The 43008-nt window shown below is 50.4% G+C and carries 37 protein-coding genes and 1 tRNA gene; 17 read left to right on the forward strand and 21 right to left on the reverse strand.

The genetic code is table 11. The features are described 5' to 3' along the window. The first annotated feature begins 480 nt into the window (after positions 1-480). Together MR847_RS02920 and MR847_RS02925 are read left to right on the forward strand one after the other, a co-directional pair. Positions 481-855, forward strand: a complete 375-nt coding sequence (locus MR847_RS02920; protein ID WP_287722896.1) for a P-loop NTPase family protein — start codon at positions 481-483, stop codon at positions 853-855. Positions 856-901: 46 nt separating this feature from the next. Then, positions 902-2680 carry a 1-deoxy-D-xylulose-5-phosphate synthase gene (locus MR847_RS02925; RefSeq protein WP_287722897.1) on the forward strand — a complete coding sequence of 593 codons (1779 nt, stop codon included), beginning with the start codon at positions 902-904 and terminating at the stop codon, positions 2678-2680. Between the two features lie 123 nt (positions 2681-2803). On the opposite strand, the gene fabF is transcribed toward MR847_RS02925, so the two are convergent. Further along, on the reverse strand, positions 2804-4039 hold the full coding sequence (gene fabF / locus MR847_RS02930; protein WP_100426279.1) for a beta-ketoacyl-ACP synthase II: 1236 nt from the start codon (positions 4037-4039) through the stop codon (positions 2804-2806). Positions 4040-4125: 86 nt separating this feature from the next. On the opposite strand from fabF, the gene orn reads away from it, so the two are divergent. The 7 genes from orn (at position 4126) to MR847_RS02965 (ending at position 14760) form a co-directional block, all read left to right on the forward strand. Then, the gene (gene orn / locus MR847_RS02935) at positions 4126-4698 is read left to right on the forward strand and encodes an oligoribonuclease (RefSeq protein WP_287722898.1); all 573 of its coding nucleotides are present in this window, start codon (positions 4126-4128) and stop codon (positions 4696-4698) included. A gap of 5 nt (positions 4699-4703) precedes the next feature. Next, the gene (locus MR847_RS02940; RefSeq protein ID WP_287722899.1) at positions 4704-5954 is read left to right on the forward strand and encodes a penicillin-binding transpeptidase domain-containing protein; all 1251 of its coding nucleotides are present in this window, start codon (positions 4704-4706) and stop codon (positions 5952-5954) included. Then, the gene (gene lgt, locus MR847_RS02945; protein ID WP_106520094.1) at positions 5951-6823 is read left to right on the forward strand and encodes a prolipoprotein diacylglyceryl transferase; all 873 of its coding nucleotides are present in this window, start codon (positions 5951-5953) and stop codon (positions 6821-6823) included. The genes MR847_RS02940 and lgt overlap by 4 nt, the downstream gene beginning before the upstream one ends. A gap of 219 nt (positions 6824-7042) precedes the next feature. Further along, entirely contained in the window at positions 7043-11479 is a 4437-nt protein-coding gene (locus MR847_RS02950) for an acyl-CoA dehydratase activase (RefSeq protein ID WP_287722900.1), read from the forward strand. Between the two features lie 64 nt (positions 11480-11543). After that, positions 11544-12101: a hypothetical protein gene (locus tag MR847_RS02955; protein WP_100426274.1), complete on the forward strand. Its 558-nt coding sequence runs from the start codon at positions 11544-11546 to the stop codon at positions 12099-12101. Positions 12102-12118: 17 nt separating this feature from the next. Then, positions 12119-13711, forward strand: coding sequence for an ABC-F family ATP-binding cassette domain-containing protein (locus MR847_RS02960; RefSeq protein WP_100426273.1), 1593 nt, complete (start codon positions 12119-12121; stop codon positions 13709-13711). 113 nt (positions 13712-13824) lie between these two features. After that, on the forward strand, positions 13825-14760 hold the full coding sequence (locus MR847_RS02965; RefSeq protein WP_287722901.1) for an outer membrane protein: 936 nt from the start codon (positions 13825-13827) through the stop codon (positions 14758-14760). A gap of 107 nt (positions 14761-14867) precedes the next feature. Here MR847_RS02965 and MR847_RS02970 read toward each other — a convergent pair. After that, positions 14868-14941, reverse strand: a tRNA-Ile gene (locus MR847_RS02970). A 58-nt stretch (positions 14942-14999) separates the two neighbouring features. Here MR847_RS02970 and dnaG point away from each other — a divergent pair. From dnaG to MR847_RS02985, 3 genes are read left to right on the forward strand one after another with little or no spacing between them, the layout of a single operon-like run. Further along, positions 15000-16886 carry a DNA primase gene (gene dnaG, locus MR847_RS02975; RefSeq protein WP_287722902.1) on the forward strand — a complete coding sequence of 629 codons (1887 nt, stop codon included), beginning with the start codon at positions 15000-15002 and terminating at the stop codon, positions 16884-16886. Positions 16887-16898: 12 nt separating this feature from the next. Beyond that, positions 16899-17645, forward strand: coding sequence for a Fe-S cluster assembly ATPase SufC (sufC, locus tag MR847_RS02980; protein ID WP_106520100.1), 747 nt, complete (start codon positions 16899-16901; stop codon positions 17643-17645). Continuing rightward, positions 17645-18715: a SufD family Fe-S cluster assembly protein gene (locus MR847_RS02985; protein WP_287722903.1), complete on the forward strand. Its 1071-nt coding sequence runs from the start codon at positions 17645-17647 to the stop codon at positions 18713-18715. The genes sufC and MR847_RS02985 overlap by 1 nt, the downstream gene beginning before the upstream one ends. An 87-nt stretch (positions 18716-18802) precedes the next feature. On the opposite strand, the gene MR847_RS02990 is transcribed toward MR847_RS02985, so the two are convergent. Genes MR847_RS02990 through MR847_RS03000 form a run of 3 tightly spaced genes read right to left on the reverse strand, consistent with a single transcriptional unit; the run spans position 18803 to position 20279 of the window. Then, positions 18803-19138: a hypothetical protein gene (locus tag MR847_RS02990; protein ID WP_100426203.1), complete on the reverse strand. Its 336-nt coding sequence runs from the start codon at positions 19136-19138 to the stop codon at positions 18803-18805. Then, a complete protein-coding gene (locus tag MR847_RS02995; protein ID WP_287722904.1) occupies positions 19128-19721 on the reverse strand; it encodes a hypothetical protein in 594 nt (197 codons plus the stop codon). The genes MR847_RS02990 and MR847_RS02995 overlap by 11 nt, the downstream gene beginning before the upstream one ends. Before the next feature lie 9 nt (positions 19722-19730). Further along, positions 19731-20279: a sulfurtransferase TusA family protein gene (locus MR847_RS03000; RefSeq protein ID WP_287722905.1), complete on the reverse strand. Its 549-nt coding sequence runs from the start codon at positions 20277-20279 to the stop codon at positions 19731-19733. A gap of 95 nt (positions 20280-20374) precedes the next feature. Between MR847_RS03000 and MR847_RS03005 the strand changes: the two genes are divergently transcribed. The 3 genes from MR847_RS03005 (at position 20375) to MR847_RS03015 (ending at position 24896) form a co-directional block, all read left to right on the forward strand. Beyond that, entirely contained in the window at positions 20375-21925 is a 1551-nt protein-coding gene (locus tag MR847_RS03005) for a glycosyltransferase (RefSeq protein WP_287722906.1), read from the forward strand. Between the two features lie 127 nt (positions 21926-22052). Continuing rightward, on the forward strand, positions 22053-23030 hold the full coding sequence (locus MR847_RS03010; protein WP_277001163.1) for a cation transporter: 978 nt from the start codon (positions 22053-22055) through the stop codon (positions 23028-23030). 381 nt (positions 23031-23411) lie between these two features. Further along, positions 23412-24896: a DUF1846 domain-containing protein gene (locus MR847_RS03015; RefSeq protein WP_287722907.1), complete on the forward strand. Its 1485-nt coding sequence runs from the start codon at positions 23412-23414 to the stop codon at positions 24894-24896. A 128-nt stretch (positions 24897-25024) separates the two neighbouring features. Here the strand turns inward: MR847_RS03015 and MR847_RS03020 are convergent, their stop codons facing one another. From MR847_RS03020 to MR847_RS03070, 11 genes are all read right to left on the reverse strand, one after another. Further along, positions 25025-26359 carry an SIMPL domain-containing protein gene (locus MR847_RS03020; protein WP_287722908.1) on the reverse strand — a complete coding sequence of 445 codons (1335 nt, stop codon included), beginning with the start codon at positions 26357-26359 and terminating at the stop codon, positions 25025-25027. Positions 26360-26466: 107 nt separating this feature from the next. Beyond that, positions 26467-29922, reverse strand: coding sequence for an EAL domain-containing protein (locus MR847_RS03025; protein WP_287722909.1), 3456 nt, complete (start codon positions 29920-29922; stop codon positions 26467-26469). A gap of 219 nt (positions 29923-30141) precedes the next feature. Further along, positions 30142-30576 carry a D-aminoacyl-tRNA deacylase gene (dtd, locus tag MR847_RS03030; protein ID WP_287722910.1) on the reverse strand — a complete coding sequence of 145 codons (435 nt, stop codon included), beginning with the start codon at positions 30574-30576 and terminating at the stop codon, positions 30142-30144. A gap of 3 nt (positions 30577-30579) precedes the next feature. Next, entirely contained in the window at positions 30580-31431 is an 852-nt protein-coding gene (locus tag MR847_RS03035) for a patatin-like phospholipase family protein (protein WP_100426190.1), read from the reverse strand. Continuing rightward, on the reverse strand, positions 31428-32114 hold the full coding sequence (locus MR847_RS03040) for a lysophospholipid acyltransferase family protein (RefSeq protein ID WP_241899553.1): 687 nt from the start codon (positions 32112-32114) through the stop codon (positions 31428-31430). Before MR847_RS03040 ends, MR847_RS03035 begins: the two co-directional genes overlap by 4 nt. Positions 32115-32137: 23 nt before the next feature. After that, positions 32138-32581 (reverse strand): 3-hydroxyacyl-ACP dehydratase FabZ, encoded by a 444-nt coding sequence (gene fabZ / locus MR847_RS03045; protein ID WP_287722911.1) that lies wholly within the window; start codon positions 32579-32581, stop codon positions 32138-32140. Positions 32582-32583: 2 nt separating this feature from the next. Continuing rightward, positions 32584-33315: an SDR family NAD(P)-dependent oxidoreductase gene (locus tag MR847_RS03050; protein ID WP_100426187.1), complete on the reverse strand. Its 732-nt coding sequence runs from the start codon at positions 33313-33315 to the stop codon at positions 32584-32586. Between the two features lie 17 nt (positions 33316-33332). After that, positions 33333-35729: a beta-ketoacyl-[acyl-carrier-protein] synthase family protein gene (locus tag MR847_RS03055; protein ID WP_287722912.1), complete on the reverse strand. Its 2397-nt coding sequence runs from the start codon at positions 35727-35729 to the stop codon at positions 33333-33335. A gap of 40 nt (positions 35730-35769) precedes the next feature. After that, positions 35770-36015: an acyl carrier protein gene (locus MR847_RS03060; RefSeq protein ID WP_100426185.1), complete on the reverse strand. Its 246-nt coding sequence runs from the start codon at positions 36013-36015 to the stop codon at positions 35770-35772. 113 nt (positions 36016-36128) lie between these two features. Then, entirely contained in the window at positions 36129-36536 is a 408-nt protein-coding gene (locus MR847_RS03065; protein WP_277001146.1) for an acyl-CoA thioesterase, read from the reverse strand. 20 nt (positions 36537-36556) lie between these two features. Continuing rightward, on the reverse strand, positions 36557-37690 hold the full coding sequence (locus MR847_RS03070) for a BamA/TamA family outer membrane protein (protein ID WP_287722913.1): 1134 nt from the start codon (positions 37688-37690) through the stop codon (positions 36557-36559). A gap of 194 nt (positions 37691-37884) precedes the next feature. On the opposite strand from MR847_RS03070, the gene MR847_RS03075 reads away from it, so the two are divergent. After that, positions 37885-38142, forward strand: a complete 258-nt coding sequence (locus tag MR847_RS03075; RefSeq protein WP_277001141.1) for a hypothetical protein — start codon at positions 37885-37887, stop codon at positions 38140-38142. 92 nt (positions 38143-38234) lie between these two features. On the opposite strand, the gene MR847_RS03080 is transcribed toward MR847_RS03075, so the two are convergent. From MR847_RS03080 to MR847_RS03090, 3 genes are read right to left on the reverse strand one after another with little or no spacing between them, the layout of a single operon-like run. Continuing rightward, positions 38235-39215: a GSCFA domain-containing protein gene (locus MR847_RS03080; RefSeq protein ID WP_287722914.1), complete on the reverse strand. Its 981-nt coding sequence runs from the start codon at positions 39213-39215 to the stop codon at positions 38235-38237. A gap of 32 nt (positions 39216-39247) precedes the next feature. Continuing rightward, positions 39248-40615, reverse strand: coding sequence for a PFL family protein (locus tag MR847_RS03085; RefSeq protein WP_100426180.1), 1368 nt, complete (start codon positions 40613-40615; stop codon positions 39248-39250). A gap of 26 nt (positions 40616-40641) precedes the next feature. Next, positions 40642-40923: an ACT domain-containing protein gene (locus MR847_RS03090; RefSeq protein ID WP_100426179.1), complete on the reverse strand. Its 282-nt coding sequence runs from the start codon at positions 40921-40923 to the stop codon at positions 40642-40644. Between the two features lie 97 nt (positions 40924-41020). Between MR847_RS03090 and MR847_RS03095 the strand changes: the two genes are divergently transcribed. After that, positions 41021-41812, forward strand: coding sequence for a thioredoxin family protein (locus MR847_RS03095; protein WP_287722915.1), 792 nt, complete (start codon positions 41021-41023; stop codon positions 41810-41812). Here MR847_RS03095 and MR847_RS03100 read toward each other — a convergent pair. Both MR847_RS03100 and MR847_RS03105 read right to left on the reverse strand, forming a co-directional pair. Next, positions 41799-42647, reverse strand: a complete 849-nt coding sequence (locus tag MR847_RS03100; protein ID WP_287722916.1) for a 50S ribosomal protein L11 methyltransferase — start codon at positions 42645-42647, stop codon at positions 41799-41801. The two genes, MR847_RS03095 and MR847_RS03100, sit on opposite strands and share 14 nt — an antisense overlap. 88 nt (positions 42648-42735) lie before the next feature. Further along, the coding region (locus MR847_RS03105) for a helix-turn-helix domain-containing protein (RefSeq protein WP_287722917.1) at positions 42736-43008 on the reverse strand (273 nt) is incomplete at its 5' end.

The following is a 43008-nucleotide window of genomic DNA, read 5'->3' on the forward strand; positions in this document are numbered from 1 at the left end:
TGTCACATAAAAAACTGCGGTATGAGAGTTACGAAATACTAGAGGGAGTCGCCTTTCCAAAAATGGACTTGCACTTGTATGCATCCGGAAAAGACGGGTATATTTTTATGCCCACCGATGCAAAGCGTGTTAATTTGTACAGCGATATTCATTGCCGGCCTTTGAAGCCCACAGGTTCCCCAGTTCAATTTTCTTCGCGGCATCATCGAAGGATTCCAAGACGCGCTCAATGTATATCTTGATTTCCTGGTCGGGAATGGGGTACATATTTCCGACAAGCCCCACTCACAATTCGGCGCATTTTTTGCGTTTACTTTCGACATCCTTGAAATAAAAAGGGAAACTTCAAGGAAGATTCTCTCTCCTATTTTATTATGTTCGTTAGGATGGGTATCTACGTCAATCCGAACAATGCAAATTTTCAAAGGAGCTTGAACAGTCCGCTCTAGGCGGACAGATGACGACATCATTCCGACTGCCATGTTCAAAAATGCCGACCTCGCTCCAGCGATAGCCCTTGCCTACCTCACCGGGATTCTGCCCGTCGTGCGCGACAAGGTGCAGCCCAAACTGAACGTGTTCAAGGAATTCACCATGGCGGGTTCCGGGCGGTTGGCGGAGTTCGTGGGATTCTCCGCCGAAGAGACGAAGGCTCTTGGCGACGAGCACAGCATTGATTTCGAGAAATGCAGACGCTGCTACGATGGTTACAACATTGACGGCATTGAAATCTACAATCCAGTCAAGGAAGCAGTGGACGAAGGCATCATCGAAAATTGTAAGCTCGATTGGCGCACTGCGAGTTTCATGACCCGCGTAAAAAACAAAAATCGGTTACAGCTGTTTCCTTTTTAGCGTTTTATCTTGCCTTAAAGCTAACTCAAAGTCGTATATTAATAGCATGTACCAAGTATTAAACCAAATCCATTCCCCGGCAGACGTTAAAAAACTCAATCTGCAAGCCCTGACAACCCTCGCTAGCGACATCCGCGAAGCCCTGTTCAACCGACTGACCAAAATCGGCGGACACTGCGGTCCAAACCTAGGCTCCGTGGAGGCAGAAATCGCTCTGCACTACGTTTTTAACTCTCCCGTCGACAAGTTCGTCTTTGACGTTTCCCACCAGAGCTACACCCATAAAATGCTCACGGGCCGCAAGGCGGGTTACATCGACGATACGCGTTTTGGCGAAGATTCCGGATACACAAACCCGGATGAATCCGAGCACGACTTTTTTAACATCGGTCACACCTCGACCTCCATTTCGCTTGCCACGGGACTTGCTCGCGCCCGCGACCTGCTACACGGCAAAGAAAACATTATCGCATTCATCGGCGACGGCTCCTTGAGCGGCGGCGAAGCTCTCGAAGGCCTCGATTACGCAGGTTCGGAACTCGGTTCAAATTTGATCGTGATTGTAAACGATAACGAAATGGCAATTGCCGAAAACCATGGCGGCATTTACAAGAACCTAAAGGAACTCCGCGACACGAACGGCAAAGCGGAACACAACCTGTTCAAGGCTTTCGGGCTCGACTACGTGTACGAACCGAACGGCAACGACATTGCAAGCCTTGTGCGCGTTTTCGAATCTGTAAAAGATTCCTCGCACCCGGTGGTGGTGCACATCCACACGCAAAAGGGCAAGGGCTATACCCCCGCCGAAAGCGACAAGGAAACCTGGCACTGGCACCCGCCTTTTGACCGAGCAACCGGCAAGGCGACCGTAAACTGGGGCGGCGGCGAAAGCTATGAAGACCTCACAAGCAACTATCTGGTGCAAAAGGCAAAGAGCGACCCGAAGGTGCTCGTGATTTCCCCAGCGATGCCGATGGCATTGGGCCTTGGCCCGGAAAAGCGGCAAATGATCGGACCCGTGCAGTACACCGACTGCGGCATTGCCGAAGAACAGGCGATCGCCATGGCATCGGGTGCAGCCAAGCGCGGTGCAAAGCCTGTGGTAATTACGAACGCGACTTTTTTGCAGCGTACCTACGACCAGATGGCGCAAGATACGGCTCTGAACAACAGCGCGATTGCGGTGATTTTAAACTTCTCCGCATTCAACACCATGACCGACGTGACGCACCTCGGCATTTACATCAATTCCATTTATGGCAATATTCCAAATGTGCGAGTGCTTGCGCCCACGAACAAAGCGGAATACATGGCGATGATGGAATATGCGATTGACCAGAACGACCACCCGACGATTGTGCTCGTTCCGGGGAATGGCGTGGTGAACGACAGCCGCCCCGCCGACAAGGATTACACACAAGTGAAGTTCCGCGTGGAAGAACAAGGCTCCAAGGTGGCGATCATGGCTCTTGGCGATTTTTACCAGCGCGGCGAAGCTTTGTCGCGCCAGGTCGAAAAGGAACTTGGCTTTAAGCCGACCCTCGTGAATCCGCGCTTTGCAAGCGACATCGACTGCGAAACCCTGGAAAGGTTAAAGGAAAATCACCAGCTGGTGGTGACCCTTGAAGACGGCATTGTGCAGGGTGGCTTTGGCGAAAAGATTGCCGCGTTCTACGGAGATAGCTCCATGAAGGTTCAGGTTTACGGGCTTGAAAAGAAGTTCTACGACCGCTACAACCCCGAGGAACTCCTCGCAAACCTCGGGATGACTACCGATGCGATGACCCAGAAGATTGCCACGACCCTCCGGGTCTCGCAATGACAATGTAACAAGCCTCGTAGTGGCATGTTGTCGAGTGTCATTGCGAGGGACTTTGTCCCGAAACAATCTCCTTCACAAAAAAAGACCCGCAACGCGGGTCTTTTTCATAATCCTAACCGAGAATTACTTCGCCTTGCCAAAAATCACAACGCTGTTGTGACCGCCAAATCCGAAGCTGTTGGACATCGCATAGTCGAACTTGTGATCGACAGAGCCGTCCTTGCAGACGTCGAGCTTGATCGCCGGATCCTGTTCTTCGATGTTGATGGAACCATGCACCTTCTGGTCGATGAGAGACTTGATGGTGATGATGCCTTCAATCGCGGAAGCAGCACCGAGCATGTGACCGATCATCCCCTTCGAAGAGTTGATTTTCAGGTTGGCCACGTCGCCCTTGTAAACGTCATAGATAGCGCCGCATTCTGCCACATCGCCGAGCGGAGTCGAAGTGCCGTGCGTGTTGATGTAGCCGACTTGCTGCGGTTCGAGCTTTGCATCGCGGAGAGCGGCTTCGATAGCGAGCTTCACACCTGCGCCGTCTTCACGCGGAGCGGTAATGTGGTGAGCGTCAGCGGACAAGCCTACACCTGCAATTGTTGCTAAGATTTTTGCTCCGCGCTTTTCAGCGTGGCTGCGGCTTTCGAGAACCATGATAGCAGAACCTTCGCCGATAACGAAGCCATCGCGGTTCTTGTCGAACGGACGGGAAGCATGAGCCGGATCGTCGTTACGACGGGAAAGAGCATGCATGTTGGCAAAGCCAGCGAGAGCGACAGGCGTCACCGCTTCTTCGGTACCACCAGCAATCATTACGTCAGCGCGACCGAGACGGATTTGGTCTGCAGCGGCGATCAAAGCATGGTTGGAGGAAGCGCAAGCAGAGGTCGTCACAAAATTCGGACCCATGAAGCCGAGACGGATGGAGATTTCACCCGTTGCCATGTTCGTAATGGACATCGGAATGAAAAACGGAGACACGCGACGCGGGCCCTTTGTAGCAAGAGCTGCAGAACCATCATAATAGATGTCCATGCCACCCATACCGGAAGCGACGATTACGCCAGCACGGGTCTTGTCCACCTGTTCAAGATTCAAACCAGAATCCTTGACAGCGTTCAAGGCTGCATAGACCGCATAACGGATGTTACGAGAATAGCGCTTCTGGTCTCGGGCGTTAAAATTTTCGGAATCGTCAAAGTCCTTTACTTCCGAAGCAAAATGCACTTCGTAGGCAGACGTATCCATCTTTTCGATATTCGAGATGCCGCACTTACCGGCGAGAAGATTCGCCCAAAGCGTATCCGGATCATTACCGAGCGACGAAACGCAGCCCATACCAGTAACAACAACTTCTTCCATTTTATTCCTTTTGTTTTCAGGTGATCCACCCCGAAAGGTGGCTGGATTTCATTAATAACGGCATAAATTTATAAATTTCGTATTAAATGACTATTCAAAATAGAACTGCACCGAATTTAGTTTGGATGGATCTCGAAATGTCGGGCTTAAATCCCGAACATGACGTTATCCTCGAAATCGCAACGATTGTCACAGACCCGAATTTAAAGATTTTGGGCGAAGGCCCCGTAATCGCCATCCACCAGCCGGAAAATGTCCTGAGTTCCATGGACGATTGGAACACAAGGCATCATACGCAGAGCGGACTGGTGGAGCGAGTCCGCCATTCCCAGTACGACCTCGCCTCCGCCGAAAAAGTGACCTTGGACTTCATCAAGCAGTTCACCGTCGGCCACGACAAGGACCACAGCGGCAACCTCCTTTGCGGAAATTCCATTACGCAGGACCGCAGGTTTCTGTACAAGTACATGCCGAAGATTTCAAGCTGGCTGAACTACCGTAACGTGGACGTATCCTCCATCAAGGAACTCGCCTTCCGCTGGTTCCCGGACCTGCCCGAATTCGAAAAACAGGAACGTCACCAAGCCCTTGACGACATACGCGAAAGCATCGCAGAGCTTGAATATTACAAGAAGACCATTTTCCATCTCGTTAAATAGAGAAGATGCTTGCCCAAAAGCCTCTACCCCCACTCATTCGACGTATCAACCGGGTTATTCTGATTGTTCTCGCCTTTTTGTGCGTTGTTCAATGTATCCGCTGCGCCCTGAGAGACAAAGACGAAGCGGACTCTTACAAAACCGACATTTCCGAAAACTCGGAAGCAGTCAAAGATTCCCTCCCCCAGCGCATCCTTCCCGACACGCTCGAACCGCAACATCTAGAACAAAACAACTTCCAGGCGATCAACCTCGACCACGTGTACGCCCAAAAGGATACAGGTCTTGCCCACACCCTCGACACCTACTTAAGACGCTATCACCCAAGGAACGCCCTTTACCTCGTCGTGGATGCGAAAACGAATGAAATCCTCGCCTGGGGAGAACGCAAGGACAGCGTCATCCAAAGCACACCGGATTACCTTTCCCGCGCGACATTCCCCGCCGCAAGCCTCGCCAAGACGATTACGGTCGCCGCCGCTTTCGACTCGAAGCGCTATTCGACCAACACGGAAGTACCGATGATCGGCAGCGCCCACACGCTCTACAAGCGACAGCTGAAAGTCCCCGAAAATTACCGCGGACCGACCGTTCCGCTGCATCTCGCCTTTGCCAAATCTTACAACCCGCCCATCGCGCTCATCGGCATGAACGTTGGTGCAAGCCGTCTAAAAAAAGCGGCGAGCAAATTCGGATTCAACCGCAACTATCCGCAAGGCGTTCCAAACCGTAGCAACTACAATCCTCCGGATACAGGTTACGGACTTGCCGAAGTCGCCTGCGGCTTTACACAGGAAACCACGATTTCCCCCTTGCAGGCAGCAGCCATGATGCGCGCCGTCGTCACCCGAAAAGCCCTTGAAATTCCCTGGGAAAAAAACGGGGCCAAGGGTTTCGCACCGACAAAACCGCTCCATCTCGGAATCGAAAAATTCAGCGACAACGCCTACCTCGGGCTTCGAAAAGCGCTGCATGCGACCGCGACCGAAGGCACGTCTAAAAAATACATGAGCTCGCGATTTATTTCCCGAAGCATCTATGACGACGTGGAAATCGGCGGAAAAACAGGCTCGCTCGACGGAAGTGACCCCGAAGGCCGCTACGACTGGTTCATGGGATTCGCCCAGAGCCGTTCCAATCCCGACAAGGCGATTGTCCTTGTCATTATGCAATCCCACGGCAAAATCCGGACACAAGCTTCGTCCATGATAGCATCACTCATCATCAACTATTGGGGAAAGAGAGAACTGAAATGACTCAAGCGACAGATTTGACATGGTGGAATCTTATCCCAACGCATTTTGACGGCATCGCACTCACGATTCCCGGTTTGAATTTCCCGGTGCATTGGTACGGGCTGATGTACCTGTTCGCCTTCTTCACCTGCTACATGATCATCTGGAAAACGAATGTCCGAGAGAACATCGGCATTCAAAAAGAACAGATGGACAGCTTTGTTACCTGGGTCATCGCAGGAATCCTGATCGGGGCGCGCCTCGGCTACGTACTCTTTTATAATCCGGCGCATTACATTGCAAACCCGCTTGAAATCATCACGCCTTTCCGCTACAGTGCAGAACACGGCTTTTACTTTGTCGGGATTTCGGGCATGTCGTATCACGGCGGACTTATCGGGGCGATTCTCTTTGGCATTCTCGGGATGCGAAAGAACAAACTTCCGGTTTGGGGAACCTTGAACCTCGGATTTCTCGCGGTACCGCTCGGCTACAGCTGGGGACGTTGGGGAAACTTTGTAAACGGTGAACTTTTCGGCGAAATCACGACAAGTCCTATCGGCATGATCTTTCCGGCGGCCGGAGATTTTCAGTTGCACCATCCGTCGCAGCTGTACGAAATGGTCTTCGAAGGGATCATCCTTTTTGGTATCCTCTTCTGGCTCAGCCATTACAAGCTTTTCAAAAAACAGATGTTTCCGCTTTACCTGATGGGCTATGGCATCTTCCGATTCTTCATTGAATTTTTCCGCCGACCGGACAACTTCCTCGGTCGCAACGATTTGATCGGGATGAGCCGAGGACAAACCCTTTGCCTTCTCATGACCCTTGCGGGTCTGATCCTTTTCATTTGGGAATACAAAAGAGAACGCCGAGCTTTAAAAGAATAACGGTGCGCCACGAGCACCGTACTCACACAATCGTTTTTCTCCGGAAGGTTCCTGTTTCCCTGCACAACGCGACTTGTATCGGGAAGACTCTTTTCCTAGAAACATTGCCAATGATCTAGCCCCCGAGTTATTCAAGCCCGGAATAATCAAATGATGCAAGCGCCAAATATAACCGCCTGACTTTCGAATCCATGCCTTTTTTTCTAAATTTGGGGCACTATGAGCAATCAGAATAACGATTTGTGGGTTGGAGTCGACGTTGGATCGACTACTGTCAAAATCGCCGTTGTAGATCCGGCCACTGAAAAACTGCTTCACTTTACTTACGAGCGCCATAATGCAATGCAGGCGCAGAAAGTACACGATGTGCTGGCTACAGCCCACGGTTTGTTCCCCGATAAGAACTTCCGTGTCGCCTTCTGCGGATCGGGCGGTCAGCCCTTTGCCGAAGCGACGCACGCCTTTTTTGTGCAAGAAGTCGTGGCGAACGCTCTCGCCGTGAGAACAACCCATCCGGAATCCCGAGTCGCCATCGAACTGGGTGGTCAGGACGCCAAGGTCGTGTTCTTCGAAAAAGACAAAGGTTCGGGCAAACTCATTGCGAGCGACATGCGTATGAACGGTGTCTGTGCTGGCGGTACCGGAGCTTTCATCGACCAGGTCGCAGGACTCCTCCGCATTAAGACGGAACAGTTTGAATCCTACGCAGCTCGTGGTAAAAAGGTTTATGAAATTTCTGGCCGTTGCGGCGTGTTCGCCAAAACGGACATTCAGCCGCTTTTGAACAACGGCGTTTCCAAGGAAGACGTCGCCCTTTCGAGCTTCCACGCGATTGCAAAGCAGACGATCGGCGGCCTTGCCCAGGGTATGGAAATCAAGCCGCCTGTGATTTTCGAAGGCGGACCTTTGACGTTTAACCCGACGCTTGTGCGCGCCTTTAAGGAGCGCCTTGGTATCTCGGACGAACAGGCGATCCGCCCGGAACACTCCGAAGTGCTCGTCGCCTACGGCGCCGCGCTTTCCGTCGGCAGCATGTTCGGTGACAAGGACTGCGGTTACCGCCGCGACGGTTCTCTCGACATGCTCGTCCACTTCAACGAGAAGCGTCTCGCCGCCCGTACCGACAAAAACGAGCCGTTCTTCAAAAACGAAGCAGAATACGAGCTCTTTAAGCAGAAGCACAAGCTCGCCGACAAGAACTACCCGCAGCCGCTCCCCGGCTCCGAAATCAACGCGTACCTCGGCATCGACGCCGGTTCGACGACTACAAAGTTTGTTCTGGTAAACGAAGAAGAAAAGGTCATCGACGGCTTCTACGCAAGTAACGAAGGCGAACCTCTCGCCGTGTTGAAGAAGGCTTTGAACGAACTCGCCGACCGCTATGAAGAATACGGTTGCAAGCTGAATATTCTGGGCGTCGGCACGACCGGCTACGGAGAACAGCTCTTTGCCAAGGCCGTCCACGCGGACTACCATACGGTCGAAACCGTGGCTCACGCCAACGCGGCCCAGCACCTCTGCCCCGAAGTTTCCTTCATTCTCGACATCGGCGGTCAAGACATGAAGGCGATTTCCGTCCACGACGGCGTCGTCACCGGTATCATTCTGAACGAAGCCTGCTCCTCGGGATGCGGATCGTTCATCGAAACCTATGCGAAGTCCCTCGGCGTTCCGCTCGAAATGATTGCGAAGCTCGCCTTCAACGCCAAGAATCCGTCGCAGCTCGGTTCCCGTTGCACCGTGTTCATGAACAGTTCCATCATCACGGAACAGCGTGACGGTAAGCAGCCGGAAGACATCATCGCCGGCATCTGCCGTTCGATTATTCAAAACGTTTTCACGAAGGTGATCCGTATCCGCAACCTAGAAACCCTCGGCAAGCATGTCGTCGTCCAGGGTGGCACCTTCAAAAACGACGCTGTACTCCGCGCGTTCGAGCAGCAGACGGGCATCACCCCGATCCGTCCGGAACGCCCGGGCGAAATGGGTGCTATCGGCGTTGCCCTTCTCACCAAAAAATTCATGGAAGAGAAGAAGAAGGAAGATCCGGACCACAAAACTTCCTTCATCGGCCTCGAAGCCGCGCGCAATTTGAGCTGGGACAACAAGCCCGGCATGATCTGCCAATACTGCACAAACCACTGCTCCCGTACCATCGTCACCTTCAGCGACGGCCAGAGCTTTGTGACCGGCAACCGCTGCGAACGCGGCGAAGTGACAGCAAACCCGGACGATCCGGCAACAAAAAAGCTCATCGCCGAAATCACAAAGAAGATGATGGCCGTGCCGGACATGGTCAAACGCACAAACCAGCTTTTGGTGAAGGACTACGCCCCGGCAAAGCTCCTTCCGCAAACCGGCAAGACGATCGGTATTCCGCGCGTTCTCGACTTCTGGTCGAGCCTGCCGTTCTGGAAGGCATTTTTCACCTCTCTCGGCTACACGGTCGTCATCAGTAAGCAGAGCGATTACAAGCTCTTTGAACGTGGCCTACAGAGCATCGCGAGCGACACGATCTGCTTCCCGGCAAAGCTTGTCCACGGCCACGTTCTGGACCTCGTCGACAAGAAGGTCGATTCCATCTTCTTCCCGATGATGGTTGCCATGCCGAGCGATCACACCAAATTTAAGAAGGCGACAGCCGTTTGCCCGGTTGTCCAAGGTTACCCGGACATCAGCCGCAATTCCGATGATCCGGAAGGCAACTACGGCATTCCGATGATCCAGCCGGTCTTCCACTGGACCGATACGGATCAGCGTAGAAAGCAGACCGTCGCCTACTTCCACGAATTCTGGGGTATCAAGAAGAGCATCCTCAAGAAGGCTGTGGAAGAAGGTGAAAAGGCTCTCGACACCTTCCGATCCACTCTTGCCGAAGAAGGCGAAAAGATCCTTTCCGACGTCCGCAAGAACGGTGAATTCGCCATCTGCCTCGCCGGTCGTCCGTATCACGCCGATACGCTCATCAACCACAACATTGCGCAGCACTTCACGAGCATGGGCATTCCTGTCCTTACGACGGAATCTCTCCCGGGAGTGTTCGACCAGGATCTCGACCACCACACGCGTATGGAAGTAAAGAACACGTTCCACATGCGAATGCTCGGTGCGGCAATGCTCGCCGGCAAGGATCCGTCTCTTGAACTCGTTCAGATCGTAAGCTTCGGTTGCGGTCATGACTCGGTCCTCACCGATGAAATGAACCGTATGCTGCATGAAGTTTCCATGAAGGAACTTCTGATGTTGAAGCTCGACGAAGGTGACGCCCGCGGCCCGGTCGGCATCCGCGTCAAGAGCTTTATCGAAACGGTTCGCGCCCGTCGCAAGGTTAAGTTCCCGCCGAAAACGGAAGGTCCGCTTTACCCGGCGAAATTCCTCGAAGCCGACAAGAAGAAGCGCACAGTTCTCGTCCCAAACCTTTCCTATTCGTTCAGCATTCTCGCGACAGCGTACTTCCGCTCCCTCGGCTACAACGCGGTACAGCTCCCGCTCGGCGGTCCGGAAGCCTTCGCCCTCGGCAAAAAATACGTGCATAACGACATCTGCTTCCCGGCACAGGTGAACATCGGTGAAAACCTCCTGTGGATTCAGCAGCACCCGGAAATTCCGCATGACGAGCTTTGTGTCGGCCTTTCCAAAAACTGCGAAAACTGCCGTGCCGTTCAATATGCAACACTCGCCCGTAAGGCTTTGGACGAAATGGGATACGCTGACGTCCCGATCATCACGACCGGTAAGGATACAAAGGACATGCATCCGGGCTTTAAGCTTGGACTTCCGTTCCAGCTGCACATGCTCTGGGGCCTTACCACGATGGACTGCATCGAAACGATCTACCGTCGCAGCCGCCCGTATGAATTTCACGCAGGCGACACGCAGCGCGTTTACGATAAGTGGATGCCGAAGATCATGGAAGAAATCGCATACACGTCGAACAAGGATATCGCCTATCCGAAGAAAGCGCTCCGGATGCTCGACCAAGCGATTGAAGAATTCAACCAGATTGAAGTCGATACGAGCTACCGCAAACCGCGCGTCGCTCTACTCGGCGAAATTCTCATGAACTATCACGCCGGCGCAAACGGCCACATCGAAGAATACCTCATCAACAACGGCATGGAAGTTTACCTGCCGGGCATGACAGACTTCTTCCGCGTGGACGAAGTTGTCCGCCGTGAAAAGCTCAAGCGCGGCCTCATAGCAAAGCCGATCGAAAACTGGCTCATCGGCGGCATCACGGCAAAGATCTACTCGCATGCGGCGAAGACGATCCAGAAGCATTACAAGCGTTACAAGCTCTACGAGCATCACGCAGACTGCTACGAACTCGTCAAGCTCGTCGGCGACATCATCGATCCGACGTACAACACCGGTGAAGGTTGGCTGATTCCGGGCGAAATCCTTTACAACGCTCCGCACGGCATCAACAGCTTTATCATTGTGCAACCGTTCGCCTGCTTGGCAAACCACATTTCCGGTCGAGGACTCACCAAGGCTGTGAAGGCGAGATACCCGCACATCCAGGTGCTCTCTCTCGACTACGATCCGGATACAAGCTTCGCGAACATCGAAAACCGCTTGCAGATGCTCATCATCAACGCACGCGATCTCGAAAAATCGCACGGTGTACAGCCAGAAACTGCCGCAACCAAGTAAAAAACTTAAAGCGGTCCCAAGCGGGACCGCTTTTTGCACATAAAGTAACAATCGAAGGATTTCCATGACCGATCTGACAGCAAACGCTCCGTTCACAAAGCTCGCCAAGGAAAAAGGCGTTACCACCTGGGAAGCGCTCAAGGATTACGTGGCAAACCTTCCCTACGGCAGAACCTCGAATCCCAAAGACCTCTCTTTGGTTCTCCAGGAAGGGCGCGGAACCTGCAGCGGAAAACACGCGATCCTCGCCTGCATCGCAAAGGAAAATTCCATTCCCGACGTACATCTGATGGTGTCCGCATTCAAAATGAGCGCCGAAAGCACGCCCAAAGTCCAAGATGTGCTTGAGCACTTTCACCTGGACTACATTCCGGAAGCGCACTGCTACTTAAAGGAAAATGGGAAATTCGAAGATTACACGCGTCCAGGTAAGTTCATCGAAGATTTCGAAAATACGATTCTCGACACCAAAGAACTCACGGATCCCGAAAACGTCGCCGTGGAAAAAACCGCTTACCACAAGCAGTTCATAGAAAAATGGCTTGATGAAATGTTCCTCCCCTATTCGCCCGAAGAAATGTGGCGCATTCGCGAGGCTTGTATTATGAGTCTTTCGGAATAATTACTATCTTTGGCGCCATGCTCAATGTTTCTAATGTTAGTCTGCAGTATGGAAGCCGCGTGCTTTTCAAAGATGTCAACCTCTCTTTCCGCAAGGGTAATTGCTATGGAATTATCGGCGCAAACGGTGCCGGAAAGTCCACGTTCCTGAAGATCCTTTCCGGAGAACTCGAACCGAACACGGGAGACGTCACCCATGACGCGAACGAACGTCTTTCTGTTTTGAAGCAGGATCACTTCGCCTACGAAGAACATACCGTTCTCGACACGGTCATGATGGGCTACCCGGAACTTTACAAGATCGGCAAGCGCCGCGAAGAACTTTACGCCAAGCCGGAAATGACCGAAGACGAAGGCATGGAAGCCATCGAACTTGAAACCCAGTTCGGCGAAATGGGCGGCTATGAAGCGGAATCCTCCGCCGGCACGCTCCTCAAGGGCCTCGACATTCCAGAAGAATCCCACACGAAGCTGATGAAGGAACTCGACGCGAACGAAAAGATCCGCGTTCTCCTCGCCCAGGCCCTCTTTGGCAACCCGGACATTCTCCTGCTCGACGAACCGACGAACCACATGGACCTCGAATGCGTCAACTGGCTCGAAGATTATCTCGAACGCTTTGAAAACACCGTGATCGTCGTTTCGCACGACCGTCACTTCTTGAACCGTGTCTGCACGAACATCTGCGATATCGACTACGGCAAGATCAACATCTACGGTGGCAACTACGAATTCTGGTACGAAGCAAGCCAGCTCGCCCAGAAACAGCGCAAAGACCAGAACCGCCGCGCCGAAGAAAAGATTGCCGAACTCAAGGCGTTCATCCAGCGCTTCGCATCGAACGCTTCCAAGGCAAAGCAGGCCACTAGCCGTAAAAAGCTCCTTGACAAGATGACCGTCGACGAAATGCCGGCTTCGAGCCGTAAGTTCCCGTGGGTCAGCTTCAAGATGGACCGCGAACCGGGTAAGATTGTTCTCGAAGTCAAGGATTTGACGCTCGACGCAGGCGACGGTGTCAAGCTCGAACATTTGAACTTCTCCCTCGGCGGCGAAGACAAGGTCGCTCTCGTCGGTGAATACGGCACTCTCAAGACCGCATTCTTCGAAGCGATCCAGGATCCGGAAAACATCAAGTCCGGCAAGGTCAAGTGGGGCACGACCATTTCTTCGAGTTATTTCCCGAAGAACAATGACGCCTTCTTTGGCGAAGATCTTTCCCTCGTGGACTGGCTCCGTCAATTCAGCAAAGAACAGGACGAAACCTTTATCCGCGGATTCCTCGGCCGTATGCTCTTTACGGGCGAAGAAGCCCTGAAGTCGGCAAAGGTTCTTTCCGGCGGTGAAAAGGTGCGTTGCATGCTCAGCCGCATGATGCTTTCGAACTCGAACATGCTGATGCTCGACGAACCAACCGCCCATCTGGACCTCGAATCGATCACCGCTCTGAACAACGGCCTTGTCGCTTACAAAGGGCCGGTCATTTTCTGTACCGAAGACCATGAATTTGCCGAAACTTTGGCAAATCATATCCTCGAATTAACTCCTAACGGATATTTAGACCGTTCTATCAGCTTTGATGAATGGTTTGCTAACCGTAAGAAAAAGAAATAAACTATATTCTTAGACAAACAAACCAATCAGTGAGGTTTAATATGGGGTTCCGCACTAGTCTGTTGTTTGTAGCCGTAGTGACAATGAGCGTATTCGCTTCGGAAAGGGTTTATATGCCCCTTTTCGAATTGACCAACATCCATGAAGACTACCAGTACGCAACGTCCAAGTTGTTCCAGCGGTATGCGGACAAGGACGGGCGTTATGAAGTGGTCATCCCGGCTCAGACGGACTCTGTCCAGGTTCAACCGTCCAAGGCAGATGTTCAGAAGACGGCAGAACGAAAGGGTTGCACCAAGTTCATTCTTGCAGACTTGACCCGTCTCGGAGAAACCGTGGTCGTCACCCTTTCTCTGTACGGCACTCAAAGCGGGAAGCTTCTTTGGTCCGATGCGATGAAGGCCGCGGGTCCAAACGATCTTGACCCGATTCTTGAACGCATGGCAAAGAATATCGGAACGGAAAACGTTGCTTCGAAGACCGACGACATTTACACCGTTACCCAGAAGGAAGAAAAGAAGCTTCACAAGAAGCGCGCAAACAAGTCCTTCGGCTTCGGTATTATGGGCTTTACGATGCTCAACCATCCGGGTCCGTGGTTCCAGCCGGGTCTTGAAATCTTCTGGTCGTACGATTCCCGCAACATCTTCTTCCAGATCGATGGTTCTATCAATTTCTACAACGGTTCGGAAGATTACACCTACACCAGTTATTACAGCGACGAAAAAACAACCATTAGTGTTGACAAAACCCTCGCGAACTTTTCGTTCGGGCTCTCGGCTTACTATCCGTTCTTAGACGGCAGTTCGACTCCGTTCCTCGGCGGCGGCGCTTCATTCGCCACCACCGTTACTTCTTATGAATCCGACTCTTATGAACCAGATGGCGATAGCAAGGCCGGTATTTGGGTTCGCTTAGGCGGTGGGTTCCTCTTCAACCGTACAAGCACGGTGACTTTCCGCATCCGTGCCGAATATGCAATCTCCACCTACAAGGTCGAAAATCACATCATGCACGGTCCGCAGGTGGGACTCGAAATCGGCTTCTAAGTCAAAACCTGGCAAGTCGATTTCAAAAAAGGATGCCGCCGGCCTAGCCGGCGGTTTTGAATACATACAATAAAACAAGGCCCTCCGCGAAGGAGAGCCTTGTTTCGTGGGACCTCCGGGACTTGAACCCGGAACCAGCGGGTTATGAGTCCGCGGCTCTAACCAATTGAGCTAAAGTCCCTCCATGGTTTCCCAAAAATAATAAAATTTTTCTGCAAAATTCTATTTTTGCGTGCACAATGGCATTTTACTCAGACGAAGTCATTCAAGAACTCAAACAGCAAACGAATATCGCGGATATCATCCAGCAGTTCGTACCGCTCAAACGTTCTGGAGCAGGGCGCTTCGTCTGCAGATGCCCGTTCCACAACGACCACTCCCCCTCTATGAACGTAAACCCGCAGATGGGCATCTACAAGTGCTTTGCCTGCGGAGCGGGAGGCGACGTCTTCAAGTTCGTCATGGAGCACGAAAAGATGGACTTCAAGGCTGCCGTGGAATGGGTCGCAAGCGCCACAGGCTTTCAATTGCCGGAACTCGGAGCTCCCGTAACCCCAGAAATCGCAGAAGAACGCACTCTCGTCCGCGAACTGAACGAGCTCGCCGCAGACTGGTTCGTCGAACAGCTCCCGAAAAGCGAAAAGGCTCTGAATTACATCCGCACGAGACATCTTTCCGAAGAAACGCGGCATTTCTTTAAGGTCGGCTATGCGCCCGAAGGGCGCGAAGGCTTTTTAAGCTACGCCGCGAAAAACGGTTTTTCGCCACGTCAGCTCGTCGAAGCAGGCCTCGCCGTCGAACGTGAAAACGGAGGCATCGCCGACAAGTTCCGTGACCGCCTCATGTTCGCCATCGAAAACCTCTCCGGAAAAGTCGTCGCCTTCGGCGGTCGCGTTCTCGAAAAGCAAAAGAAGCCCAAGTATTTGAACAGCCCGGAAACCGCCCTGTACAAAAAAGGCGAAATCCTTTACGGGCTTTCCAAGGCAAAAAACGAAATTCCCAAGGCAGGTTCTGTCGTCCTCGTCGAAGGCTACTTCGACATGATTAGCCTCTACCAGGCGGGCGTTAAAAATGTCGTCGCCGTTTCGGGAACAGCTCTCACGGAAAAGCACGCAGAAATCCTTTCGCGTTACACCAAGAGTGCCTACCTTGTTTTTGACGGTGACGAAGCGGGCCGCAAAGCAGCCCTGCGCACCATCGAAATTGTCCTTCCCGAAGGCATCGTTCCAAAAATCGTCGCCCTTTCCCGCCCGAACGGAGAAAAGATCGACCCGGATAACTTTGTGAACGAACACGGCGCTTCCGCCGCGGAAGACTTTGACCGAGAACTCACCAAGGCCGAAGACTGGTTCGATTACCTGAACCGCGTCACGCCGACCGAAACGATCGAAGACCGCGCCAAGTTCGTCACGCATCTGAAATCCATTCTGATCCACATGCGCGACCGCGAACTGCAGCACCAGTATCTGCGTCTGCTCGCCGAACGCTACGGCACCGAAGCGAACTTTGTAGGCATCCGTCCCAAGGAAGAAAAACGCAAATTTCATTCCGAACCCGAAATGGATATGCCCGAACCCATGTCCGAAGATGAGCAGGTGCCTTGGAGCGCATTACCGCCGATGGAACTGCGCTTTGTGAATTTGATTATCGCATCGCCATCTCTCTGGGAACCGGCAAGCGTCTTCTTCGACCTGGATTTTGCAAGCTCCGGCGTAAGCCTTTTTGCTTCTGAAATTCTCGACGAACTTTTGAGCTCAGCTCTTGCCGAATACACGGAATACAGACAAATTAATTTAATGCGTTTGCACGATTCGCTTTCCCCGATTCCCGCTCAAGTCCTTGAATCCTTTGGCGAAGAAACCTGGGATGGTGAAGCGGCGCAAAAAGAATTTTTAGAATCGCTTGCGGAACTGGAAATCCGAACCGCGGAGCGTTTCCGCGACGCGCTGAAGTCCAAACCGATTACCTCCGAAACGATGAGCCTTCGCCTGGAGCTGCACCAGTTTGCCTCCAAAACAATCCGTGCAAGGCTCCGTTCCGACGCCGAAGTAACCCGAGATCCCACTTTCTTCAAAAATCTACTCGATTATCGCACCAAACTCGTGGAGTACAGCGAAAAGATTTAAATTGGAGTCACTATGCTTTCTATCAAAAACCTTAAAGCAAGCCTGCTCGACGGCACTCAGATTCTCAAGGGAATTAACCTCGATGTCAAACCCGGCGAAGTCCACGCCATCATGGGCATCAACGGTTCCGGTAAAAGCACCCTTGCAAAAGTGATCAGCGGTCACCCGGCTTATCAGGTCGATGAAGGCTCTGTCGAACTCGACGGCAAGAATCTTTTGGAACTCGAACCGAACGAACGTGCCAACGAAGGTTTCTTCGCCAGCACCCAGTACCCGATCGAAATTCCGGGCGTTCCCAATGTGGAATTCCTCCGCATGGCAGTCGATTCCAAACGCGCTTACTTAAAAGAAGGTCCGATTTCCGACGAAGAATTTTCGAAGCGCTTGAACGAAGCGATGGCACTTCTCGAAATGGACGACCGCTACCGCACACGTGGTTTGAACGACGGCTTCTCCGGTGGCGAAAAAAAACGCAACGAAATTCTCCAGATGGCAATGCTCCTGCCGAAGTACTCCTTCCTTGACGAAACGGACTCGGGCCTTGACATCGACGCGCTCCGCATTGTGTCAAACGGCATCAACCATCTGCACAACCAAAACCGCGCCGTCATTCTCGTGACCCACTACGAACGCATTCTCGATCTCGTGAAGCCGGACTTTATCCATGTGCTGATGCACGGCAAAATCTTGATGAGCGGCGGTCCGGAACTCGCACTCAAACTCGAAAAAGACGGTTACGATTGGATCGAGGGCGCCTAATGCAAAAAGAAGCCTTAGAAAGAATTCGGGAACTCGGTCTTCCGGGCCGCAAGGTCGAAGACTGGTACAAGTTCCCCACTTCGAATCTTGCCGCTTACAAGAGCCTCGAATTCATCTCGAACAAGGAACTCCCCGTCGAAATCGACAACGCATCCAACGTGGAGCGCCTTTCCGAAAGCGACCTGCACACGGCCGACTTTGGCATCGAAAAAGAAACCGATTTCTCGGCACTGCTCCCGCTTGCCCTCGGTGCAAAGTCCTTTGTAAAAGTCATCGCTGACGGAGCTTCCGAGAACGGTATTCTCAAAGCGCACGACGAATATTCGCACACCGTTTTCCGCATCGGTAAAGGCGCCAAGGTTTCCCTCGAAATTCTCGAAAATAAAATCGAACGGGAACTTTCCGCGGAGCGCATCGACCTTTTCGTCGACGAAGATGCAGAACTCGAACTGTTCTCGACCGAAGTCGGTCACAAGCAGGAACTCAAGTTCCGCACGATCCGCATTCACCAGAAAAAAGGCTCCAAGGTTCACATTCTCGACTTGAACCGCAGCGACGCCCTGCGCCGCACAAGCGTCGAAGATTATCTCGAAGGCGAAGCCGCTGACTTCGGTTTCCGCGCACTGAACATTCTCCACGGAACCTCCGCCGAGCACGACTTCGTTCGTGTTTTCCACCATGCCGCACAGTGCTCAAGCCGCCAGTTCATTCGCAACCTTTTGTTCGACGAAACCGCAATCCATTACGACGGCGGCGTTGTCGCGGGTGAAGGCTGCTCAGGAACCGATTCCTCGGAACTCATCAACACGATGCTGCTTTCCGATGATGCGAGCGTTCACGTCAAACCGACCCTCAAAATTTTCCACGATGATGTCGCCTGCTCTCACGGCAACACGGTCGGCACCTTGGAAGAAGAACCGCTTTACTACCTGCAAAGCCGCGGCATCGACCGCAAGCACGCCGAAGAGCTTCTCATCGGTGCCTTTGCAAAGGATCTGATTGCGGAACATCCCTTTGAACCGGGCAAACAACGTCTGTTCAAGGTCCTGTCCGAAGTCCTTGCTAAGTAAGCATTTGACTTTTCAAAAGTTCCAAAGACAAAGGCCCGCGCAAAATTCGCGAGCCTTTCCTTTTTCAAAACGAAACTGAATTTGGCCTTAGCGGAGATTCTTTTTTGCACCGCGAAGAAGGTTCTTCACCTGCTTCGAAGAGAGAGGCGGTTCGGTCGGCGTATCACGACGGCTCTTCGGGTAGCAATCTTCGCAGTAATAATGCACCACGACTCCGTAGCTCGCGGCTCCGTCCTTCATATCGGTTTCGCGGGAACGGTGGGCGCGCACCAAAGCTTCCTTTTTGCACTTTTCACAGATACCCATCTTCGGTTCTGCAGGTTTACGAGCTTCACGACGAGGCGCTTTCTTTCGGGGGTCGGTTTCTGCCCAAGCACGAGCAGAAGCAGCATTTTTCGCATAGAATTTATCGCTAAAATCCATTTTCGGTCTCCTTCTGTGTATTATAAATTCGTCGTGCAATGAAAAGTCCCAACAATACATGGCAAAGGGATGTCGGGAGATGATTGGAATCGTAAAGACTGCGTGCAAACTTTCCGCGTTGCAGTTGGTCTTTTTCAAAATCTTCCAAATGCGAGGCAAAATCCAGAACATGAACGCGGTCACCGTTTTCCATCGCACGCACTTTTTCGTTAAACGCTTCAAGCGCCGTCACACATTCTGGAAGCGCTTGGCGCGGAATGGTCAACAGGTACAGAACCGAAGACGTTTTCGAAAGAATTTCTTCTAAAAGGATTTTATACTGGGTAAAAGCCTGGTCCGCATCCGCAACAGCACGAAGTTCGTGCAACCCAAGGCCCAACACAATGCGTTCTGCGTGCTTTCCAAAAATATCCCCAGGAGCTCGAGCGATGACCGTCGAAATCGGGTACCGAATCGAACCGGCGATAGCAAATTGCATTGGACGAGTCGGGTATTCGCACAAAAGAAGCTCCGAAAACAGGGATGCGGCTTCACCGTTCACACCCATCAATTCGTCACCGATTATTTGAATTCTGTGCGTCACGTTAATAAACTACTTTATTTCCCGTTTTTGCACCCGTAATTCCCAATAATTTTCTCTTTTTTCGCGAAAAACGATGTGATTTCCGTCTTCGACCATCGCGCGAGGCACATTTTCAATCGGTTCCCCGTCATCGATCAAGAACGTCACCAAGTCCCCTGGTTCCATTCCGGCAAGCACAAGTCTCGCCCGCACCGATCCCGTCGGACAACGTACCCCGCGCATATCCACCGCCCCCGTCGAAAAGGCAGAAAGGTCGATTTCCGTCGGGAATTCCAACTCCCTGGATTTTTCACAAAAATGCAAAATTTCTTTTGCATACTTTTCGGGATGCGCAAGCCAGGTTCCGATTGCTTCCGGAAGTATTCCTTTAGGTAGCCTCTGAGCCAAAGAAATGGCTTTTTCTGGCGAAAAAATGGAAAGAACCGGGCGATTATTCCGAAAAACCGCCACTAGGGCGTGCCCGAGCAAAAGCCTTAGGGACGCCCCGATTTTCGGGTCGTTTTTACCCGCTTCGTACCATTTTTCCAGTGGAGAAATTTCTTGCTTACCTTGCGCCATATTTGCCACAAAATCCTCGATGGAATATAGCAATATTGTTTTTGCATTTCTATATTTGGCGCCAAGCATCCAAAAATGCATAAGGTTTTAAAACTATGGCTCAATATATCCTTGATATCCTCTTTGTCATCTACGTCATTGCCGGTGTTGGCCTTGTCGTCTACGGATTCAACTGCTATTGGAGCATTTATCTTTTTTTGAAGAACAGCCGCCGCGTTCGTCTCGCGGACCGCAAGAGCCTTCTTCAGTTCTACCGCGATCATAAAATGGCAGACTTGCCGCAGGTCACCACCCAGCTTCCGGTCTTCAACGAAGCGAACTGCGTGGAACGTTTGATCGACGCTGTCTGCGCAATCGACTATCCGAAGGATCGACACGAAATTCAAGTTTTGGACGACTCCACCGATGAATGTTACGAAGTCACCAAGCGCAAAGTCGCAGAAAAGCAGGCCGAAGGATTCGATATTAAGCTCATTCACCGTACTAACCGTAAGGACTTCAAGGCAGGCGCTCTTGCCGCCGGTATGGAAGTGGCCAAGGGCGAATACCTCGCCATCTTCGACGCCGACTTCGTCCCGCAGAAAGACTTCCTCCTCAAGACGATTCCGCACCTGATCATGAATGAAAACGTCGGTCTCGTCCAGGGCCGCTGGGGACACTTGAACCGTTCCGAATCCGGTCTTACCCTTGCCCAGTCGATCGGTATCGACGGTCACTTCGTTGTGGAACAGTCCGCTCGCAGCTGGGGCGACCTTTTCATGAACTTCAACGGTACCGCAGGCGTTTGGCGTAAACAGGCCATCGTGGACGCTGGTGGTTGGGAAGGCGATACGCTGACCGAAGACATGGATCTTTCTTACCGTAGCCAGCTCGCCGGTTGGAAGATGAAGTTCGTATTCGATGTGATCGTTCCGGCCGAACTTCCGGACGACATCAACGCGTTCAAGGCTCAGCAGTTCCGCTGGGCAAAGGGTTCCATTCAAACCGCCATTAAAGATCTTCCGCTCGTCTTCAAGGCAAAGGGCGTTCCGTTCCGCAAAAAGCTCGGAGCCTTCCTGCACACGACGCACTACTCGATTCACCCGTGCATGCTCTTTACCGCTCTCGCCGCTTATCCGCTCCTCGCCTGGTACGACCCGGTAACGAACATTCCGGCTTGGCTCTTCACTCTCGGTTTTGCATTCATCTTCCTCGCGGCCATCGCTCCTTCGACCCTCTACTTCGTCGCTCAGCGTTGCTCCGGCTACACCGGTTGGAAAACCCGCATGCTTTCTCTTCCAGCTCTGATGGCAATGGGCGTCGGTATCGCAGTCAGCAACACCCGCGCATGGTTCTCTGCGGTTCTCGGTCGTAAAGGCTCCTTCGTCCGCACCCCGAAGACCGGTGGCAAGAAGCACTCCTTCTTCCGTCAAAAATTCCCGTATCTCGCGATCCTCGAAATCGCAGTCGGCGTTTACTGCATCGTGGGTGTTCTCGCTTACATCGGTGCCCGCAAGTTCATCATCGGTCCGTTCCTCGCCCTCTACGCAATCGGCTTCCTCGCTGTGGGCGCATTGAGCTTTATCCAGTACTTCCAAAACCTGATCGATATGCACAGAGCTCAGCGCAAGGCTCAGGCAGAAGCCGTTGCAGCAACCAAGCTATAAAAAGTCAAAATATTTTCTCCTTAACGAAAGGCCTGTAACTCAGCGGGCTTTTCTTTTTGCCGTATATTTCACATTGTAAGATACGACACCGGAACGGAATCTTGCACAAAGCGGTATATTATTTTTTATGAGCCCCGCAAATATGTCCAACCACCGCTTTCCCCGACTGGTCCTGCAAAAGCAGGATCCGCTTGGCTACAAGCAAATCGAGATGCAAACCCTCAAGGTCGGCATCTGGATCAACATTTTAATGGGACTCTGTGGCTGGGTCGGCTACTACTTTGCAAGTTCCTACGCGCTCGCCCTGGACGGAAGCCTTTGCACAATCTCCGCGGTCAGCTTTATCGTAGCCCTGCGCATCACCCGCAAGCGCGACGTCAAAAGCGAAGAATACCCATTCGGCATTTACAGCGTGGAAAACGTTTACGCAATGCTCCAAGGCATTCTCCTGATAGCGATTACCGTGTTCTCGATTTTTGAAAGTATAGGCAGCATCATAAGCTACATCAAAAGCGGCCCGACAATACTTGAGCCCTTAAAGCTCACCCCGCTTCTTATCTACACGATCGGCATGGTATTTGCCTGTGCAGGCGTTTGGCTGTACTACCGCAGACAACTCGAGAAAACAGCGGGCGAAAGCCCCATTCTCAAATCCGAAACCGTCGCCGCTTATGTCGATACGTTCGTCACCGTCGGCACGGGCCTTGCCCTCATCCTCATGGCAATCGTCCCGCAAGATTCCCCCTTCGCCTTCCTGAATTACATCGGCGACTCGATCATCGTCATCGGAATCTCGCTCTTTTTGCTGCCGCCTCCGATCCGCGTCGTTTCGCATTCCTTCTTCTCGCTTATCGGAAGGACCACGCAAAACGCCGCCTTGCGAAACCGCACCGAAGCCGTCATCAAGGCGGCTCTCGACCCGAGCTTTAAACTTGTCAAGGTTCTGCTCTTCCACGTCGGTTCCAGCTACGAAGTCGATATCACCATCACTCCGCAGAATGACGCCCAAATGAACCTGGAAAAATATCGAGAGACGCGCAGCACGATCGAAGCGGAATTAAAAAAACTGTACCCGAATCTTGTGCTGCAAATCTTTTTGCTTTAAAACAAAAAAGTCACTTTCTCACGAAAGCGGCTTTTTTCCATACATCCCAAACAAACCACTGCTTCCCTACTGCGGAACTTGAGTTCCGACATATTTATATTAGTAAAAATGTAAGCATTTTCAAAGTGATACTTACATTTTTGCGTTGTCCAAATGATTCAATAAGAATTCTCAAAAAATGTATCAAACATAAAAAACATCTTGATTTTACAGTAGTTACAGAAATTTTTCTGTATCCTAAACGACCATGCCGTTGTCTAGAATTCCCCCTGAAAACAGAGGAAAAGCCTTTTTTGAAAAACAAAAAAAATTTCCTTCAGAGAAAAAGGCAGAATTATTATTTTTGGGCAAAATATTATCGAAAATAAGGCTCTGTGGTATATGTACAAGATTGGATTTGATAACGACGCTTATCTGAAAACGCAATCGGAAAAGATTGCAGAACGCATTGCAAAATTTGGCGGAAAACTCTATCTCGAATTCGGCGGAAAGCTTTTCGACGACTTCCATGCATCCCGCGTCCTTCCGGGTTTCGCTCCGGACAGCAAGATTCGTATGCTGACGAAGATGAAGGACAAGGCGGAGGTCATCATCGCGATCAACGCAAGCGACATTGAAAAAAACAAGGTCCGCGGCGACCTTGGCATCACTTACGACATGGACGTTCTCCGTTTGATCGACGCCTTCCGCGGTTACGGTCTTTACGTAAGCAGTGTGGTGCTGACCCGTTTTGAAAACCAGCCTAGCGCAGTCGCTTACCAAAAGAAACTCGAAGGCCTCGGTCTCAAAGTTTACCGCCATTATCCAATCGAAGGCTACCCGGCGAACATTCCACTGATCGTAAGCGACGACGGCTACGGTAAAAACGAATTCGTAGAAACGACTCGCGAACTCGTCGTGGTGACCGCTCCGGGTCCGGGAAGTGGAAAAATGGCTGTTTGCCTTTCCCAGCTTTACCATGAAAATAAGCACAATGTAAAGGCGGGCTACGCCAAGTTTGAAACGTTCCCGATCTGGAACATTCCCTTGAAGCACCCGGTGAACCTTGCCTACGAAGCCGCCACCGCCGACTTGAACGACGTCAACATGATTGACCCGTTCCATCTCGAAGCCTACGGCAAAACGACTGTCAATTACAACCGTGACGTGGAAATTTTCCCGGTTCTGAACACGACCTTCGAACAGATCCTCGGCGAATCCCCGTACAAGTCTCCGACGGACATGGGCGTGAACATGGCGGGCAACTGCATCATCGACGATGCCGCGACCTGCGCCGCTTCGAATGAAGAAATCATCCGCCGTTACTACAACACGCTTTGCCAGGTTCGCAAGGGCCAGGCAGACCAGGAACAGGTTTACAAGCTCAAGTTGGTGATGGAACAGGCTCACATCAAGCCGGAAGACCGCAAAGTCGCTGTCGCCGCGCTGAAGGAAGCCGAAGAAACGAACGGCCCGGCGGTTGCCATTGAACTCCAGAACGGCGCAATCGTGACCGGCAAAACCACGTCCCTACTCGGCGCTTGCGCAAGCGCGCTCCTGAACGCACTCAAGCATTTGGCAGGCATCCCGGACGAAGTCCGCTTGCTTTCTCCGATGGTCATTGAACCGATTCAGAACTTGAAGACGACCCAGCTGCGGCACAAGAATCCTCGCCTGCACATGGACGAAGTCCTGATTGCGCTCTCCGTTTGCGCTCTGACGGATTACAATGCGAAAATCGCTCTCGAAAAGCTCTCCGAACTCGAACATTGCGAAGTCCATGCAAGCGTCATTCTTGCGCAGGTTGACGTGGACGTCTTCCGCCGTCTCCGCGTAAACCTCACGATGGAACCGAAGTATCAGTCTTCCAAACTCTACCACGAATAAGATTCGCCGCTCAATAAATCGCCGAGCTTGGGCACTTGCTCGGCAGCGCCATGCTCTTTGCCATTCTGAACCTTTGCCAGCTTCTCGGTTGGACTTCCCTGAGATCAGTTTGCAGGGAATTCACCCATCTAATTCAATTCGACTACAAGATTTGTCGAAGCCTTGACTTCGACGGAATCCGCGATAACATTTCGCGAAGAACCTCCGCCAAGCAACATCGTGTCGTAGGATTTGGCACGCGCATCGCCCAGCACGGTAATGCCCTCATACATACTTGAACCATCGCTCACCTGTTGCGTTTTACCGAGCTTCATGTCCAAGCCGTCCGCAAAAAGCTTTGCCTTCGCCAAAGCCTTTTCGCCCGACTTCAAAATCACCTGAGCTTCTAACAGCTGACGTTTTTTCAACAAGGGAAACGTTCCATTGCACTGCAAATCCGCATTCGGGGCAAGCAAATCGATCAAGGCTGTTGCGAGTTCCTTCGAATCCGTTTTCACATGGATTTCTTGTATCGCCTCATAGCCCATAAACCGCCTACCGCCATCTTCATATTCCCACTTCTTTTTAAGCGACATCCGCTGCACCGAAATATTGGATTCCGGAATTCCCAGCGTCTTGATCTGAGCTATCACGCTTTGGCTCTTTTCATCCATTTTCCGATACAAAGCCTGCTTATCTTTTTCAACGCATTCCAAAGAGAAGCTGCCCAGGAATTCATCTGCCGGATACCTGCGTTCCACCGTTGCCTCCACCGCCAAGAAAGACTTGGCATCGCCATCATCCGAGTTTGCAATCGACATCGAAAGATCCATGTCAACGCCCAGGGAAACCGAATCCGCCATATTAAACTTGGACGATTCCACATCCCCACGCACAAACAGGACCTTTCCCGTTTTTTCCCCGACGCCTTCCGCATAACGGTCCGCCTGAAGCAGCGCTTTTTCACAGGCTTTTTTCACGATCGCCGCCTGCAAAGAATCTTCATCCTTTAGCAAGGCGTTTGTCTGCAAAATTTCTACGTCCGGAATTACCGAAAGCAGTTCGCTCAAAGAATCCGCAGCCTCCTTGCTCGACACCGAAATTTTAAAGTTCTGACGGGCAACAAATTTTTGCGTCTTGAGATAGTTCCAGGGCTTTTCAACTTGCAAGCTGTTCTGTTCCACGTTTTCTTCGGAAATGCCCATCGACTTCGCATATTCAAAAATCTGGCTTCGACGAACATCCATATCCTTAAATAGCTTTTCCTTGTTTTTACCGTAGAGTTCCACGTTAAAAACAAGTCTGTATTCGTTCGCTACAAAGTTCTTTTCTTCCGAAACAGAAACATGGATCGACGGAGTTTTCTCCGCATTTCCCGAAGCGGTCGGCTCTATTCCTTTTTTCGAGTCTCCACGGTTAAATACCAGCATTGCACAGACGAATGCAAGAATGATGAATGCCGCAATAGATACCTTATTACCCATATCAAAAACTCCTTTTCCAGGTCTATCTTTAAATGGCATTTAAAGACGCGTCGCTCTTTTCAAATTAGCACAAACGTCTTTGGAACACACGATTTTCTAAAATAATTTTACAAAATAGCGTCCGGATTCTTCAGCCATTTTTCGATGACAATATTCAGCGGTTCCGCCTTGCCGTAGAACCATCCCTGGATACATTCACAGCCGATTTCCTTCAAGAAATCCACCTGCTCCTGAGTTTCTACACCTTCGCAAAGCGTGCGAACGCCAAGTTCTTTCGCCATCGCCACAATCGAAGAAATAATCGCCTTGGACTTTTCTCCAAAATTGCGCATAAAGCTCATGTCAATCTTGATTTCATCGAATTCAAATTCGCGGAGCGTACCCAGCGAAGAGTAGCCACTGCCGAAGTCATCCATCAACACTTCAAAACCCGACGAACGGAAGAGCTCGATTTCTTTTTTCATCTTCTTCGGGTCCGTCATCACGCAGGATTCCGTAATTTCCACCTGGAAATACTTCATTGAAATCTTGTGCTCTTCCATGAGTTTCTTAATTTCTTCACGCGGATTACCCACAATAAAGTCCATACGCGACAGATTAAAGGATATCGGAATTTCCTTGAAGCCCATGTTGAACGTTCTCTTGTAATCTCTCGCCAGTTCTTCCACAATGAACATATCGAGCTTGTAAGTCAAGCCGAATTCTTCAAGAACAGGAATGAAGTCCGCCGGCGAAATAAATCCGAGAACCGGATCAATCCAGCGTGCGAGAACTTCAAAACCTACCAGCTTGCCCGTTGCCGTGCTGATCTTCGGCTGGTAATAGGCATGGATATGTCCCAAGGCCATCGCATTGTCAATGTTGAAAATGACAAAGTCACGAATTTCAAGGCTCTTCTTCATCTTTTCATCGAAATAGGTGAAGTGAGAGGCATAATCACGGTTATGGTCACAAGCCGTTCTTGCACGGTCTGCCGCAAGGCTTGCAAAGCTCGGATTGTCGGAGTCGTCCACGTAGATACCGGCGCGAACCTTCAACGACGTGCCGTTATTGCACTGCGCCATCATATCAAATACGCGATTCACGTTTTCTTCAACAGCCGTATTCGTCGTCACCACATAAAAACGGTCTTCGCCAAAGCGAGAGCAGCTATCCTTGCCGTAAACCTTTTTCAAAATATCGGCAAAAGCGATCAAAAGTTCATTGCCTTCCTGCAAACCGAAGCGTGTATTATAGCCCTTCATGCCATTCAGGTTGAAGGAAATCATGACCGGAGTCTTACCAGATTTGTGAATCGGATGTTCTGGAGCTTCGATCATTTCAAGGAAGTAAGACATCGTCGGAAGACTCGTCAACGTATCGTACTGCGTTTCATAGGCTGCGATAAAGGAGTCTAGCATCGTCTTTTCTTCGTTGTTTTTAAAGAGCTTTCCGTAGCCCGCCACATTCTTGAAAACACCGGACTTCGTCTTCACACGAATGCTTGCACGGTGCGAGAATTTTTCCTTATACATGCGGTCATCCGCAACACGCATCAATTCCCCTAAAGAGGAACCCTGGAATTCTCGACGGGATGCAAAGCCACACGAAACAGAAAGACTTTCCACCTTTTTACCCTTCCAGGAGGCAAAGCTCTTTTTCAATTTCTGTCGCAGCTCCTGCAGAGCCTCTTCCGAGCACCAGAAAATCGCGAAGAATTCATCCCCACCCACCTTGTACACCTTTCCATAAGGTGCAATAAACAGATCCAGACATTCACCAGCACCCTGAATCAATTCGTCGCCAGCAGCATGTCCCAAGGAATCGTTCGTATCCTTCAACGCATCCAAGTCCATCACGCCGACAACCAGATCGAGACTCAAGCGCTTTTCCAAAAGTTTCTGGAAATCTTCATTAAACGCTCTACGGTTCGGCAAATCCGTTACCGCATCAAAACGAGCCTTCTGATTCAAATCCTTCTGCAATCTCTTCTGGCAAATCACATAAAGCAAGAACGAAAGGATTAAGCACACCAAAAAGACGAGCACACCAAGAGAAGCCTGGATATGCGACTGCACATAATCCCAGAAGGTAAACGCATAGGAAGCTTCCGTATGGCGCACCAGGGATTCCGCCATATTATCTGCGCCAAATAACGTAATACCGCGGTCCAAGATCCTGAGCAGTTCTGGATTTTCATGGCTCACACCAAAGGACCAGCTACTCATCGTCTTCAGTTCTTTGCGCTTCAAAGTATAATTCTGGTGCAAATTGACCATCGAACGGTAAACATTCAGCAGAGTTCCATCCGCTTCACCATTTTCCACAGCCTTAACGCATTCGAGCCAATTCTTGAAACGGACAGCGGTCGCCTTGGAATAATGATCCGAAAATACCGCTTCCTGCAACGGCGTGTCTTCCGAAATCGCAATTCGAATTTTTGACCACTGCTCATCCGTCAGGCTTTCCATGTTATCCAACAAGTTCGCCTTGGAATCCTCGCGATAGGCCCAGACCATTGGCGAAGAAGAAACCCTCATACTCTGGAAAAAGCCATATCTTTCAGAGCGGTAATCATTGGCATAGATCGGTATCGCCAAATCGATTTTACCAAAGACAAGGTCCGAAATCATCTGACGATAGCTCTTGTACCCGTGATACGTCAGCGTCGCCTGAATGCCATAAGATTTTAAGGTAAATTCCAAGACGTCCTGAAAAAGCCCCTTGGCTCGGCCGTCACTTCCCGATTCGCTAAACGGTGCATAGCCTTCAAAATAACCGACGCGCAGCTGTTCGTGATTGTTGATCCAAATTTTTTCTTCCACCGGCAAAATATTTCGCGTTGCTATTTCGCTATAATACTTGTCTTCCAAATCCATGAAGAAATGCGGAGAAGACGAATAAATAATCCCAATCGCACGGCTGAGCTCCGGCATCAAGTAAATGCTTCTGAGAGAAATACCGATGTACTTATTAACCGAAGATACCTGCACCACAGGCTGCATTCCATCGTCCTTAAAGACCTGGTTCTCCAAGTCCCCGACCAAGTCTATCTTCCCTTCATGAAACGCTCGTACACGCAACGTGTCCGCCGAAATATTTGCTACAGTATCATCATAAAACGGGACGACCGTATAATCAAAGCCGGTCATCGCTTTCCACTTTCGCACAGACTGTTCCGCCAAAGAACCCGCAGTCACGCCAATCTTCTTTCCGATGAGAGACGTGTAATCTACATAGGCATTCATTTCTTGCGTACGGCAGTAAACAAAATGCGACTCTACAATCATCGGAACATGCGGGACACGCAGAAACCGGAAAAGAGCAGAATCTGACGGTACCCCCGCCAAAATATCAATCTTTCCATCCATACGGCGCAAGCTTTCCAGGTGCTCTTCCAGGGTTCCCGGGACATATTCCAATTCCCAATTCGCATAGCGAGCTACACTCTGCAAAACTTCATAAGCATAGCCCGATTTAGGGCCATCAGCTCTGCCTTCTTGAAAGTTTTCCTTTTCAAACCAACCGACTTTAACGACGCGCGCATCTTTTGCATAACCAAGTACGGCAAAGCAAAGAATCACCCACAGGCATCCCCATAATTTTGCGAATGTATTTTGCTTCCCCATGACCAATTTCCCGCTAAAGATTTGACATTTTCAAAATAATAAGAATCCCCGAAATACTTCGAAGTTCTTCCACAGAACATCCGTTTTCGAGAACTCTTAAAATTTGAAGTTCCACTTCAAAAATATATGCCCGAAACGCTAGATTTTTACGAAATTTTCAAAAAAGTTTGTTTTTTAGTCGAGTAAAATGGTAAATGGTCCATCATTTACAAGACTTACCTGCATATCGGCGCCAAAACGACCGGTTTGCACCACCGAAACAGACTTTTTGCATTCGCAAACGATATACTCGTAAAGTTCGTTCGCAAGCGTCGGGTTTCCTGCCCCGTTAAAAGTCGGGCGATTTCCTTTGTGGCAGTCTGCATACAGCGTGAATTGCGAAACGAGCAAAAGTTCCCCCTTCACATCCTGGATCGAAAGATTCGTCTTGCCATGATCATCGGCAAAGATGCGCAGAGAAAGCATTTTACGGACTAAACGGTCGGCGACTTCCTTCGTATCCGTTTCCCCGACACCTATCAGCACCATGTAGCCTTTACCGATTTGACCGACCGTTTCTCCGTCGATTTCCACCTTGGCACTTGTCACACGCTGAATCAAAAATTTCATTCATTATTCCGCTTTCAAAAAAGCCTTCAAAGCGTTCATCTTCCGGCGCGCATAATCGCAACCGTGGAAGTAAGAAGCATTCAATTTATCGAGATCCGTTTCAAAGAGATCGCAAAGATCGACTTCCGGACGCATCAAAAAGACCTTGCCTTCTTTTTCCAAGCGTTCCAGGTCTTCGAACATCCGCTGGTAACGGCGATAGCGTACCATCAAAGCGCGGAAAAGATCCAAATACTTGTGTTTGAACATCGGATTCAAAACAGCGCTGTACTTGCGAAAATCCGAAACCGCTTCCCCCGGATAATGTGTAGAAATGGCGACGACCTTGTCACAGCCCATTTCAAATGCCCGGCGGTACGGAATCGGATCGGTCACGCAACCGTCCACATAATGCTTAGCGCCGATCTGCGCCACCGGAAAAAGCATCGGCACCGAACAGCTCGCATTCACAATGTCGAGTAAACGCTTTGGATCGCTAGGTTCCGACATGTAAACGGGACGGCCCGTTTCACAGCAGGTCAGTGTAAATTCGCATTTCACCGGAGAAGCAAAGAAAGTATCAAAGTCAAACGGAATATGACCGTAAGCGGCTCCGTAATGCAACGCTCGGGATTCCTTGCGGATTCCATCTAAAATGCGATGTGCCTTTTTTTCGCCGCGTTGAAGTTTGGTCGGCATAATAATGTAGCGCAAGCGTCCTTTCTGCTTCGTCACATAGTTCATCGCTGCATGACCGCCAGCCGAAACGCCTCCGATATACGGAAACTCGATATTCTCATCAAGCATCGTATCGAGGACACCTGCCGAAAAGATCGTCTGGCGGGAACCGCCTTCTAGTACCAGGCCGATTTTCAATTCGCCACCTTTTCTGCAGGTGTATTTTCTGCAGTCGGAAGTTCTGTGAACGGTTTGTTCAGCGCTTGCAGCTTTAATGCCCAAACCTTTTGTCTAAAGTATTCGCTGCGTTCCGCAAGGTGCACCGACGAAGGAATCCCTTTGACTCGTTCAATCTTTTCGGCGTTACCGATGATGACGCGCGTCTTGTGTCCGCGTTTGTAAATACCGTCGAGTCCAATGGAAATCACCGGAGCGCCCGTGCTGCGGGCGAGGAACGCAAAGCCCGTTTTAAATTCGTTCAAAAGGCCGTCTTCACGGCACTTGCCTTCTGGGAAGATAATCACCGAATTGCCCGCTTCAAGCTGTTTCTTCGCCTTCAATGCCCATTCCGTGTCCAAGTTAAAGCGGTCGCACGGCACCACATTCGCACGTTTTAAAATCCAATGGAACTTCGGCATTTCATACCAATCCTTTGCCACGACAATGCTTCTCTTGTGAAAGAACAGAGCGAGCAAAAGAATCGGATCGTTCGTCGAAGTATGGTTTGCAATAATCAGGGACGGCGTTTTCAAGTTTGTCGACTGCACCGACGGATCGGTAAAAACAAGCTGCGGACGGTAAGCGATATGAAAATACGCCCAGCCCGCCCGTTCAATGAAGCGGACGACAGTCTTCAAAAAGAATTCAACAATCGATTTCACAGCCATTACACAGTTTAAAAGCCTTACTTGTCCAAGGAATCTTTCGGAATCGTCGTAAAGGTCAAATCACCCTTCGCATGTACCACACCGTTCACCTTGACGACACAGTTAAAGCCCACAAGAACTCCACCGCCCTTCGTCTTCGTCACGGTCATTTCCAGCTGATCGCCCGGAATCACAGGCTTTACAAACTTAAAGCCGTCGATCTTCAAAAGCACATAAAGCTTGTCATCCAAGTCTTCCGGCTTCTTTTCAATCACGAGCGAGCATAGCTGAGCACAGCTTTCCACAATCAGAACGCCCGGCATAATCGGGGTTCCCGGAAAGTGGCCCATAAAATACGGTTCATTCACGCTCACATTCTTGATGCCGGTCGCGGATTCGTTCAAAACGAGTTCCGTTACCTTTTCCACCATCTGGAACGGCGGGCGCTGAGCGATCTTCTGGCTGATTTCGTAAATATTCATGCTCACAGGGAAAGGCCTCCGTCGAGAACGAACACCTGACCCGTTACATAAGCAAACTGATCCGAAACAAGAGCGGAAACCATGTTCGCCACTTCATCTGCCGTACCGAAACGCTTGAGCGGAATCTGCTCCACATAAGCCTTGCGCTTTTCTTCCGGAATCGCTTCAATCATTTCGGTTGCGATAAAGCCCGGAGCCACCGCATTCACGCGAATGCCATAAGCGCCAAGTTCCTTGGCGAGAGTCTGGGTCAAAGAATTCACCGCACCCTTGGTTGCGCTGTAAACGCTTTGACCGGCGAGAGCAAACTTCGAACTCACAGAGCTCATATTGATGATCACGCCTGACTTCTGCTTAAACATTTTTAGGGCGACCTGCTGAGCACAGTAGATGTAACCCTTCACGTTCAATTCAAAGCACTTGTCGAGAGTATCCGGACTAATCATCAGAAGATATTCGTCGCGGACAATGCCAGCATTGTTCACCAGAACATCAATACGACCGTAAGCCTTTATGACTTCACGAATCATGAGCTTCACCTGGTCGAGCTTCGAAACGTCGGCCTTGTAAATCATGCCTTCGCTGCCAGCCGCCTGAATCTGCGAAAGGGTTTCCTTTGCAGCTGCGTCAGAACTCGAATAGTTTACAACGACCGTGTAGCCGTCTTTAGCCAAGCGAAGGGCGCAAGCCTTGCCGATCCCCTTCGAAGCGCCTGTAACCAGTGCAACCTTCATCCTGTCTCCTCTAAACCTTACTTACCAAAAACGACTGCGCTGTAAGAGCCACCCGCAGCAAACGAAATCACAAGAATCTTCTTCAAGTCCTTGGATTCCACCATCTTCGTCGAAACGGAACCGTCCTGGGCGATGAAGTAAGCTTTTTCACTCTTCAGTTCCGAACTGAGGAGAAGAGCCGCTTCCGCAGCGGCGAGCGTTGCCGAAGCAGCACGGCCTTCACCGACGCGTTCCTTCACTTCAAAGACCGGCATCGAAGCAATCTTGTCACCAAATACGCGGATCAAAGATGCCTTTTCGATATTATCCACCTTCTTAAAGCCATCCGCAAAGCCACAGACGGCATCGATTTCATCGATCGAAAGGCCCGAGTCCTTCAAGGCTTCCTGGATTGCATTGTCCAAAGCTTCTCCCGAGCCTTCGATCTTGCCGAACTTCACGTTCTTACGGCCGTTGCCGTAGCCGAGAGCGTAGCAGTAGATCTTGGCATCGCGAGCCTTTGCCTGTTCTTCGGTTTCTAAAAGAATGGACACGCTGCCATCGCCCAAGACGCAGCCTTCGGAATCCGAATACGGTGCAACGACCTGGTCGGCGGCAAAATTCAACTTCTGGGCGAATTCCGTGATAATCGGGAGGTTTTCATCCGTACCCGTTGCCATCATCGCCTTTTCCTGACCATCGTGGATCACGTTCATCGAGTAACCGATGCTGTCGAGGCCAGAAACAGGGCCTGTCGTAATCGTTACGCCGTAGCCTTTGATACCCGAACAAATCGACAGGTAACCGCCAGCGGCATTGTAAACCGTGTGCGGGAACTTGAAGGCACTGCCCTGAGCATTGCCGAGATTCGTGATCAGTTCTTCAAAATCATAAGTGGCACCGAGCCCACCTTCCGAGGTTCCGACGATAATGCCGATTTCCTTCGCATTTTCTTCGGAAACCTTAAAGTTTGCGTCCTGGAGGGCACGCATGCCCGAAACCGTCTGCAGTTGACCCAAATTGTCAAGCTTGCGGTAGAACGCCATCTTGATGCCGAGTTCCCTGTAATCTTCCAAGGAAATGGTCGAATGGATCGAAGCGCTTTCCGGCTTCACATCCTTTTCGATTGCCGAAACGAAAGCGGCCTTGCTGTTGCCGAGAGGACATACAATGCCAAGACCCGTCACCGCGATTTTCTGATCCTTCGCCGTCTGGTAAGAGACATTCGCCGCTTCCTTGGAGAACACGATGCTCGCATTCGTACCGCCGAACGCGACGTTATTGCTCATCACGCACTTCAAAGCCTTCGCATGCGGCACGTTCTGTACAAAGTCCATTTTGCCGACCTTTGCCTTCAACGCTTCGGAATCTTCTGCGGAATAATGCAGAGTCGGAAGCACGGTATCGGTCGTCAAGGCCTTGATGCTGAACACGGCTTCGATCGCACCCGCTGCACCGAGGCAGTGGCCCGTCATCACCTTGGTCGAGCTCACGCTGACCGTCGGGTTTTCTTCACCAAAGAACTTGGTGAAAGCCGTAATTTCCGCATTGTCGTTCTTGCCCGTACCCGTTCCATGTGCATTCACATAGCCGATATCGGACTTCTGAATACCGGAATTCTTAACAGCGCGATTCATCGCTTCCGTCAAGCAAAGAGCATCTTCACGCGGAGCCGTGATATGGTGAGCGTCACTCGTGATACCCGAACCGAGAATTTCACAATAGGTTTTTGCACCGCGCTTTTGAGCGTGTGCATAAGATTCCACGATTACAATGCCTGCACCTTCGCCGAGCGTAATGCCATTGCAGTGATTGAACGGAGAACATCCGTTTTCATCCAAAGCGTGCAAGGAAAGGAATCCGGAATATGGAACTGCGGCAAAAGAATCCGCACCGCCAGCCACGACGACATCTGCCTTGCCCGCGCGAATCAAGTCGCAAGCGAGAGCGATGGAAATCGTACCGGCTGCACAAGCATTTGCCACGTTCGTTACAATGCCACCTGCGCCACAGGTTTCTGCCACCTGGGACGCAATGGCCGCAATCGGCATTTTGGGGATATCATTTGCGTTTTTGCCGTTCTGGTGGTAATGTTCCACGCTGATCACGCCGCCAACACAACTTCCGATAATCACGCTCACACGCTGGTCGTCGGCAAAGTTGCCAAGACCTGCATCCTGCAAGGCTTCATTTGCAGCCTTGATGCAAAGTTTTGAAACACGATCCTTCTCTTCCGGAGCGTCGATCGCGTCCAAAGTATCGCAATGGACTTCAGCAGCGAGGTTCGCGTAACACTTGTCTGTATCCACAGAAGTGGTCTGATGAATGCCCGAAACGGAGTTCAGAGCGTTCTTCCAAGTTTCTTCAACATTGTTACCGACAGCGCAAATCACGCCAAGGCCGGTAACGACACAGCGACTATCGTTCGAAATCATGATATCCTATCCAAAAACCAGTAAAAAAAGCACAAAGCGATTAAGCTTGGTGCTTTTCGATGAAATCAGCGATCGTATCAATGCTCTGGAACGGTTCCTTTCCAGCACCGGTCATCGAAACGCCAAAGTTGCTGTCGACAAAGGAAATGATTTCCAAAGAGTCAACGGAATCAAGCCCAATTTCTTCACCAAAAAGCGGGGTGTCGTAGTTCAGAACGTCGCCATCGACGCCGAGATCCGACATAAAGAATGCCTTGAGCTTACTTTTCACTTCTTCGTTGTTCATTTTTACCTCATTTTAGAATTTTTGAAAGAATAGAAAAAAATTACATCGTTTTCACATCCAAACCGACTTTTAAACGATAGGAAGCGAGAATTTAACGATAAAAACTAGTCAAATCAGCTCTTTTCCGGAGGAAAGAAGAGATCCACCTGCGGAGGCAATTCCGCAGTCGGTTTGCCATCCTTCAAAAAACAGTGCAAAGAATACCCTTCCGCACAGAGCGTTCCTTTGACATAAGCGCAGTAATGGAACTTAAAATGAAGCTTGCCCTTGCGCATCAGGGTCGTTTTCACATCCACCGTATCGCCGTAATGAGTCGGGTAACGGTAACGCACGTTCAGTTCCAAGACAGGGCAAAGAAAGCCCTGTTTTTCCACATCCGCATAGGTCGATCCGACCGTTTTAAAGAATTCCGTTCGAGCCTGTTCAAACCAAACTGCATACACGGAATGGTGGACCACTCCCATCTGATCGGTTTCCGCATACCGGACATCAATATGGCTTGTATACTGAATCTTACACATTTCCATAACAGATTTTCCCTTTAAAACGCCTGTCTTACATAAAAAGAAAGCCCGACGTGGTCAAAATCTACCCAGGAGACATCAGCGCGTGCGAACAAGCGCTCCTTCAAGTTCAATCCGAGCAAAGCGCCAAAACCCACAGCCCTATGCCAGTCGTTGCGCATCAATTCGCTAAAGTAACCGCCGACCTTTCCACCTTCAAAAAACACATGGCCCCCGAGTCTCCAACCGAAATATTTACGGATTTCCGACTGCAAAATCAATGACTGATTGTCGTTAAAGTAAAGGCTTTCCACTCCGCGGAACCTCTGAACGCCATCGGGCCCTGCGAGCATATCAAACGGGACATTTCCTTCGGCGCGTTGCCACAATAGACCGAAAGCGGCAGTCGCCTGTAAAGGAATCGGAGTGTAACCCCTTAAATCCAGGCTTTCTATGTCAAAGGAGTAATCGCCAAAGGCTTCCGCATAAAAAATCTGTTTCCACTCCGCCAAAAAGCCATGGGCAGTCCAGTTCGTATTGTCGCGTGTATCGATGCCGAACAGGTATCCAAGTCCATTTCGCCATCCCGACTGCGGATCGGGAAAGTCCATATCGGATTCGCGGAACTGGATCTTGGCATGCTCTATGTGGACTTCCATCCCGTATTTGAACCAATCGGGAACAAAAGCCTTCGATTCAAATTTAGAGCAGAGAGAGAACTTTTCCTTGTCGTAATTCGTGAACGTGTTGATATCCGGATCGTTCCCCGAACCATAATAACTGGTGATCCAATCCTGATACTTGAGCGCGAACCAGCCGCTGATCAGGTCATGATACAAGTAAAAAAAAGGTTCGAGCACAAACTGCCATTGTCCACGGGAAGATCCGTAAGCGGTCAAGCCGATTTCCGGAACCTTGCCGTCTTTTTCATCGGGTTTGATAAAAAAAAGAACCATGGCTCCGTACAGGACTTCCGTCTCTTCGGTATAGCCTAAAACCGGGACTAGAGAAAAACGTTGGAAGTCATCCGCTTTTTGGCGGGCAACAATCTTTGACGAATCCACAAGAAGCGTGTCCACAAGCGGCACGCCCTGCAAATTATCCAGCGCATCTGCAGACGCAAACGAAGCGACTGAACACAGAAGTCCAACAATTTTCCACCAAAGCCTCATGACGGGCGGACAATATAGAAATCATTTCTTTTTCCATACGCTATTTTATGCACGATTTCGAGGCAAAAAGCCCCTATTTTTGATGGGTATATTCCAAGTTGTACTATAAATTGAAGTCCGTTTCACATTTTTTTCTTGGATTTCTGAAAAACGGAATTGATTTTAAGAAAGAAAGGAAAAAGGAACCGTAATCCATGAAAAAAATTTCTCTTGCAGCTCTTCTCTTTGGCGCCACCTTCTTCACCGCTTGCGCAGGCACTCACACTCCGGATGTCGCAGCAATGCCTGATCAGGCTCCTGTCGTTGCTGCACCGGCGATGTCGACTGAAACCTTCAACTGCACCGATGGAACCATTGTGGCAGATGAAAACCTTTGCCCGATTATCATTGATGAAATTTCTGGCGAAGAAGTCCTTGGCGTTGCTGCAGTCACCCAAGTCTCTCTTCTTTAAGCCGTATTCGTTACAGCTTCCCTCCTCAAGTCCTCTCTTTACAGAGAGGATTTTTCATTTTCCAAAGAAAAAAAGATCCAGAAAGCTAAATCCTAAATAAAAGATTCAAAACGGCGGATTTCTGCACTTAAGTCCAAGCCAGGGATCTGCGCCTGCAAATCTTTTGCCTGCAAGAGAGCGTTTTGAGCAAAGGTTTTGACCTTGAAAGAATCCGCATCGAAAATTCGATGGTTCGAAAGCTTTAAAAAGCTTTCTACTCGGGAAAGATTTCGCCAAGTTTCCTCGCTGAAATAAGACTCTCCGCATTTTTCAAAGATGTAATCTTCCGCGGTCGAAGACAGATGAATCATGTCAGCTGCGTAAAACCTGTAATCCCGAAGCTCGTCCATGGCAATTTCATAGCTCGGGAAATATTCCACATTTTTGAAAGTGTTTGCGACAGAATTGGCGCCGAGCAAGAGGGTCGCCTTGGAAAGCTGATTTCCATGAGCCCCGTCCTTGAAATGGCGAAGCGGTGAAACGGTCAAAACGATGCGCACCTGCGGATTCAATGTTTGCAAACTTTGAACGGCACTTTCTAACGCAAACACGATGCGTTCTACCGAAACGAGTTCCCGGCGAAACAGGTTTGCATTTTGACGATGGCAATTTGAAACGACCGTTCCGGATTCCTGAAGGAAGTAGCAGAAAGCCGAGCCGAGCGTCATGAAGACGACGTCTGCCTTTTGCAGAAAAGCGTGCGCGGACTCCACGGCGCCATTCATTTGTTGTAGGCACAGGTTCGAATCTTTGGAAGAGAAGCTTCCGTGAAAATCCCAGCAGTGGTAGTTTTCGCCGTCAAAGAAAATTTCGTCCGCGGTATAGAGCTTTTTGTTGGCAATCCGCTCCAGCATGTTCGCCACCGAAAGCGGATTGTAAACGATTCCAAACGGATTGACCGCTGTACGGAAGCAGAGATCGGTGAATTTATGCGAAATATTTTCTGCAAAGCAAGATCCGATAAAGGCGACGTTCGACTTCCAGTCAATGCGGATATCGGATTTCGGGATTTCTACCGGAGTCGTCCAATTCATGCTTTGCTTTTCGCCCTACTTCTTACTGCGCTTTAGTTCTTAAAAGAGTGGACCGGAGCCGGAATTCTTCCGCCTCGATTCACAAAGGCATCACAGGAATAAGCATTCACCGCCATCACCGGAGCAAAGCCCAGAAGGCCACCGAATTCCACCTTGTCACCCACCTTTTTCCCCGGGCATGGAATCAAGCGGCAGGCGGTCGTTTTTTGGTTGATCATCCCGATCGCCATTTCATCTGCGATAATGCCTGCAATGGTCGTGTCCTTGGTATCGCCCGGAATGGCGATCATGTCAAGGCCCACGGAGCAAACACAGGTCATCGCTTCGAGTTTTTCGAGTGTCAGCGCGCCCGCTTCTGCGGCGTGGATCATTCCCTGGTCTTCCGAAACCGGAATGAACGCGCCCGAAAGGCCTCCCACGTAAGAAGAAGCCATGAGGCCGCCCTTCTTCACCTGGTCGTTCAGCATGGCGAGGGCGGCAGTCGTTCCCGGAGCGCCAGCATATTCAAGGCCCATTTCGCAAAGGATGTCGGCAACGGAATCGCCAATCGCCGGAGTCGGCGCAAGCGAAAGGTCCACAATGCCAAACGGATAGCCAAGGCGTTTCGAAGCTTCTTTCGCCACAAGCTGACCGACCCGGGTCACCTTGAATGCGGTCTTTTTAATTGTTTCGGAAAGGGTTTCAAAGTCCGTGCCGCGGACCGATTCCAAGGCCTTTTTGACGACGCCCGGACCGGAAACGCCCACGTTCAAAACGACATCGCCTTCCGTGACACCGTGGAAGGCGCCGGCCATAAACGGGTTATCGTCCGGCGCGTTGCAAAAGACGACGAGTTTCGAGTCGCCGTTCAAAACGCCCTTCTTTTCGGAAAGTTCTGCGGTATCCTTGATGATCGTTCCCATCAAACGGACAGCATCCATGTCGATACCTGTTTTGGTCGAGCCTAAGTTGACCGAGGAACAGAGCACATCGGTTTCGGTCAAGGCTTCTGGAATGGAGCGGATCAAGAGTTCATCGGCAGGGGTCATTCCCTTGCTGACGAGGGCCGTGTAACCGCCCAAGAAATTCACTCCGACCTCTTTTGCAACGGAGTCCAACATCTTCGCAATTTTCACAAAGTCTGCGGAAGATTTGCAAGCGGATGCACCGACGAGGGAAATCGGCGTCACGGAGATTCTCTTGTTCACCACCGGAATGCCAAAGTCCTTCGCGATTTCATTTCCGGTTTTCACAAGGTCCTTGGCAGAACGGTAAATTTTATCGTGGATATTTTGGCAAAGCTTATCCACGTTCGAATCGATGCAGTCGAGAAGGCAGAGTCCCATCGTGATGGTGCGGACATCCAAGTTTTCCTTTTCGATCATGGCGTTGGTTTCTTCAACCTCGTGAAGATTGATCATATAAACCTCTTGTGGACAGTCCAGAATTAAAGACGGTGCATTGCGTCGAAGATGGCTTCTTTTTGCGTTTTGATCTGGACGCCGATTTTTTCTTCGCCGAGCTTGGTCAGTTCGTTCTGAATATCGCCGAACGCCTTTTGGATTGCCGAAATGTCGACGATCATCATCATGTTGAAGTAGCCCTGGACAATCGTCTGGGAGATGTCCAAGATATTGATGTTATTTTCTGCGAGGTATGTGCAGACCGTGGCGATAATTCCCACCGTATCCTTGCCGACAACCGTGATGATAGCTCTTTCTTGTGCCATGCCGAAACTCCTCAATGCTTCGTTTTACTTTTCAGCGTAAATATAGCTCCCTCGTTGGAATTCAATTTTGTAATTTGTAGCACAAAGGAGATTCCAAATGAAATTTGAAAGAAAATTTTCGTTTGTTTCTGTACTTTTGCTGACTCTGATCCTTGGCTCCTTCACCACCGCCCTCGCAAAAGCCTCTAACGACGAAAACATCCGCATCGTCAAAATCAACGACGATAACTTTGAAAAGGAAATCATAAATTCGAAGCAGCCGATCATTCTCGAAATCTCTTCGACGAGCTGCCCTCCGTGCCTCATCATGATTCCGACGCTCATCGATATTGCAAAGAACTATACCGACATTAAAGTCGCATCGATCGGTTTCGACGAACCGAATATTGAAAAGATCAAGAATACCTTCCGCATTCAGGCTTTCCCCACATTCTACTTCTTAAGAGATGGCAAGATCATCAACATGAAGATGGGCGCGATGAAAGAAGACGAACTGTTAAAAGCCTTGGAATACACTCCGGCGAAGAACGTCAAAAAAGTGACCCAGTACAAGCCTCCAAAAAAGAAGCACCTTTCCTGCTCCGTCGATGGAGAGTTCAGCGGGCTCAAGAATCACATCACGATTTCTTTTGTCTTCGGCAAAACGCAGATCGACGATGTAGACATTGTGACCGACGTGCTGATTCCGCCGGAACTCGAAGAGCACAAACCGCAGATCATGGAAAAGTTCAAAGCCAGCGGAAAGTCGGAAGTCACAGAAACCAAAACGGGCTTCAAGTTGCACACTGCGAACAACAGTCGCTTTATGCGCGCCATGGACATGAAGAGAACTTCCAACTACAGCGAAATGAAAGCGGGTCTTGAGCTCCAAGGCTTTAAGTGCGAATAGCGCCTAAAACGCTCCACCATTCACGACTTGAATATTCCCGTTCCATCCTCAAACCGACATCTTTGAACCATTGAAGGACAAATTCCTTTTCGGTCAAAAGAAGTCCAGCAAGAACGAGCTTACCGCCCCGAGCCAAAAGCTGTACCACCTGTTCGCGCATCGGTAAAAATTCGCGCAAGAACATGTTACAGACGATCACGTCAAATTGAACGCCTGGGCGGAACACATTCAAATAACCGAGAACGCAGTCGCTTTTTTCAAAGCCATTGCGTTCAAAATTTTCAGAAATGCAAGGGAGCGTTACCGGGTCGATTTCCGTTCCGACAGCGAGTCTTGCGCCACGGCGACGGGCGAACATGGAAAGGATTCCGGTGCCTGTGCCTATATCCAAAACCGATTTTCCCTGTAAATCGATAAATTCCATCAGATTCGCAACGCCGCATGTGGTATCGTGTTCACCGGTTCCAAAAGCGGTCTTCGCTTCGAGTTCAAGAACGACCGCGTCCGGATCTTCGGGGGTGAATTTGACCCAAGGCGGACGCACCCACAGGTGAGGGCTTACCTGCACCGGTTTTGCGCTGTCCCGAAAAACCTGCACCCAGTCCGTATCCGGTTCTTCCGTCACCCGAAAATGGTACTGCGGAAACTGCTGTACAAGGCGGTCCCGTTCCAAGCGATCGCTCGTGTAAAAACAAAAATGCGAAAGCCCGTCATCGGTCGGGTCTAATTCTTCGAGCGAGGCAACACCCGCTTCAAAAAGCAAATAGCTCGCAAGTTCAAAATCTTCCGCAGGACAATCGCCTTCCGCTTTGTACCAGGTTTCCGTTTTCTGCATAGGCGCAAATTTAAAAAGGAAACTATAGATTATAATAATTCAAAAAATCTAAAAAAATGTTTTTTCGTTATGCGATTTTTTGAGAAAACTAACAATCGATTGCCTCAATGAGGACATCTTGCAGGAATTCGCCGGGCTGATAGCCGAAAAAAGCGGCCAGCCGGATAAAGTTTGTCATGGTGAGCTGGGTGTGGCTAAAGTGTCCACTCTTGCGTTTTACGCCTACTTCCACACCGTAAAGGGTGTTCTTGTGGAGACCAAGCTGGAATGCGAGCCCGTCGCGGGTGATGCCACGAGCCTTGCGATGCCGCCTAAGAACCTTTGCGAGGGCTTCAGCGAAGCGGTCGTCCTCCATTTTCTG

It is taken from the genome of Hallerella sp., assembly GCF_022776125.1.
Lineage (GTDB): Bacteria > Fibrobacterota > Fibrobacteria > Fibrobacterales > Fibrobacteraceae > Hallerella > Hallerella succinigenes.

Bases quoted from the DNA above. Each gene is read 5' to 3' on its own strand.
- MR847_RS02920 (WP_287722896.1), top strand. From the start codon at position 481: ATGTTCAAAAATGCCGACCTCGCTCCAGCGATAGCCCTTGCCTACCTC.
- MR847_RS02925 (WP_287722897.1), top strand. From the start codon at position 902: ATGTACCAAGTATTAAACCAAATCCATTCCCCGGCAGACGTTAAAAAA.
- fabF (WP_100426279.1), bottom strand. From the start codon at position 4,039: ATGGAAGAAGTTGTTGTTACTGGTATGGGCTGCGTTTCGTCGCTCGGT.
- orn (WP_287722898.1), top strand. From the start codon at position 4,126: ATGACTATTCAAAATAGAACTGCACCGAATTTAGTTTGGATGGATCTC.
- MR847_RS02940 (WP_287722899.1), top strand. From the start codon at position 4,704: ATGCTTGCCCAAAAGCCTCTACCCCCACTCATTCGACGTATCAACCGG.
- lgt (WP_106520094.1), top strand. From the start codon at position 5,951: ATGACTCAAGCGACAGATTTGACATGGTGGAATCTTATCCCAACGCAT.
- MR847_RS02950 (WP_287722900.1), top strand. From the start codon at position 7,043: ATGAGCAATCAGAATAACGATTTGTGGGTTGGAGTCGACGTTGGATCG.
- MR847_RS02955 (WP_100426274.1), top strand. From the start codon at position 11,544: ATGACCGATCTGACAGCAAACGCTCCGTTCACAAAGCTCGCCAAGGAA.
- MR847_RS02960 (WP_100426273.1), top strand. From the start codon at position 12,119: ATGCTCAATGTTTCTAATGTTAGTCTGCAGTATGGAAGCCGCGTGCTT.
- MR847_RS02965 (WP_287722901.1), top strand. From the start codon at position 13,825: ATGCCCCTTTTCGAATTGACCAACATCCATGAAGACTACCAGTACGCA.
- dnaG (WP_287722902.1), top strand. From the start codon at position 15,000: ATGGCATTTTACTCAGACGAAGTCATTCAAGAACTCAAACAGCAAACG.
- sufC (WP_106520100.1), top strand. From the start codon at position 16,899: ATGCTTTCTATCAAAAACCTTAAAGCAAGCCTGCTCGACGGCACTCAG.
- MR847_RS02985 (WP_287722903.1), top strand. From the start codon at position 17,645: ATGCAAAAAGAAGCCTTAGAAAGAATTCGGGAACTCGGTCTTCCGGGC.
- MR847_RS02990 (WP_100426203.1), bottom strand. From the start codon at position 19,138: ATGGATTTTAGCGATAAATTCTATGCGAAAAATGCTGCTTCTGCTCGT.
- MR847_RS03000 (WP_287722905.1), bottom strand. From the start codon at position 20,279: ATGGCGCAAGGTAAGCAAGAAATTTCTCCACTGGAAAAATGGTACGAA.
- MR847_RS03005 (WP_287722906.1), top strand. From the start codon at position 20,375: ATGGCTCAATATATCCTTGATATCCTCTTTGTCATCTACGTCATTGCC.
- MR847_RS03010 (WP_277001163.1), top strand. From the start codon at position 22,053: ATGAGCCCCGCAAATATGTCCAACCACCGCTTTCCCCGACTGGTCCTG.
- MR847_RS03015 (WP_287722907.1), top strand. From the start codon at position 23,412: ATGTACAAGATTGGATTTGATAACGACGCTTATCTGAAAACGCAATCG.
- MR847_RS03020 (WP_287722908.1), bottom strand. From the start codon at position 26,359: ATGGGTAATAAGGTATCTATTGCGGCATTCATCATTCTTGCATTCGTC.
- dtd (WP_287722910.1), bottom strand. From the start codon at position 30,576: ATGAAATTTTTGATTCAGCGTGTGACAAGTGCCAAGGTGGAAATCGAC.
- fabZ (WP_287722911.1), bottom strand. From the start codon at position 32,581: ATGAATATTTACGAAATCAGCCAGAAGATCGCTCAGCGCCCGCCGTTC.
- MR847_RS03050 (WP_100426187.1), bottom strand. From the start codon at position 33,315: ATGAAGGTTGCACTGGTTACAGGCGCTTCGAAGGGGATCGGCAAGGCT.
- MR847_RS03055 (WP_287722912.1), bottom strand. From the start codon at position 35,729: ATGATTTCGAACGATAGTCGCTGTGTCGTTACCGGCCTTGGCGTGATT.
- MR847_RS03060 (WP_100426185.1), bottom strand. From the start codon at position 36,015: ATGAACAACGAAGAAGTGAAAAGTAAGCTCAAGGCATTCTTTATGTCG.
- MR847_RS03065 (WP_277001146.1), bottom strand. From the start codon at position 36,536: ATGTGTAAGATTCAGTATACAAGCCATATTGATGTCCGGTATGCGGAA.
- MR847_RS03070 (WP_287722913.1), bottom strand. From the start codon at position 37,690: ATGAGGCTTTGGTGGAAAATTGTTGGACTTCTGTGTTCAGTCGCTTCG.
- MR847_RS03075 (WP_277001141.1), top strand. From the start codon at position 37,885: ATGAAAAAAATTTCTCTTGCAGCTCTTCTCTTTGGCGCCACCTTCTTC.
- MR847_RS03080 (WP_287722914.1), bottom strand. From the start codon at position 39,215: ATGAATTGGACGACTCCGGTAGAAATCCCGAAATCCGATATCCGCATT.
- MR847_RS03085 (WP_100426180.1), bottom strand. From the start codon at position 40,615: ATGATCAATCTTCACGAGGTTGAAGAAACCAACGCCATGATCGAAAAG.
- MR847_RS03090 (WP_100426179.1), bottom strand. From the start codon at position 40,923: ATGGCACAAGAAAGAGCTATCATCACGGTTGTCGGCAAGGATACGGTG.
- MR847_RS03095 (WP_287722915.1), top strand. From the start codon at position 41,021: ATGAAATTTGAAAGAAAATTTTCGTTTGTTTCTGTACTTTTGCTGACT.
- MR847_RS03100 (WP_287722916.1), bottom strand. From the start codon at position 42,647: ATGCAGAAAACGGAAACCTGGTACAAAGCGGAAGGCGATTGTCCTGCG.